This is a genomic window from Pseudomonas sp. I8001, assembly GCF_013385345.1.
In the GTDB taxonomy this organism is placed as follows: domain Bacteria; phylum Pseudomonadota; class Gammaproteobacteria; order Pseudomonadales; family Pseudomonadaceae; genus Aquipseudomonas.
This window is the reverse complement of sequence record NZ_JACAQC010000031.1, coordinates 31,863-73,833: the sequence shown is the minus strand read 5'-3', so window position 1 is coordinate 73,833 and position 41,971 is coordinate 31,863. Positions and strand designations below refer to the sequence as shown.

The following is a 41,971-nucleotide window of genomic DNA, read 5'->3' as shown; positions in this document are numbered from 1 at the left end:
CGGAACCGGGCCGGAGTGCGGGCATGCCGAGCCTAGGCGAGGCACCGAGTGGTGGGGCAAAGACCTTTTGGTTACTTTTGGCTGGGCCGGCATTCCGGGCGTTTGCCAAAAGTGACCCGCTGTAAGAGCGGAACCATAAGCCGCCGTTACCTAAATAACGGATATGTACTCAACCCCAACCCCTAGCGAAACCGCGCGATCACCGCCTCCACCACCGGGTTCGGCCGCTGGGTATTCCAGGCGACGGCCGTGGTCACCACATTGAGCTTCTGGCTCAACGCCCGAAACACCACATTGGCCGGCGCCAGCTTCTTCAACGACGCCGGCACCAACGCAATACCCTGCCCATAGCTGACAAACGCGATCTGCGAAGCCACCGACCGCACTTCATGCAGCACCCGAGGCGAAAACCCGCTGGCACGACAGGTCGCGATCAAATTGTCGAAATACACCGGACTGACGTTGCGCGAGAACATCACCAACGGCTCATTCGCCAGGCTCGACAAACTGATCCGCGTACGACTCGCCAACGGATGATCCACCGGCAGCGCCACTACCAGCCGGTCCTCCGTCAGCGGCAATGACTGCACCGAAGCCCCAAGGTCACCATCCAGCCGGGCAAACGCCAGGTCGATATCTCCGGCCTCCAGCGCCGGCAACGCCTCGACGCTGTCGATTTCCCGCACCGACACCGTGAGCTGCGGGTAATCAAGCTTCAGTTGCTCGATCAACCCCGGCAGCACATCAAACATCGCCGTGGAAATCGCGCCGATGGTCAACATCCCCGACTGCCCCGCCACCGCTTCTTCCACGGCGAGTTCCAGGCGCTCCAGCTGCTCGGCGAACTTGCGCACCGCCGGCAGGATCGCCGCGCCCACCGGAGTCAGCTTGGCCCCCCGTCGGGAGCGGTCGAACAGCTTGACCTTGAGCGCCTGCTCCAGCACCTGGATCTGCTCGCTCAGCGGTGGCTGGGACATGCCGAGGCGCTTGGCCGCACGGCCAAAGTTCTGCTCTTCAGCCACGGCCAGGAACAACCAGAGGTGACGAATCAGGCGAAAGTTGATCACGGTCTTATCCATAGGTTAAGCGTATGCAAGGCTTCTGTACTTCGTAATATACCTATCATAGGCACTGCCTGACACTGGCCGCCTCCGTCACCCGAGGCTTGCCCATGACCCCTGACCGTTTGCTCGACCGCCTGGCCGCACTGGACACCAACACCGTGTCCGACGCCCTCGACTTCCTCGGCCTGCCCGGCGCCATCGTGGGCCTGCGCCCATTGTGGAACTGCCCGAAGATCGTTGGCCGCGCCAGTACCGTACTGCTCGGCCCCAAGTCCGACATCGCCCCGACCGTGCACTTGATCACCCCGGTGATCGAACAGGTCGCGACAGACGACCGGGTGCTGGTGATTGCCGGCGGTATCGAGGGCATTTCCTGCTGGGGCGACATCATCGCCAACGCGGCGTTGCGCAAACACATACGCGGTACGGTGATTGATGGTTTCAGCCGCGATATCGACGGCAGCGAAGCCATCGGCTATCCGGTGTACGGACGCGGCGTGACCATGATCAGCGCGCGCAACCGCGTGGTGCAGCTCGACGCCGGCGTGACCCTCAGCGTCGCTGGCGTGTGCGTCAGCGAGGACGACTACGTGATTGCCGATACCTGCGGCACGGTATTCGTGGCCCAGGCGGTGATCGAAAAGGTCCTGGACCTGGGCGAGCGCATTGCCCGCCGCCAGGACGGCATGGTGCAGGCCGTGCGCAGCGGGCGCTCGGTGGTCGAGGTGATGCACGACGCACAGTTTGAGGCGATCAGCCGATGAGCGCCGATATCCAGCGGCTGAACCCGCGCCTGGCCAGCGCACAACCGTCCGCCACCTATCGCATCATGGACCGCGTCGCCGAACGCCGGGCGCAAGGCGCGCAGGTTATTTCGTTGTGTGCCGGCGAGCCGGATTTCGACACCCCGGCGCATATCCGCGAAGCCGCGATCCAGGCCATTGAAACCGGGCATACCCGCTACACCCAGGTGGCCGGTGCGCGGGCCCTGCGGGAGGCGGTGGCGGCGAAGTTCCGGCGCGAAAACGGCCTGGACGTGTCCTGGCAGGACACCCTCGTGTGCAACGGCGGCAAGCAGGTGATCTACAACGCCCTGGCGGCCACCCTCAATGAAGGCGACGAGGTGATCGTGCCCGCGCCGTACTGGGTCAGTTACCCGGAGATGGTGCAACTGTGCGGCGGCGAGGCGCGCATCGTCACCTGTGATGCCGACAGCGGTTTCAAGCTGACACCCGAGGCCCTGGCCGCTGCAATGACCCCGCAGACGCGCTGGCTGATCCTCAACTCACCGTCCAACCCCACCGGTGCGGTGTACAGCCAAGACGACTTGTGGGCACTCGCCGAGGTGCTGCTGGCCCACCCGCAGGTGCTGATCCTGGCCGATGACATTTACGAGCACCTGATCTTCGACGGCCAGGCCTTTCATACCCTGGCCCAGGTTGAGCCGCGTTTGGCACCACGCACATTGACCATGAACGGCGTGTCCAAGGCCTACGCCATGACCGGCTGGCGCATCGGTTTCGCCACCGGCCCACGCTGGCTGCTGGAGGCCATGGAAAAACTCCAGGGCCAGCAGACCTCCGGCGCCTGTTCGATCTCGCAACAGGCGGCCCTCGCTGCACTGGAAGGCCCCAGGGATTTCATCCGCGACAGCCGCCGGGTGTTCCAGGCGCGCCGGGACTTGATGGTCCAGTTGCTGAACGACACGCCAGGCCTGACGTGCATCAGCCCCGCCGGCGCGTTCTATGCGTTCGCCTCATGCGCCGCGCTGATCGGGCGCACCTCGGCGGGCGGGCGGCTGCTGCGCAGCGATGAAGACGTGGCCCTGGCGCTGCTGGATGAGGCCAATGTAGCCGTGGTGCATGGCAGCGCCTTCGGCCTGGGGCCGTACATCCGCATCGCCTATGCCCTGGATGACAAGTCGTTGCGCCAGGCGTGCGAGGCAATCCGCGGCTTCTGCAGCAGCTTGCTGGCAGAAGAATAAAAGTGATGAGTTCACATAGATAAATATCGCTAATGGTGGCGTGCGCCCCTTCTTAAGATTAAGGCCGAACAGGACAACACTCACAACAACAAGGTCCGCCCCCATGTCTATGCCTGAAGTCATAAAACCCGCTGTGCGCAGCCAATACCGCTGGGTGGTTGCTGCGCTGATTTTCCTGATCTACACCGTGGCCGCCGCCGACCGGGCCAACCTCGGCGTGGCGCTGCCGTTCATTCGCCAGGAATTTGCAATGAGCAACGCCCAGGCCGGTGGCCTGGTCAGCCTGTTCCTGCTGGCTTACGCCCTGGCACAACTGCCGTCGGGCTTTGCCTTCGGCCGCTTTGGCGTCAGCCGGATCCTGCCGGGGGCCATGGTGCTGACCTCCCTGTTGACCGGGCTGGTGGGCACCGCCAGCTCACTGCTGGCGCTGAAACTCTATCGCCTGGGCCTGGGTATCGCCGAAGGCCCGCTGCCCATCAGCATGACCACCACCATCAATAACTGGTTTCCGGCACGGGAAAAAGGCACCGCGTCGGGGATCTTTCTGTCGGCCGTGAAGTTCGGACCGGTGATCGTGCCGCCGCTGTGTGCCGTGATCATTTCGGTATGGGGCTGGCGCGAGATTTTCTACTTCTTTGCGATCCCGGGCATCGTGCTGGCGGTGGTCTGGTACTTCCTGGTCACGGACCATCCGTCCCGCAGCCGCTTCGTCAACCAGGCCGAACTTCAGTACATCGTCGAAGACACCGCAATCACCCAGACCGCCCGTGTGCACAAGACCCCGGCGTGGGTGAAAAAGCTCGACCGGGTGATCCGCACCCGCGATGAAAAGCCCCTGGAAACCAGCCGTCAGGTTTTCACCTCATGGAATATCTGGGGGTGCGCCACCAGCTACTGCTTCCAGCTCGGTGTCTCCAGCGTGCTGCTGGCGTGGATTCCCACCTACCTGATGACCGTCAAGCAGTTTTCGATCATGAACATGGGCCTGGTCTCGGCAGCGCCCTGGGTGGGCGCGGTGCTGGGCAACCTGCTGGGTGGTTTCTGCTCGGACCGCCTGATGGGCGGCCGTCGCAAGCCGGGCATGTTGCTGTCGGCCGTCGGCACCTCATTGATGATGTACCTGCTGATCAATTCACCGGCCGAGCCCCTGCCCTACGGCTTGCTGCTGATGCTGACCGGCGTGGTGCTGAGCCTCGGCTTCTCGTCCTACATGGTCTACCCGATGGGCCTGACCACCAAGAAGACCTTCCCGATCTCCAACGCTATCGTGAACATGATCGGCCAGCTCGGCGCCGCTGCAACGCCCTTCATCACCGGCCTGCTGCTGGACAACTACGGCTGGAACTACGTATTTGCCTGGCTGGCGATCGGCTCGTTCATCAGCTTCATCATTTTGCTGACCATTGCCGAGCCCCGCCCGGCCTCCAGCCACCCGACCTGATTTGTCACCACCACGAGGAGTTATCCATGTCACCCCAAGACCAAGAATTGGTTGCCCTGTTTGCCGGCCTGGACACCCCGGGCGTGTCCGACGCCCTGGACAAGCTAGGCCTGCCCGGCCAATGCCTGGGAATCATGCCCCTGGACAACTATCGCCAGGTGGTGGTCGGCCCGGCCTTCACCGTGCGCTACGTCAGCGCCAGCACCCCGCCGGGCACCGTAGGCGACTTTATCGATGACGTGGCCGAAGGCGATGTGGTGGTGATCGACAACGACGGACGCACCGACTGCACGGTGTGGGGCGACATCATGACCCAGTACGCCGGCAGCCAGCGGATCGCCGCGACGGTGATCGATGGCGTGTGCCGCGACGTGAGCAAGGCCCTGGGCGACGGCTACCCGCTGTTCACCAAGGGCCGGTTCATGCGCACGGGCAAGGACCGGGTTGAAGTGGAAGCGGTAAACCAGCCGGTGTCCATCGGCCAGGCCCGGGTGTGCGCCCGGGACATCGTGGTCGCCGACGCCAACGGCGTGGTGATCGTGCCGCGCGAGCGCGCCCATGAAGTGGCAGCCTGTGCACGCTCGATTGAAGCGGTGGAAGCGCGTATCCGGGCGCTGCTCGATGAAGGCAAATCCCTGCGTGAAGCACGGGCGGCGCTGGGTTATCACACCCTGCAACGCAAGGGCTGAAAGGTCCTTCAGTTGGCCGGTCGCAACAGCTGCATCTGCTGGCGGTAGTCATCCGTCACCTGCCGCGACTGGCTGCTGCTGGTAATCACCCTCGGTGTGATCAGCACGATCAGTTCGGTGCGATCCTTGGACTTGCTGGTGTTGCCAAACAACCAGCGCAGCCCGGGGATTTTCCCCAGGTACGGCACCGCACTGACGCTCTCGGCGTTGTCCTGCTTGATCAGCCCGCCGAGCAACACGGTCTGGCCGCTTTGCACCGCCACCTGGGTCGACACCGAACGTGTGGAGATGCGCGGGTTGGTGGGCGTGTCACTGCTGTTGGTGGTTTGGTTCTCGGCGTCGCTGACCTGTTGCTGGATGTCCATGTACACCAGGCCGCCCGGGTTGATCCGCGGCACCACGTCGAGGATCACCCCGGTCTGCACGTATTCGACGCTGCTCAAGGTGCTGTCGGCGTTGCCGGTGTTGACCGTGGTCTGGCTGATGGGGATGTTGTCCCCCACCTGGATCTGCGCCGGCTGGTTGTTCATCACCACCAGCGACGGCGCCGACAGCACCTGGGTGCGGCCGTTGGTTTCCAGGGCGTGCAAGGCCACTTGCAGGTTGGAGCTGACGAAGGAATAGAACAGCGAATCCGCGCCCAATCCCGCACCGCCGCCACCCAGAGCGCCCTGGCTGCCAGGGGTATTGGCTACCGTGGTGCTGGTGGAGTTGCCCGCCAGGCGGCCCAGGTACCATTGCACCCCTAGGTCCAGTTCGCCGGTGAGTTTGACTTCGAGGATGCGCGTCTCGATCTGCACTTGCAGCGGCGGGTTGTCGAGGCGCTTGATCGCCGATTCGATCTCCTTCCACTGCACCGGTCGGGTGCGTACCAGCAACTGGTTACTGCTTTTTTGCGCGGTGATCCGGGTGCCGGCATCGAGGCTTTTGGGGGCGGGGCCTGGCTCGGCGTTTTCAGTGTCTTCAGTGGCGGCCGGGGCCTGGTCCTCATCGTCACTGACGGGCGGGCTATTGCTGCTGTTGTTCAAGCCACCCGAGGTGCCGCCGCTGGTATTGAGTGACGACAAGGTCGCCGTGCGCAGACCCGGCGCCACCTTGGCCGGCGTATCGTCCTTGATCGCGCCGGTGCCGTAGATCTGCCGCAGGTATTTGGCGAGGTCCGTGGCCTTCATGTTGCGCACGTCGTAGACGTACATCTGCGGCTCGTTTCCGCCGCCTTCATCTATGGTGTGAATCCAGTCGCCAACTTCACTGAGGTACTGCGGCTGGGACGAGATCGCCACCACCGAATTGGTCCGCTCGATGGGCAGGAAGCGCACCATGCCCGCCAGGGGCATGCCGCTGTCGGGGCCAAACATTTTTTGCAGCTCGGGCATCAACTCGGCCACCGAGGCCCGTTGCAAACCGAACACCCCCACCGACATCCCCTTGAGCCAATCGACGTCGAAGGTGTCGATGGTGTCCTGATAGTTGGCCAACTCATCCGGCGTACCGGCCAGGCTCAACACATTGCGCGCCGGGTCCACCAGCAGGAACGCGTTTTCCCGGGCAAACGGCTTGAGCAGTTTCTGCATTTCCGTGGCCGAGATATAGCGCAACGGAAACAGCCGCGCCGAGAGCCCGCTGGAGGGTTGCGACACGCTCATTTCCGGCACCAGCTTGCCCGCCACCGCCTGGTTGGCGGGCAGGATCACGTAGCGCTGGCCCTGGCGGATCATCGCGTTATCGGTCCAGGACAACAGGGTTTCGAGGATCGACAGCGCCTGCTGCTTGCTCACCGGCTTTGAGGTGGAGAAGCTTACGTTGCCTTTCACACCCTGGGCGATGCTGTAGTTCTCGTGCAGCAGGTCGCCCATGACGCTGTTGATCACCGCCTCAATCGGCTGGTCGGCGAAGTTGAACACGATGTCGCCGCTGGCTTCATCCTTGACCGCCGGCGCAGGTGCGGGCTGGCGCACGAACTGCTGGTTACCGCGAATCAACTGGCGCTGGGGTGGCGTAGGCGCCTGGGGTTGGCGGCTGTCGGCCGCAGGCGACTCGCTGGCCGGGTCCACGGGCGGCCGTTGCGAACCGGTGCCCTGCATCGCCTCGTGAAGCAAGGCATCGTCCGGGTCGAGGTGATCGGGGAATGACCCACAGCCGCCCAAGGCGACGGCGGTGGCCAGGCAAAACACGCTGGTGCGCAAGGCGCTAGGGGAAGTATCGATCAAGGGGCGGGCTCGTGAGGAAGGGAAATCGGTGGTGTGGTGGACGGCGGCGGCAAACGCGGAACGCTGAGGCTCAGGGTTTGCGTGCGGCCATCCAGCACAAAACGGGCGTGCAGCGGTGTCAGGTGTTCCAGGCGCCAGCCGTTGGGCAGAGTCTGGCCTTGGTGGACCTTGAGCGGCGGGCCCTCGTCACGCTTGAGCAGCGCGACGCGCAGGTCGCCGTCGAGCAGCACGCCGGTCAGCTTCAGGCTCGACAGGCTGGAAATCTCGGCCTGACCCACGGCGGCATCGGGGCTGCGGTCGGGGCTGAACAGCGGCGCCTGCCAGGTGCCGGCGAGGCTTTCCAGGGTCGCACTCGGGGCCACGTGAACCTTGGCCGAAGCATTGGCGCGCACGGCGGAGGCAGGCTCATCCAACCACTGCGGCGCGTCGCCGATGCTGCTCAAGATGCCCACCATCAGCAGGCCCAGCAGCCCGGCCACACCGAGCAATCCCCACTCGAGGGGGCGCAATGAATTGATCATCGGCGGGCCTGCGTGGCGGCTGCCGGTTGCAGATAACCGCGCACCAACAGGTGCACCACCAGCTTTCCGGCACCGCCGCTGGCGGGGGCATTCGGCCCGCGACGGACGCTCATTTCATCCACGAAAAGGAACGGTCGCTGGTACTCCAGCTCATGCAGGATCGCAGTCAGGGGTTCGATGGCGCAGTTGAGGGTCAGGCTGACTTTGACCTGGCGATAGGGCTCGGTGTCGTCCTGCTCCGGGGTGATGGGCATGCGCTGGGTCAGGCTGCAGCCGCCGCCGAGGCCGGCGCGGCTGTTGATCAGGTCGGCGATGCGCTGCATCAGGTCCGCCGCCACGGCGCTGGGGTCATCCCCCGGCAACAGGCTGGTGCTGCTGGCCGGGTCCTGGCGGGCTTGCTCCAATTGCTCACGCAAGGCGGCGCCCTGGTGCAGCAGGCCCGCATAGCGTTGCTGTTGTTCGCGCAGCTGTTCGGCCTGCTCGCCCATGGCACGCAATGGCCCGGCGAACCAGCTGTCGATCAGCAGCCAGTAACCGCCGCCCAGCACCAGCGCCAGGACCAGCAAGGCGGCGCCGCGACGCTCACGGGGTGTCAGTGGTCGGCGCATCGGCGGCCTCCTGGTGCAAGTGGGCGCGCAGGGAAAACTGATCCTTGCCGGTTTGCGCATCGGGTTGGATCACCCCTTCGAACTGGGGGTTTTCCAGGCTGTGGCACGCCTTGATCCGAGTGATCAGGGCACTCGCCTTGGCGCTTTGCCCGGAGAAGGACACGTCGGCGCCGTTGTTGACGTCCAACTGGTCGATCCAGGTATCGGCGGGCAGGCAGGCGGTCAGCTCGTTGAGCAACGCCGCTAACGGCGGTTGTGCCGACTTGCGGCGAATCAGGTACTGCGCGGCGCCACGGGTATTGAGCAGTTGCTGGCGCAGGCTCTGGACCTCGGCGACCTGGGCTTTCTGTTGTTGCACCTGCGCCTGCATGACGTCGAGCACCCGCTGGCGGTCGTTGAGCCACAGCAGCATCGCGGCAATCAGCAAGGCGCCGCACAGCCAGGGCAGGCTGCGTTGCAAGCCCTTCCCGGCCGGCCGCTGGCGTGGGCGCAACGGCGCCGGCAGCAGGTCGATGCCCATTGGCCCGTCCACATCCACCGCATGGGGCTGCAAGCCGAGAGCAGCGCAGTCCAACAGGATTTGATCCAGGCGCTCCCGCAGGATGGCCACCAGGGTCACTTGCACATGCGTGGCGGTGCGCCGTTCCTGGCGGGCCACGAAGTACAACTGTTCAGCCTCGAACGGGGTAAAGCGGTCCAGCTCATAACCCACCACCGTCGACAGGTTGCGCGCGGCCGCCAGGGGCAGTTGCAGGGTTTGCCGCAGCACCGCCGAGGGCGCGAGCACCAGCACCTGGCGCACCTCGTCGGCAGGTTTTGCCACCGGCTCGGTCAACGGCCAGTGGTAGCGGTGCTCGGGGATGTCACGGACCGACAGCCACGCCGGCAGGCAGCCACGCAGCTCCTTGAGCCACAGGCGCCAGCCCACTTGCAGCAAGCTGCCGCGCCAGCGCCGGGTGAGCGGTTCGGCCAGCTGTTGAAGGCGCGCCACTGGCGCAGAAAGGTATGGATTCATTCTTGCCAACGCAGCACCCGATAAGGTTGTGCGCTTCCCTCCGATGGGCTCAATAAAACCGTGGTTCGTAACCGGGCGTGGTAACCGCCGGGGCGTTGTGCGCGGCTGTCGATCACCAGCACGTCACCGGGGTCGGCCCCTACTGCGCTCTGCCGGGGCAGGTTCAGCGCCTGGCGCATCAATGGGCTGGCGAAAGCGGGATCGGGCCGGTCCAGGCCGCTCCACAAACTGATTTCCGGGGCCAGCCGGCTGTACAGCGCCTGGGTCATGCCGGGCAATTGCCGCACTTCCTCCACCACGCGGAACGGCGCCAGGCCTGCGTTGCGCCGCATTTCCAGGTCCCTGGCGAGCCGGCTGGCCTGGGCCTGGGTGGCGCCGCAGGCCAGGGCCAGCCGGGCAAAGTCAGCGGCCTCGGCGCTGTTCAAATACAGCTTGCCGCGCTCGCTGTGCAGGCTCACGTGAAGCTGTGCGTCATCAAATACCAGGGGCATTTCGCGGCCGTCGGCGATCCATTGCTTGCGTTGCAGCGGGTCGGCCAGGGCCTGCATGGCCAACGCCACGCCCGCCTCCGCCGCCAGCAGCGCCTGGGTATGCTGGCGATGCCACAGGGCCTGGCGGCTTTCCAGTTGTACCCAACCGGCCAGGCCGCCCAGCAGCAAGCTGAGCAACGCCAGTACCCACAGCACCAGCAGCAATGCAACGCCGCGCTGACGCTTCATTCGCCTGATGCTCCGCTAGAGAGGTTCAGCCGCAGGGCAACCACTTGGGTGACCCACGGCACCGGTCCGTTGACTTGTGCTGCAATGCGTACCGCATAAGGCAGGCGTTTGGTCCACGGCCAGTCACTGATCCAACCGGTGGCCTGGCCCTTGGGCGACAGGCCGCGATAGCTGAATTGCAGATCCTCGACGTTCTTCAGCAACACCTGCGGTTCGCTGCGGGTGGCCGGCACGCTCACTTGGGCATTGGACTCAAACCGTGCGAACGCCACCTGCAACTCGCGCTCGGTCAACTGCAAGGTGAAACGCTGGATACCGCCACCGAGCACGCCCGGCAAGGTCGCGACGTATTGCAGGCGCTGGGGAGCGCCGACAAAAAAGCCGTTGGTCTGGCTGTCGTCCTCGGTCACGTCCAGGGGCAGCGCCTCGCTGATGGAAGTGCGCAGGAACTGTTGCGCGGCGCGACTTTCATCCAGGCTGACGGTGTAGCGCTGCGCCTTGAGTACTGCACGGTTGGCTCCCAGAAGCGCGCCGCCCACCAGGGCCAACAACACGCCCAGCAGGCTGAGCACGATCATGATTTCGAGCAACGTGAAGCCCCGCTGCTGCTTCACTGGAGGCTCCCGTCGCGGCTGGCGCGCAGTTTCAAGGTACTGAAATTTGCGCGGCGCGGACCTTCGCTGACGCTGAGATCAAGGCGAAACAAATGTGGCTGACCGATGCGGGTGGGCTGCTGGGCGACGCGCAGTTGCCAGGCAATGCCGTCCAGCTCGCCCTCGCGCACGCCACTGGCCAGGGGCCCCGACGCCTCCTGATCCATCACGCTCAAGGCGGTATGGGTCAGGCGGTCGCTGTGGGCCACCTGCAACAACGAGCGCGCGCTTTGGCCGAACGCGACCAGCAACACCGTGCTGCAGATCGCCATGAGGGTCAGCGCTGCGAGCATTTCCAGCAAGGTGAAACCCGACTGACGCTTCATGGCAATGCCCTGGACTGCACGCTGCCGGTCAGCCAGCCGACGTCGATGCGCCAGCGTCGCGTGCCATTGGCCAATAACAGGTTGCCGCCGGTAGAGCTGCCGTCGGGGTAAAACTCCACCGCAGCGCCTGCGTGTTCGGCGGTGTGCAGGGTCACTTGCAGATCGGCCGGCCAGTGCTTGATGGGTTGCCCCGGCGCCTGAAAGCTCAGCCGGGCCAAGTCGAAAACGGTCTTGGCCGACCTGCCGCTGACAATCGCCCGTGCCCGTGTGCTGCGCAGGGCATCCACCATCTGCCCGACCACCTGGCGCTCTTTCGCTACCCGCAGGCCTTGTTGCAGGCCAAATCCCACCAACCCGGCCGCGATGCTGATCAACACGATCACCACCAGCATCTCCAGCAGGGTAAAGCCGCGTTGGAGGGCCGGCATTATTCCCAGTTGCCCAGGTCGGCGCTGTAGCCTTCGCCGCCGGGCTGGCCGTCCTGACCGTAGAAGATCAGGTCGAAGGCGCCATGTTCACCGGGGAAGCGATAGCCGAAGGCATGGCCGAACGGGTCCTTGAGGTCTGAGGGCTTGGCGTACGGCCCGGCCCAGCCGGCGGTGTTGCCGGGCTTGTCGACCAATTGCTGGAGGGTCTTGGGTGGCGAGCCGACGTCCAGGCCGTAGCTCTCGATCTTCATGCTCAGGCTGGCCAGTTGCGCCTTGCCTGCGCCGTATTTGCCCTTGTCGACGTTGCCGCCCACCTGGCGCACCACGATGGTGGCGACGATGCCCAGCAACACAATCACCGCGAGCATTTCCAGCAAGGTGAAACCGCCTTGGCGGCGGGCGGGTTTGAAACGGGTATGGCGCATCGGCTTGCTTCCTTGGGTCTTCATATATTGCTGGTCAGGCTCATCAGCGGCAGCATGATCGCCAGCATGATCACCGCCACCAGCACCGCCATGACCACCGTCAGGGACGGCACCAGGGCGGCGAGCAGGCGGTCGATGCCGCGCTTGGCTTCGACGTCGAACACGTCGGCGACCTTGAGCAGCATGCTGTCCAGTTCACCGGCCTGTTCGCCGACTTCAATCATTTGCAGGGCCAGGTCCGGCAGCAGCGGTTGGCTGCCAAATGCACTGGCCAGGGTGCCGCCGCCTTTCACCGACTCGGCGGCCTGGGCCACTTGTGCCTGCAAGGCACGGTTGGTGCAGACCTGGCGGGCGATCACCAGCGCTTGCAGCAGCGCCACGCCGTTGCTCAGCAAGGTGCCGAGGGTGCGTGCCAGGCGTGCGGCTTCGACCCGCTGCAACAGCGGGCCGATAACGCGGATACCCAGCACGCGCCGGTCGTACTGCTCGCGGTGTCGTGGGTTGCGCAGGCGTGCCGCCAGGGCCCAGACCGTCACGATCAACCCGGCAAAAACCGCCAGGCCATAGGCGTCGAGGAACTGGCCAAGGCCCAGGATCACTTCGGTGATCAACGGAATCGGCACGCCCAGATCCTTGAAGATCGGCACAAACTGCGGCACCACGTAAGCCAGCAACAGCGCCAGGGAACCGAGCACGCCCACCACCAGGAAGGCGGGATAGATCAACGCGTTGATCACCTCGCCTCTTAATAACTGGCTGCGTTCCAGGTAGTCGCTGAGTTGGCGCAGGGTGTTCTCCAGCGCACCGCCCGCCTCACCGGCACGGACCATGCTCAGGTACAGCGGCGAAAACTGGCTGCCCTCCTCTTCCAGCGCTGCCGACAATGGCTTGCCGGCCTTGACGTGCTCGCGGATACGCTCGATCAGCGCTCGGGTCTGCGGCTGGCCGGGCTGCTTGAGCAGGATGCCCAGCGAGCGTTCCAACGGTTGGCCCGCGCCCAGCAGGGTGGCCAGTTGCTGGGTAAAACTGACCAGCGCCGCGCCATTCAACTGGCCGCGCCCGAAGGTATTGCGCAGCCCTTGGGCACCGGCGGCATCGATGTGCAACAGCAGCAGGCCACGTTTGTGCAGCGCAGCGACGGCGGCGGCCTGGTCCTTCGCTTCGAGGGTGCCGTTCTGCGCGACGCCCTGGCTGTCCAGGGCACGGTATTTGAACAGGCTCACGCGCCCTCTCCACGGGTGACGCGCAACACTTCTTCAAGGGACGTGACACCGGCCACCGCCTGGCGCAGGCCTTCTTCATGCAGGGTGCGCAAGCCACCACGGCGGGCGGCCTGTTCGAGGGTCGCGGCGTCGGCCTGGCGCATCAACAAGCTGCGCAGTTCGTCATTCATCACCAGCAATTCGGTGATTGCACTGCGGCCGTGGTAACCGCCGCCGGCGGCGTTGGCGCGAGGCCGGTAAAGCAGGATCGGGCGCTGCTCGGTGAAGCGGTCGAGGCCGTGTTCCTCGATCAACTCCGGCGGTGCTTCGAACGCCTCACGGGTCGCCGGGTCGAGGCGGCGCACCAGGCGCTGCGCGAGGATGCCATTGACGGTCGAGGCGATCAGGTAGCTCTCCACCCCCATGTCCAGCAGGCGCGTGATACTTGCTGCGGCACTGTTGGTGTGCAGGGTCGAGAGCACCAGGTGGCCGGTCAGGGAGGACTGGATGGCGATGCGGCAGGTTTCGAGGTCGCGGATTTCACCGATCATGATCACGTCCGGGTCCTGGCGCACGATGGAGCGCAGCGCCCCGGCGAAATCCAGCCCAATGGCCGGCTTGACCTGGATCTGGTTGATGCCTTCCAGTTGGTATTCCACCGGATCTTCGACGGTGATGATCTTGCGCTCGGCGGTATTGAGCCGCGACAACGCGGTATAGAGCGTGGTGGTTTTACCCGAGCCGGTGGGCCCGGTGACCAGCAGGATACCGTGGGGTCGCTCGAGCACTTCAAGGAAGGTTTCCAGGCGCTGGCCGTCAAAGCCCAGGCTCTGGAAATCGAACTGCACGGTCTGGCGGTCCAGCAGGCGCATCACCACCGACTCGCCAAAACTGATGGGCACCGTGGATACCCGCAGGTCCAGTTCCTTGCCCTGGATGCGCAACATGATCCGGCCGTCCTGCGGCAGGCGGCGCTCGGCGATGTCGAGGCGCGCCATGATCTTGACCCGGGAAATCACCGCCGCCGAGGAACTCGCCGGCGGCGCTTCGGCTTCATGCAGCACACCGTCAATGCGGTAGCGCACCTTGAGCTGGTTTTCAAAGGGTTCGATATGGATGTCCGAGGCGCGGTGCTCCACGGCCCGTTGCAGGATCAGGTTGACCAGGCGAATCACCGGGGCTTCGGAGGCCATGTCCTTGAGGTGTTCGATGTCCTCCAGGGCACCGCCCTGTTCGTCGAGGTTTTCGATCAGGGTGCCCATGGCGGAACGGCCCTGGCCGTAGTAACGCTCGATCAGGGTTTCGACTTCGTTGCGCGGCCCGACCGCCAGCCACACCGGCACGCCGCACGCGTATGCCAGGGCCTGGAACGGATACAGCAGCGCCGGGTTGGCCGCCAACACCCGCACACCACCGTGGCTCCAGCCCACCGGCACCACCTGGTAATGGCGCATGAAGCGTTCGGTCAGCGCCGGCAGCGGGTCGAGCACGGGCGGTGCGGCGTCCGCCAGCAGCAACGGCGCGCCGAGCAAATCGGCCCAGGCCCGCGCCAGTTCCACTTCGGAAACCAGCCCCAGGCGCGTCAGCAGGCCGAGCAGTTCGGGGTCGTCGGATTCCTGGGATAACCGTCGAGCACGTTCCAGGTCGACGGTTTTCAGACCGGCTTTTCGCATCAGCCACGCGCACACTTGTTCGGCATCCGGAATCTGCATTCGGCATGCATCGATGGGCATTGACGGTATCGGCTGGGGCATCTGCACAAGTCTGAGGGGCTATTTAAAAACCTGTTCCGTGGCACGCGCCGGAACAAGGGCATCCACACTAAGCTGGAGGTTTTTAGCGCAAGCGCTGTCATGACAAGGTACGGACCCTACACCAAAACATTTTGTATTACAGCCCACTTAAGTTATGGCCTTTTAGAACTACCAACAGGCGCCATTAGTTAGCCATGACCGTACACATGATGTTTAAAGCATCGACTGACATGTTTAAACTTAGTTCATCAGCGCAAGAAAATATCGCCAGCCTCACGCAAGATCTGGGTCTATCCCGGCACCTAATGGCAATCAATGATCAGTTCAATAGGCCACATTGCAATATCACATGGACACTACTCAAAAGAGCAACCCACCAAGTCATTGCACTTTTTAAATCGCGAAACTCACCGCACTAATTGCAATTAGCCATCGCTAAAACTTGTCACCGAAGAAGAACTACCCACTGATAAAAAAGAGACGAGCGCACGCAATCAAACGCATGTTTCAGCGGCTGACCTTGAATAATCCGTTATCAGAAAATACCGAGAGTCAACGCAACATGGCCATGAGCCGCAACTGGACTCAGGCGCTCTCGCGCTCGATCAAGCGGCACTCCAGCAGGTTCAAGCGCTGCACCTCATCCTCAACCGGCAACACGCCCAGGCTTTCCAGTACCCGCGTTGCCGCCAGCACACCGATCTCCAGGGCGGGCGGCTTGATGGTGCTGAGACTGGGCAAGAGCATTTCGGCAAACGGGTAATCACCAAAGCCGAGCACCGCACACTCCTCGGGGATTCTCAGCCCTGCCCGTTGCCCGGCCAGCAGGCCACCGGCGGCCAGGTTGTCATTGGCGAAGATGATTGCGTCCGGTGGAATGGCGGCACTCATCAATGCCTGCATCGCTTGCTTGCCCGCCTCAAACGGTGCGCGATCGGCGTCCGGGGCAAACACCCACGGCTGCATGCCCAGCTCAATCAGGGTCGCGCTGTAGCCATCCCGGCGATCCAGTGCACTGAAGTCCCCCGGCGCGCTGTTCTGTACGAACGCGATGCGCCGATAACCCTTGCCATGCAGGTAGCGCGCAGCCGTTACGCCCACCTCGTAATGCGAGAAGCCAATCTGCAACGGCTCCCGCTCGGGTTGGTAATCCCAGGTTTCAACCACCGGGATATCCGCCTCGGCGATCATCTTCTCGGTGCCCGCGCTATGGAAGCGGCTGGTGAGCACCAATGCCGCCGGGGACCAGCCGAGAAACGCGCGCACTGCATTTTCTTCCTGCTCGGCGCTGAAGTAACTGGACGCCAGCAGCAATTGGTAGCCGTGGCGGCTGAGGGTATCGCTGAAGCCCTGGATGGTATTGGCGAAGATCGGCCCGGAGATGTTAGGAATCACCATCGCGACGATCCTGCCCCGCGCCGACGCCAGCCCACCCGCCACCAGGTTCGGCACGTAGCCCAATTCGGCAACCACCGCCGCGATGCGTTCGCGGCGTTCGGGCGAGACCTGCTCCGGCTGGTTGAAATAGCGCGACACGGTAATCGCTGACACACCGGCCTGGCGCGCCACGGTATTCAAGGTGACGCGGCCGGCACCACGGCGTTTCCGGGGTTTGTCTTCGCTCAAGGGACGATCCTGTTAAAAACCTAAAAGAATATAAAACTAATTTTTTAGTATTTGACGCTCTATATCGCACCTACCAATAATGCCGATGTTAGCGCTACCAAAGCGTTTTGTCTGCTACTCGCTCGAGCGAATGCCCAAGACGGATTCAACGGCGCTGTCGTCGCAGAACGGCAGCGGTTCAGGGCATTTTTCGAGCGGTCAGAGCATGCACACACATTCGGGGCAACCTCAAAAACTTTCGCAATCCATACGCGCCGCCACCGGGCGCCGCGCCCACCTGGGTTGGCTACTGGCGGGGCTCGCCGCCCTGCCCGTTCCCGCTGCATTCGCCGCCGACGACCAGGAACCCACCCTCAAGCCGGTCACGGTCACCGCCACCCGCCGCGAAGAGTCGCTGCAAAAAGTCCCGGTGGCGGTTTCGGTGCTCGATGGCGAACAACTGGAGCGTGACAATCGCAGCGGCGTGGCGAGCATCGTCCAGCAGGTACCCTCGCTGAATTTCCGTACCGGCGCGTCGAACAAGGACACCTCGTTGTTCGTACGCGGAGTGGGCACGATATCCACCTCGCCCGGGGTTGAACCCACGGTGGCGACGGTGATTGACGGCGTGGTGTACGCCCGCCCCGGCCAGGCTACCCTGGACCTGCTCGACCTGGATCGTGTCGAAGTGCTGCGCGGGCCCCAGGGCACACTGTTCGGCAAGAACGCCTCGGCCGGCGTGCTGAATATCACCAGCAAGGCGCCGACGGCCGAGACCCACGGCTATATCGACCAGTCCTACTTCAGCGGCAATGAAAGCCGCACCCGCTTCGGCCTGGGCGGCAGCCTGATTCCCGGCACGCTGAAGGGCTCCATCAGCGGGCTGTTCGGCAGCTACGACGGTAACGTCGACAACAAGCACAACGGCCAGGAAGTGAACGGCTACAACCATCAGGGCGTGCGCGGCAAACTGGAGTTCACCCCCAACGACGACGTGAAACTGACCCTGATTGCCGACTACATGCAGTCCCACGACGATGCGCCAAATGGCGTGGTGAGCAAATCCCTGACCCCGGCGTTCGCCAACGCGCTGAACCCGGTGCGCGGGACCAGCGACAACCGCGACATCAACACCGACACCCGCAGCCATGTGGAGGACATCAACAAAGGCCTGTCTGCCCAACTGGACTGGAACCTCGGCGACTACACCCTGACCTCGATCACCGCCTGGCGCGGCTGGGACAACACCCAGTACCAGGACGGCGACCGCCTGGGCACCGTGACCGCCGCTTTCCCCGGCACCGCCGACAAAGGCCAACTGGCGTTCGACCAATACTCCCAGGAGCTGCGCCTGGCCTCGCCCAAAGGCGAATTCCTCGAATACGTCGGCGGCCTGTTCTACATGCACGGCAAGGATCAGGAAACCTACCAGCGCACCCTGACCACCACCACGCGCACCGACCGCGGCATCGCCGACTACGGCACCACCAGCGACAGCTACGCGGTGTTCGGCGAGACCACGCTGAATTTCACCTCGGCCTTTCGTGGCATCGCCGGCCTGCGCTACACCCACGACGACCTGGAATACGATCACCGCCGTGTCTCCACCTCGGCCACCACTGTCAGCGGCATTCAACCGGCCACCAGCAGTTCCGGCTCGGTGGACGAAGACGGCTGGTCCGGCCGGCTTGGGGTGCAATACGACCTGAGCGACACCGTCACCAGCTACCTGACCTACTCGCGCGGCTACAAGGGCCCGGCCTACAACGTGTTCTTCAACATGCAGCCACGGGACACCGACGCGCTGAAACCGGAAACCTCCAACACCTGGGAAGTCGGGATCAAGGCCACCAGCTGGAACAATCGCCTGACCACCAACCTGGCGATCTTCCACAGCGACTACGACAACTACCAGGCGAACTTCTTCGACACCGTCGCCGGGCAAGTGGTGACGCGCCTGATCAACGCCGGCAGCGTCAGCACCGAAGGCGTCGAACTCGACTACGCACTGCAGGCCACCCAACAACTGAAGCTCTCCGGCGCGCTGGCCTACACCCGGGCCCGCATCGATGAGTTCGCCTGCCCGCCTGGCGCGGCGGCGTCCTGCAACGTCAACGGCAAGCCGCTGCCCTTCAGCCCGGACTGGAAAAGCTACGTGCGCGCCGACTACAGCATCCCGCTGGATAACGGCCTGGATATCGAACTGGGTACCGACTACAGCTGGCAGAGCGAAGTGCAGTACGACATCAGCCAGAACGTCGACACCAAGCAAGGCGCCTACGGCATCTGGAACGCCAGCGTCGCCCTGGCCGACTACAGCAACGGCTGGCGCGTGGCCCTGCTGGCGAAGAACCTCACCGACAAGTCCTATTCACCGCTGCTGGCCAGTGGTGGCAGCTACATCTACCGCGCCGTACCCCGTGACGATGAGCGTTACTTCGGCGTGCAACTGCGCAAGGATTTTTGAGCATGCCCCGTGAACTGAAACTCGGCGCTTTCCTGATGGCCACCGGGCACCACGTCGCCGCCTGGCGTCACCCCGATGTACCGGCCAATGCCGGGCTGGATTTCGCCCACTACAAACGCCTGGCGCAAATTGCCGAAGCGGCGAAATTCGACGCGCTGTTCGTGGCCGACAGCATTGCCGCCGCCACCGGCGAAATTGCCAGCCGCATGGCGCGCTCGGATCACTTCGAGCCACTGACGCTGCTGTCGGCATTGAGCGGGGTGACCGAACACATCGGCCTGATCGCCACGGCCACCACCAGCTACAACGAGCCGTACCATGTGGCGCGCAAGTTCGCCTCACTGGATCATCTGTCCGGCGGGCGCGCCGGCTGGAACCTGGTGACCTCGGACAACGCCGCCGAAGCACAGAATTTTGGCCGCGACGAGCACCTCGGCCACGGCGAACGCTACAGCCGTGCCCGGGAGTTTCACCAGGTGGTGACGGGGCTGTGGGACAGCTGGGAAGACGATGCCTTTGTGCGCGACAAGGCGAGTGGCAGCTACTACGACCCGGCGAAACTGCATGTACTCGGGCATGTCGGCGAACACTTTCGTGTGAAGGGCCCGCTGAACGTGGCGCGCTCGCCCCAGGGTCAGCCGGTGATTGTCCAGGCGGGTTCGTCCGAGGCAGGCCGCGAATTGGCGGCACAAACTGCCGAAGTGGTGTTCACCGCCCAGACATCATTGGCCAATGCCCAGGCGTTCTATGCCGACCTCAAGGGGCGCCTGGCTCGATACGGGCGGGAGCCGGATGCGCTGAAGATCATGCCGGGGGTGTTTGTGGTGGTCGGGCAGACAGAAACTGAAGCCCGGGACAAATTCGAGGCCTTCCAGCAGTTGGTCGAACCGCAGGTTGGCGTCGCGTTACTGGGGCGCATGCTGGGTAACTTCGACTTGTCCGGCTACCCGCTGGACGGCCCGCTGCCGGACCTGCCATTGACCGACAGCGGCCAGCGCAGCCGCCAGCAACTGCTGACCGAACTGGCGGGCCGCGAACAGCTGAGCCTGGCGCAACTGGGCCGGCGCATCGCCGGTGGCCGCGGGCACTACAGCCTGATCGGCACACCCGCGCAGATCGCCGATGAACTGCAGCACTGGTTCGAGAATGGCGCCGCCGATGGCTTCAATGTTCTGGTGCCGCACCTGCCGGGCGGGCTGGAAGATTTCGCCCAATGGGTGGTGCCGGAACTGCAACGGCGTGGCCTGTTCCGCACCGAATACGCCGGCACCACCCTGCGTGAAAACCTTGGATTGGCGCGACCGGCCAATCGCTTTGCGGAGAAACCGGCATGAGAATTCCTGCACTGTTGTTTGCGCTGTTTGCCCTGACTCAAACTGCAATGGCCGCCGAGCCGGCCACCCTGAGGATCGGCTACCAGAAAGGCTCGATCGCCCTGGTACTCGCCAAGGAACATGGCCTGCTGGAAAAACGCTTCGACCAGACCAAGGTGCAATGGATCGAATTCCCCGCTGGCCCGCAGATGCTCGAAGCCTTGAACGTGGGCGCGCTGGACGTGGCGTCCACCGGTGATATCCCGCCATTGTTCGCCCAGGCGGCGGGCGCCGACCTCGTCTACATCGGCGCTGAACCGCCCAAGCCGACGGCAGAAACCATCCTGGTGCAGGCCGACAGCCCACTGCACGGCATCGCCGACCTCAAGGGCAAGAAAGTCGCCTTCCAGAAAGGCTCCAGCTCCCACAACCTGATCCTGCGGGCCTTGAACAAAGCCGGCCTGAGCTACAAGGATATCCAGCCGGTTTACCTGCCACCGGCCGATGCCCGCGCCGCCTTCGAGCAAGGCAGTGTCGACGCCTGGGCAATCTGGGAGCCCTACTCGTCACTCGCCCTGAGCCAAAGCCCGAGCCGCGTCCTGGCCAACGGCGAAGGCTTGAACCTGTCTGGGCCGATCTATACCGCGCGCCGTGCATACGCCGAGGCCAATGGTCCGTTCATCCACGCCCTGCTCGATGAACTGAGCGCCGCCGAAGCCCTGACCCGCAGCCAGCGCGAAGACAGCCTGCAGGTGCTGACCCGTTTCATGGGTTTGCCGGCCGGGGTGATTGCACGTTACGTCGACAACCGGCCGCCATCGCCGATCCTGCCGATTGATAAGCACATCATTGGGGCGCAGCAAGAGACGGCGGACCTGTTTTACCAGAACCGCCTGCTGCCCAAGCCCATCGATGTACAGAAGGCTATATGGCAGGCTCCTCAGAAGTCGACGGTGGCCGACAGCAAGTAAGTGCGCGGCGTCGACAAGGTCAACCCCGGCTCGCTGTCATCCGAGGCACCGGCCGAACTCCAGTAGCGCCGGTTGGCCACGTTCTCGACATTGGCCCGCAGGGTGATGTGCTTGTCGTCGACCTTGAAGGCGTAGCGTGCGCCGACATCAAGCCGCGTCCAGGCGTCGATTTCCTTGACGTTGGACTGGTCCAGGTACTGCGAGCTGGAATAGATCCCGCGGCTGGTCAGGGTCAGGCCTTCAACAGTCGGCACGTCCCACTCCGCGCCCAGGTTGACGTTGTACTTGGGCGTGGCCGGCGCGCGGTTGCCGTCGTAGGTGCCGTTGGTGGTGTGGGTCAGTTCGCTGTCGATGTACATCACCCCGCCCAGCAGGCGGAAACCCTTGAGCGGCTCGCCGAACACGCTGAGTTCCACACCATCGTTCTGGCGCTTGCCATTGGGGCCGAAGACCAGCGTGGTGGCGTTGGTCTCGTAGGCCGGCTGCTTGATCCGGAATACAGCGGCCGTCACCGCGAACGCACCGGCGTCGTACTTGGCGCCGACTTCGACCTGACGGCTGATGAACGGTGGGAAGATTTCGTCATCGTTGACCGACGCCGACGGCGCGACCTTGCCCTGGCTCAGGCCTTCCATGTAGTTGGCGTACAACGAGAGCTTGTCGGTGGCCTTGAACAGGATGCCGCCGGACGGTGAAATTTTTTCCTCGTCGTAGGCGGTGTCGCCTTTGACGTCATCGGTCCAGTCGTCGACCTTGACCCGCTGCCAGCGCGCACCGAGGGTCAGCAGCAACCGGTCATCGAAAAAACCCAGGGTGTCGGACAACGCCACACCGCTGAAACGGTTTTCGGTGTAGACCTTCGAGTCAAATCGCGTTGGCCGGCCAGGCGCGGGGGTTTCCACAGGGTTGTAGATATTGCTCGAACCCGGCGCATATCGCGCGCCGCCGTTTTCGAAGTCCATGTAGAAGTAGCTGGCCGCCAGGTTGACCTCATGGCTCACCGGGCCGGTGTGGAACCAGTTGCGCACGCCCGCCGTGGCGGTGCGCACGTTTTCATCACGGGTGAAGTCGCGGGGCTGCACGCTGAAATCACCGGCGTTGTTGGCCACCGACACTGCATGGCGCAGGAAGTCATGGTTGCTTTTGCGCGCACCGACGCCGCCGTAGAGCATTACGTTGTCGCTGAGATCAAACTCGCCGTTGACCGTGCCGAAGGTGTCGTTGGTGCTTGCCTTGCTCCAGGGCTGCGCGTAGTTGTGGCGTACGTCGTTGGCACTCGGCACCCTGGCTTTGGGCCCGACTTGCACACGTTCCTGGGGGGCGTCGGTATCGCGCTCGGTGCGGCCGATGTCGGTGGAGAATCGCAGGCGTTCACCGCGAAAATCCAGGCCCAGCACGGCCATTTCGCGGTCGACACTCTGGTGATCCCAGGCGGTGTCGCCGGACTGTTTCACGCCGTTGAAACGCAGGCCGAACTGGTTGTCTTCACCAAAACGCCGGCCGATATCCACGGCTCCGCCCGCCTGGCTGTCGGAGGCCCAACTGCCGGTGAGCGAGGTGATGGGTGTGTCGGTGGCACGCTTGGGCACCACGTTGATCCCGCCGCCCACGCTGCCCCGTGGCGAGATGCCGTTGATCAACTGGCTGGGGCCTTTGATGATGTCGACGCGCTCGGCCATTTCCATATCGATGGTGTAGGTCGGCAATACGCCATAGAGGCCGTTGTAGGCGACATCACTGTTGAACAGGCTGAAGCCGCGAATGGTGAATTGCTCATAGCGCCCGCCGGCCGGGTTGGTGGCGCGCACCGAGGGGTCGCTGGCAATCAGGTCGCCAAGGGTACGCGCCTGTTGGTTCTTGACCGCCGCGCTGGTGTAGGTGGTCATGCTGAACGGGGTATCCATGAAGTCCTTCGAGCCCAGCAGGCCCTGGGAGCCACGGCGCGCCACCTGGCCACCAGCAAAGGACTCGCTGCCGGCATCGCCGGTGGTGCCGAGAATCGAGGTGGGCGCCAGTTGCAGGCTGCCGCCTTCGGGAATCGGGGTCAGCCTATAGGCCTGCTCGCCCATGGGCTGCAGTTGCAGGCCGGAGCCCTGGAGCAGGCGCGCGAAACCTTCTTCGACGCCGTATTCGCCGGACAACCCGCTGCTGTTGCGGCCGCTGACCAGCGCCGGGTCCACCGAGAGGTTGACCCCGGCCAGCCCGGCGAAACGGGTCAGCGCGGCGCTCAGGCTGCCGGCCGGCACCTGGTAGCTGCGCCGGGACGCACCGTCTTCGGCATAGCTGATGGGAACGAACAACGGGCTGGCACTCAGGCTCAGCATGAGGCTGAGGTTCAGCAACGGGCGTATTGCGGGCATTGGAAGAAGCTCTCGATTTTGTTCACTTACCTGGAATGACCAGTCACGTGAAAAAAAGGGACAGGCTTCAGCCACTATTTTTTGATTATTACGGTTTGATGCCTTTGAGCTTCTGGAGCAGCTCCATCAATTGCTCCAGGGATTCCTCGCCGAACTGCTCCTGAATCTTCAGGTAATTGCTTTCCATCCCGGCGCTCATGTCGACGAAACACTGCTGGCCCTGTTCGGTCAGGGCGACGAACACCCGGCGCTGGTCTTCGGCGGATTTGCGCCGGCGCACGATGCCGTCACGCTCCAGCCGCCCCAGTACGCCGGTCATGCTCGGCTTGAGGATGCAGGCGAGGTGCGCCAGTTGGTGGCTTTCGAGTTCGCCTTGCTGGCGCAGGATGCGGATCACCCGCCACTGCTGTTCGGTCAGGTCATGTTCATTGAGCAACGGCCGGAAGAACGCCATGGTCGCTTCGCGGGCCTGGAGCAAGGTGAGCGTAAGGGACGGTCTGGGGGTGGGCATGGTTCACGCGCAATAGAGGTCGAAGCGACGAAGCTTAGAGTCGGTGTTCCGCGTGCGCAACCCGACGCACGCAGCAAGTCGTTAATTTCGAAACGAATTCATAAAAACCTGTTAATCCAGCTATTCAGCTTAAAGATAACATGTTAACAATATGCCCGCCCCTGCCCTGGTGGCGGGCTCTACCAACAAAAACAACAAAAGGAACGCCCCTCATGCATTCGTGCCTCTTTCGCACGGCGGCAAGCGCTGGCCTGTGCGCCGCGTTTAGCCCTCTGGTCGCCCACGCCGACTTCATCCAGGACAGCAAGGCCAGCCTGGACCTGCGCAATTTCTACATGAACCGCGACTTTCGCCAGGCCAACGCGCCGCAGAACAAGGCAGACGAATGGGCGCAAGGTTTTGTGCTGCGCCTGGAGTCGGGCTACACCGAAGGCGTGGTCGGGTTTGGCGTGGACGCCCTGGGTGAAATGGGCCTGAAGCTCGACTCCAGCCGCGACCGCCGGGGCACCGGGCTGTTGCCGTCTGGCGCCAGCGGCGAGCCGGCCGACAGCTACAGCGAACTCGGCCTGACCGCCAAGCTGCGCCTGTCGAAGACCGTGCTCAAGCTCGGCACCCTGCAACCGCTGTTGCCGGTGGCCGCCTACAACGACACCCGGCTGCTGCCGTCGACCTACAACGGTGAACTGGTGACCTCCCAGGACATCGACGGCCTGACCCTGAACGTCGGCCGCCTGGAAAAACAGAACCTGCGGGACTCCTCCAACAACGAGTCCATGAGCTACGGCGGCGTCAACAGCAGCCACCTGGACCTCGCCGGCGGCACCTACGCGATCAACCCGCACCTGGCCGCGACCTATTACTACGCGCAGATGCAGGACATCTACCGCCAGAATTTCATCGGCCTGGTGCATGACCTGCCGCTGGCCCAGGGTGTGAACCTGCGCACCGACCTGCGCTACTTCGACACCCGCGAGCAAGGCAGCGCCCTGCTGCGCAGCGCTTCGCGGGTCGACGGCGGGCGGATCGACAACCGCTTTTTCAACGGCATGTTCAGCCTGTCGGTGGGCGCGCACAAATTCGGCCTGGGCTTTCAGAGCCTTTCCGGCGACGGCGACTTTGCCTTCCCGGGGCAAGATCCGTATTCGGTCAACCTGGTGACCATCAATATCTTCACCAAGGCCAACACCGACGCGTGGCAGGCGCGCTACGACTACAACTTCGCCGCCCTCGGCCTGCCGGGCCTGACCTTCATGACCCGCTACGTCGACGGCAGCCATGCGCAAACCGCCACGGTGCGCAACGGCCGCGAATGGGAGCGCGACACCGACCTGGTCTACACCGTGCAGAGCGGCCCGCTGAAGAACGTCAACGTGCGCCTGCGCAATGCGACCCTGCGCTCAAGCAACGGCCTGACCAGCGACATCGACGAAAGCCGGGTGATCATCGGCTACACCGTAGCCCTGTGGTAACGCCGGGCGCCTCAGCGCAACCCCGATTGACGCTGGCGGTATTCCCCCGGCGTCATCTGCGCGTAGCGCTGGAAGAACCGGCTGAAATACGCCGGGTCCTTGAACCCCAGCTGGTAGCAGATTTCATTCGCCGAACTGCCGGTGAACAGCAGCAGGCGCCGGGCCTCCTGCATCAGCCGCTCCAGAATCAGGCGCTTGGACGGCAGGTCGGCGATGCGTCGGCACACCTCGTTGAGCCGCGCTTCAGTGACGCCGATACCGTCGGCGTAACGCGACAGCGGCCAGTGTTGCAGGTAGTGGTCTTCGATCAGTTCGTTGAAGCGGTGAAAAATCCGCAGGTCTTCGTGACGTGCAGGGCGGGCTTCCAGGGAGTTGGCGCAGAGCCTGAGCAGGCTGATCATGATCAGCCGCGTCAGGCTGTCCAGCGCCGAACCGCGCCCGCTGGCCTGGGCGTTGATTTCGCTGCACAGCTCATCAAACAGGAATTCCAGGCGGCGCACTTCGGGCTGAAACTCCGGCGCCAGGCGCGCCAACGCCACACAGGCCGCCGGCAATTGCGCGCCGGGGGCCAGGCTTGGGTCGGCGTCAATCAAGGCCCACACCAGTTGCTGGCGCACGGTCAGCACATGGCCGTCGGCGTCGGCTTCGGTGACGAAGGAATGCGCCACCGTCGGCGGCGTGAGGAAAAACATCGGCCCGGATTCGAGGTACTGCTGGTCGTCCAGGTAGACCCGCACCGCGCCGGTCTTGACGTAATGCACCTGGAAAAACCGGTCATGGCGATGCACCGGCATGTTGCGGCCAAAAAATCCCGCCAGGTTGCCGAGCCGGTCGTAGTGCACCTCGGCATCGCTGTAACGCTGGTCGTAGACCTGCCCGATGTTGATGTTGGGGATCGGCTGACGATCGCTCATCACTGCATTCTCTTTGTTGTTTTGACTGCCCTGAAATATTGCCACGCTTGACGATAGTTAACATCTTAATTATAACGTTAACACGTTAACGAATTTCCCACGGTGCAGGTCCGAATCTGCCCCGCCACTGCCAGGAGAAAAGCATGAGCCGTGCCCTGCATGATGTTGCGAACGGCACCCTGTTCGGCGTTGCGCTGAACTACCAGGGGTTGCTGAACCAACGTCTCGCCGAATTCGAACAAGCGCCTTACCAGAAGCCACCGGTGAAGCCGGTGCTGTTCATCAAGACGCCCAATACCCGCAACGGCCACGATGGCGTGGTGCTGCACCCGCAAGGTGAACGCCTGCAACCGGGCCCGGCACTCGGGGTGGTGATTGGCAAGAGCGCCAGCCGGGTCAGCGTCGAAAATGCCCTGGAGCATGTGGCGGGCTACACCATCGTCAATGAGTTCAGCCTGCCGGAAGACAGCTACTACCGCCCGGCGGTGAAAGCCAAGTGCCGGGACGGTTTCTGCGCATTGGGCCCGGAACTGGTGGCCCGCGACCAGGTCGCCAATCCGCATCAATTGAGCGTGAAGCTGTTCGTCAACGGTGAACTGCGCCAGCAAAACTCCACCGCCAACTTCGTGCGCAGCCTGCCGCAGTTGATCGCCGAGATCAGCGAGTTCATGACCCTGCACGAAGGCGATGTGCTTATCACCGGCACCCCCGAAGGCCGGGTGGATGTGCAACCCGGCGACACGGTTGAAGTCGAGATCAGCGGCCTGGGCCGCCTGGTCAACCACATCAAGGCAGAGGAGCTGTCATGAAACACGCCCGTATTCGCTTTGAAGGTGAAGCCCACCAGGTGCTGGTAGAAGCTGAAAACGCCGTGCGCCTGGCCGACGGCCGCCTGCTGGCCGAAGACCAGGTCGAATGGCTGCCACCGGCCACCGGCAGCATGTTTGCCCTCGGCCTGAACTACGCCGACCACGCCGCCGAACTGGCCTTCAAGCCACCGACCGAACCGCTGGCGTTCATCAAGTCCCCCGGCACCTACACCGGCCACAACCAGGTGACCTGGCGCCCGGACAACGTCGCCTACATGCACTACGAGTGCGAACTGGTGGCGGTCATCGGCAAACCGGCGCGCAACGTCAAGCGCGAGAACGCCCTGGAGTATCTGGCCGGCTACACGGTGTGCAACGACTACGCGATCCGCGACTACCTGGAAAACTACTACCGCCCCAACCTGCGGGTGAAAAACCGCGACGCCACCACCCCCGTGGGCCCATGGATCGTGGATGTCGCCGACGTGCCGGACCCGAGCAACCTGAAGCTGCGCACCTGGATCAACGGTGAGCTGCGCCAGGAAGGCAGCACGAAAGACATGATTTTCGACATCCCGTATTTGATCGAGTACCTGTCCAGCTTCATGACCTTGCAGCCCGGCGACATGATCGCCACCGGCACCCCGGAAGGCCTGGCGGATGTGGTGCCGGGGGACGAAGTGGTCGTGGAAGTCGAAGGCGTCGGTCGCCTGGTCAATCGAATTGTCAGCGAGGCGGACTTTTTCGCCGCCCGTAAAGAGGCTTGAGCAATATGATCAAACACTGGATCAACGGCCGTGAGGTCGAAAGCAAAGACACCTTCATCAACTACAACCCGGCCACCGGCGAAGCCATCGGTGAAGTGGCCAGCGGCGGTGCCGAGGAAGTGGCGCAGGCCGTTGCAGCAGCCAAGGAAGCCTTTCCGAAGTGGGCAGGCACACCGGCCAAGGAACGGGCCCGCTTGATGCGCAAGCTCGGTGAGCTGATCGAACAGAACGTGCCGCACCTGGCCGAGCTGGAAACCCTCGACACCGGCCTGCCGATCCACCAGACCAGGAACGTGCTGATTCCACGGGCCTCTCACAACTTCGATTTCTTCGCCGAAGTCTGCACCCGCATGGACGGCCACAGTTACCCGGTGGACGACCAGATGCTCAACTACACGCTTTACCAGCCGGTGGGTGTGTGTGCGTTGGTGTCGCCATGGAACGTGCCGTTCATGACCGCCACCTGGAAGACTGCGCCGTGCCTGGCGCTGGGCAATACCGCGGTGCTGAAGATGTCCGAGCTCTCGCCGCTGACGGCCAATGAACTGGGGCGCCTGGCGGTCGAAGCCGGGCTCCCCAAAGGCGTGCTGAACGTGATCCAGGGCTACGGCGCCACCGCCGGCGATGCGCTGGTGCGCCACCCGGACGTGCGGGCGATTTCCTTCACCGGCGGTACCGCCACCGGCAAGAAAATCATGCAGACCGCCGGGCTGAAAAAGTACTCCATGGAACTGGGCGGCAAGTCGCCGGTGCTGATCTTTGAAGACGCCGACCTGGACCGCGCCCTCGACGCGGCACTGTTCACCATCTTCTCGCTCAACGGTGAACGCTGCACCGCCGGCAGCCGGATCTTCATTCAGGAGAGCGTGTACCCGCAGTTCGTCGCCGATTTTGCCGCCCGCGCCAAACGCCTGATCGTCGGCGACCCACAGGACCCGAAGACCCAGGTCGGCTCGATGATCACCCAGGCCCACTATGACAAGGTCACCGGCTACATCAGGATTGGCCTCGAGGAAGGCGCCACCCTGCTGGCCGGCGGCCTGGAACGCCCGGCCAACCTGCCGGCGCACTTGAGCCGCGGGCAGTTTATCCAGCCGACGGTGTTTGCCGATGTGAACAACAACATGCGCATCGCCCAGGAAGAAATCTTTGGCCCGGTGGTGTGCCTGATCCCGTTCAAGGACGAAGCCGAGGCGCTGGAACTGGCCAACGACACCGAGTACGGCCTGGCGTCCTATATCTGGACCCAGGACATCGGCAAGGCGCATCGTCTGGCCTACGGCATCGAAGCCGGCATGGTGTTCATCAACAGCCAGAACGTGCGGGACTTGCGCCAGCCGTTTGGTGGGGTAAAAGGTTCCGGCACCGGCCGTGAAGGCGGCCAGTACAGCTTCGAAGTGTTTGCCGAGATCAAGAACGTGTGCATTTCCATGGGCAGTCATCACATCCCGCGCTGGGGTGTGTAACCCGGATATAACAACGCTACCTGTAGGAGCGAGCTTGCTCGCGAAGAACCCGCAGGCGCCGCGGGCTAACAGAAGTGCTGCGTTATCGTTGACGTTTTTCGCGAGCAAGCTCGCTCCTACAAAAGAATAAATACTCAGGAGAATGATCATGGGCGAAGTGGTTCTGGCAGCGAAGATCTGCCACGTTCCCTCGATGTACCTGTCGGAACTGCCCGGCAAGCACCACGGTTGCCGCGAAGCAGCCATCGCCGGGCACAAGGAAATCGGGCGGCGCGCCCGTGAACTGGGGGCCGACACCGCGGTGGTGTTCGACGTGCACTGGCTGGTCAACAGCGGCTATCACGTCAACTGCGGCGAGCATTTCAAGGGCACCTACACCAGCAACGAGCTGCCGCACTTCATCAAGAACATGGAGTACGAGTACCCGGGCTGCCCCGAGCTGGGCGAGTTGATCGCCGCCGAGGCCAACCTGGCCGGCGTGCGCACCATGGCCCACAACATCCCGAGCCTGGAGCTGGAATACGGCACCCTGGTGCCGATGCGCTACATGCACATGGGCGTGCCGGACGCGCAGAAGTTCGACGTGATCTCGATTGCCGCGTGGTGCGCCTGGCACCGCCTGGAAGACAGCTTTGCGTTCGGCGCCGCCGTGCGCCGGGCGATCGAGAAAAGCGACCGCAAAGTCCTGGTGCTGGCCTCGGGCTCCCTCTCCCACCGTTTCTCGGACGACCGCGAAGCCGAAGCCAACATCCACAACTGGACCCGTGAATTCGACAAACAGATGGACCTGCACGTGGTGGAGATGTGGAAGCAAGGCCGCTTCAAGGAGTTCTGCGCAATGCTGCCGGACTACGCCGAGCACTGCTTCGGCGAAGGCAAGATGCACGACACCGCGATGCTTCTGGGACTGCTGGGCGGGCCGGACTACAACCAGCCGGCCGAGATCATCACCCAGCCGTTCGGCAGTTCGGGCACCGGGCAGATCAATGCCATTTTCCCTTTATGAGCCTTGGTGAGGATCAAATGTGGGAGCTGGCTTGCCTGCGATGCAGGCACCTCGGTGTATCTGTCGCACCGAGTTGATGCCATCGCAGGCAAGCCAGCTCCTACAAGGAATTCGCTGCACCTCACCCCAAGAGGAGATACACATGCCGCACTTCATCGCCGAATACACCGACAACATCGAGCAGCAGGCCAACCTGCCGGCCCTGTTCGAGCAGGTTCACGCCGTGCTGGGGGACAGCGGCGTGTTTCCCCTGGGGGGCATCCGCAGTCGCGGAGTGCGCCTGGACACCTGGCGCATGGCCGACGGCAAGCATGACTACGCCTTCGTCCACATGACCCTCAAGGTCGGCCACGGGCGCGACCTGGAAACCCGCAAGGCGGTGGCCGAAGCCCTGTTCAAGGTCATCACCGAGCACTTCGCCGAGCTGCAATCCCAGCGGCTGCTGGCGTTGTCGTTCGAGATGATCGAGCTGCACCCCGAGCTGAATTTCAAGCAGAACAACGTGCACGCATTCCTGAAGAACCAGGCGGGCTGAGCACAGCCCACCTTTCCGCCCATGGCCACTCAAACAAAAAAGAACAACATCATGAGCACAGCCAATACCGCCGACAGCACCACCCTGATCGAACATCAGCGCACCCACAGCATCGTCACCTGGCGACTGATGCCGTTGCTGCTGATCTGCTACCTGTTTGCCCACCTGGACCGCATCAACATCGGCTTCGCCAAGATGCAGATGAGCACCGACCTGCACTTCAGCGACACGGTGTATGGCCTCGGTGCCGGCCTGTTTTTCATCGCCTACGCGCTGTTCGGCGTACCCAGCAACATGGCCCTGGACCGGGTCGGCCCACGGCGCTGGATCGCCTGCCTGATGGTGGTGTGGGGCGTGCTCTCCACCAGCATGCTGTGGATCGAAAGCTCCACGGGCTTCTACGTGCTGCGCTTTCTGCTGGGGGTGGCCGAAGCCGGCTTCTTCCCGGGGATCCTGGTGTTCCTCAACCGCTGGTACCCGGCCCGCCGCCGCGCGCAAGTCACCGCGCTGTTTGCGATTGCCGTGCCCATGGCCGGTGTGATTGGTGGCCCGTTGTCCGGTGCGATCCTGGAGAACTTCCATGATTTCGGCGGGCTGCGGGGCTGGCAGTGGATGTTCCTGATCGAAGGCGCCCCGGTGGTGCTGCTCGGCCTGGTCGTCCTGAAATACCTGCCCGACAGCTTCGAAACCGTGAAGTGGCTGGAGCCCGCGCAAAAGCAACAACTGCGCGAGCAACTGAGCACTGAAGAACAGCGCAAATCCATCACCTCCTTCGGCGGCATCCTGCGTGACCCGCAGGTGTGGCTGCTGGTGGCGGTGTACTTCGCGGTGATGCTGGCGGTGAACACCCTGGCGTTCTGGATGCCCACCCTGATCCACGGCGCCGGCATCGGCCGCGACAGCCAGGTCGGCTTGCTGAGCGCCGTACCGTATCTGGCCGGGTGCTTCTTCATGATCGGCTGCGGGCGCTCGTCCGACCGCAACCGCGAACGCCGCTGGCACCTGTGCGTGCCGTTGCTGATGTCGGCCATCGGTATTGCGGTGGCCGGGCTCTCGCCCACCAACCCGACCCTGGTGCTGGGCGGCCTGATCCTCGCCGGCATGGGCGCCAGCGCTGCGCTGCCGATGTTCTGGCAATTGCCGCCGGCGTTCCTGTCCAACAGCACCCAGGCGGCCGGCATCGCGCTGATCAGCTCGTTCGGCAGCATCGCTTCGTTCCTCGCGCCCTACCTGATCGGCTGGATGCGCGACACCACCCAAAGCGCGAGCCTGGCCCTGTACGTGCTGGCGCTGCTTATCGCCCTCGGCGGCCTGCTGGTGCTGCGCACCCATGCGGCCATCGTCAATCCCCAGTAGAGATTTTGTCATGCTTGATCAAGCCCTTATTCAGCAAGCCGCCGCCCGCCTCGACCAGGCCGAGCGCTCCCGTGAACAGGTGCGCCAGTTTTCCATGGAGCATCCGAACATCACGATTGAAGACGCCTACGCCATCCAGCGCGCCTGGGTGGCCCGGAAAATCAAGGACGGGCGCAAGCTGGTCGGACACAAGATCGGCCTGACGTCGCGGGCGATGCAGGTGTCGTCGAACATCACCGAGCCGGATTACGGCGCCCTGCTCGATGACATGTTCTTCGACGAAGGCACCGACATCCCTTTCGAGCGCTTCATCGTGCCAAGGGTCGAAGTGGAACTGGCGTTCATCCTCGGCAAGCCGCTGAAGGGCCCGAACTGCACGATTTTCGATGTGCTCGATGCCACTGAATGGGTGATCCCGGCGCTGGAAATCATCGACGCCCGCATCCAGCAGATCGACCCGCACACCAACGCCACCCGCAAGGTGTTCGACACCATTTCCGACAACGCCGCCAACGCCGGCGTGGTGATGGGCGGCCGCGCCGTACGCCCCACCGAGATCGACCTGCGCAAGGTGCCCGCTGTGCTGTACCGCAACGGGGTGATCGAGGAGTCCGGGGTGTCGGCTGCCGTGCTCAACCACCCGGCCAAGGGCGTGGCGTGGCTGGCGAACAAACTGGCGCCGTACGACGTCACCTTGCAACCCGGCCAGATCATCCTCGGCGGCTCGTTTACCCGCCCGGTAGCGGCGAATCCAGGCGATACCTTCCATGTCGACTACGACATGCTCGGTTCCATCTCCTGCCGCTTTGTCTGAATACTGGAGGACCGTTTCATGGACATGCCCATCAACCGCTTCAAGCAGCGCCTGCAACGTGGCGAAACCCAGATCGGCCTGTGGCTCGGTTTGGCCGACGCTTATTGCGCCGAACTGGCCGCGAATGCCGGGTTCGACTGGCTACTGATCGACGGCGAGCACGCACCCAATGACCTGCGCGGCATGCTCGGCCAACTGCAGGCTGTCGCGCCTTATGACAGCCAACCGGTGATTCGCCCGGTGATCGGCGATACGGCGTTGATCAAGCAGGCTCTGGATATCGGCGTGCAGACGCTGTTGGTGCCGATGGTGGAGACGGCTGACCAGGCACGGCAGCTGGTGCGGGCGATGCGTTATCCACCGGGTGGTGTACGGGGCGTGGGCAGCGCGCTGGCGCGGGCGTCGCGCTGGAACAGGATTCCCGGTTACCTGGATGAGGCCGATGCACAGATGTGCCTGCTGGTGCAGATCGAGAACCGTGAAGGCCTGGACAACCTGGACGCGATTGCGGCGGTTGATGGCGTGGATGGGGTGTTTATCGGGCCGGCGGACTTGAGTGCGGCCATGGGGCATCGGGGGAATCCCGGGCACCCCGAGGTGCAGGCGGCGATTGAGGACGCCATCGTACGGATTCAAAAAGCCGGCAAGGCGGCGGGGATCTTGAGTGCGGATGAGAAACTGGCGCGGCGGTATATCGAGTTGGGGGCGGCGTTTGTGGCGGTGGGGGTGGATACGACCGTGTTGATGCGCGGGTTGCAGGGGTTGGCGGCGAAATTCAAAGACACTGCGGCACCAGCCACTACCGGCGGCGTGTACTGACGCTCTGAAACCACAAAGATCCAAAATGTGGGAGCGGGCTTGCTCGCGAAAGCGGTGTATCAGTGCCAGGTTTGTTGGCTGACCCACCGCATTCGCGAGCAAGCCAGCTCCCACATTTGGATCGGCGGTGTGTCAGCGCTTGATAGTCTTCAACTCATCCAGCAACCCCAGCAACACCTGCAACTTCTCCTCCCCGAACTGCTCCTGCAACCGCTGATAATTCTCCTCCATGCACTGGCTCATCGACTCGAAACTGGCCTTGCCCTTCTCCGCCAGCGTCACCAGCACCCGCCGCTGATCCTGCTCGGCCTTGCGCCGGTGCACCATCCCCGCCGCCTCCATGCGCACCAGCACGCCGGTCATGCTCGGCTTGAGAATGCACGCCAGTTCCGCCAGTTGGTAAATCTCCAGCTCATCATGCTGGCTGAGAATTCGAATAACCCGCCATTGCTGCTCGGTCAGCCCATGCTCATTCAGCGAGGGCCGGAAAAAACTCATGGCCGCTTCACGGGCCTGAAGCAAGGTCAGGGTCAGGGATTGTCTGGGTTTCAACATAGGCTCAGGGTCACGATAGATTTAGTTAATGTTTTAACGAAACTCTAACACTCTCCTCCCCACCTCACGCTATAACTTGTGAAGCCGGCGAAGGCTCTGGCGCGCAGGATCAAAACCGGCGGCACACAGAATCAAGACATCCAGCGCGCCAACGGCCTTAATACACTCATTAGCTCTTCACTGTCAGGCAGCGCAATGATCAATATCGAAACGCCGACCTATTACACGGCGACCAAGAAATACAACCTCAGCTTCCCCACCCTGGAGCAGGACGTGGAAGCCGACGTGGTGATCATCGGTGGCGGCTTTTCCGGGATCAACACCGCCCTGGAGCTCGCCGAAAAAGGCATCACCAACATCGTCGTGCTGGAAGCGCGTTACCTGGGTTTTGGCGGTACCGGGCGCAACGGTGGGCAGATCATGGCCGGCATCGGCCACGACCTGGAAAAGATCAAGAAGGACGTGGGTGAAGACGGCCTGCGCCAGATCTTCGAGATCAGCGACCTGGGCGCCGACATCATCAAGAACCGCATCGCCAAGTACGACATCGATGCCGACTTCTGCCACGGCTATGGCTACATGGGCTTCAACGCCCGCCAGGAAAAGACCCTGCGCGCCTGGGAGAAAGACTTCAAATCCATCAACACCCAACACGAGATCCGCTTTCTTGGCGGCTCCGACGTCAAGCAGATCATCGGCTCCGACGCCTACAGCAGCGCCCTGCTGCACATGGGCGGCGGGCATGTGCACTCGTTGAACCTGCTGCTGGGCGAAGCCAAGGCCCTGGCCGGCCACGGCGTGCGGATTTTCGAGAACAGCCCGGCGCTGGAAGTCAGTTATGGCGAGCGCATCACCGTGCGCACCGGCCGCGGTTCGGTCAAGGCCAGCAAGCTGCTGTGGGCCTGCGACAGTTTCCTCAACAAGCTGGAGCCGGAACTGCACCGCTCGACCATCAACACCTACGCGTTCCAGATGATGACCGAGCCGTTGCCAGAAGAGCTGATCAACCGTATCAGCCCGATTCGCGGGGCCTACAGCGACATTCGCCCGGTGATCGACTACTACCGCGTCACCAACGAAAACCGCCTGCTGTTCGGCGCCGCCACGCCTTTGGTGGAGCACATTCCCGGCGATTTGAAAGCCTGGAACCGCAACCTGATGCTGAAGATTTTCCCGTACCTCAAGGACGTGAAGATCGACCTGGCCTGGGGCGGCCCGATGGCCTGCAGCCCGAACCTGTTCCCGCAGGTCGGCACCTTGCCCGGGCGCAGCAACGCGTTCTACGTGCAGGGCTATTCGGGCTTCGGCGTGACCCCAAGCCACATCATCTGCAAGGTGCTGGCCGAAGGCATGAGCGAAGGCTCGGCGCGGTATGACCTGGTCAGCTCGATCCATCGCCCGACCATCATCGGCAAGGACGCGATCCGCCCGCTGCTGCTTACCGCCGGCAAATCCTGGCACCAGCTCTCCGGTTACTGGAACGGCCGCCGCTGACAAACACCTGTAGGAGCGAGCTTGCTCGCGAAAAACCCAAGGGCGCCGCGTTAATCCAGGACGCCAACGTCATCGTTGACGACCTTCGCGAGCAAGCTCGCTCCTACAGTTGGTCACTAATTTTTTCTCATCAGGAGCAACTGCCATGACCCTCGTTACCCTCAAGAAAGACATCCAGCTATCCGAACTCGACGCCTGGGGCACCGTCGCCGACCTCGGTTCCACCATCCTCGAAGGCGAAGTCCGGGCCTTCGGCAAAATGACCTTCGGTGCCCCCACCGACCCGGTCAGCAGCGCCTATTTCGGCACCACCCAGGGCAAGTTCCGCATGGTCTACCCGTTTGCCGAACAGGCCACCGTGGTCACCGGCGAAGTGGTGCTCACCGACGAATCCACCGGCCAGAGCACCCGCTACAAGGCCGGTGACAGCTGGTTCGTGACCAAGGGCACCCCGGTGCTGTGGGAAGTGGTCAGCGAAAGTTTCGTCAAACACTACTTCGCCGTGGTGTGATAGCCCCGGCTGCCGGCACCCGTCGGCAGCCTTTTGGCGCAGGTGCCCACCCATGCACGCTCTCCCCGCCCACGAAGTCGCCGGCCAGTGCCTGCAGGCTTTCACCCGCTTGATTCCGGTCAGCCAGGCCGCGTTCTATTGCGTCGACCGCCAGCTGCAAGCCCGGGATTTCCAGTTGCACGGCATGAGCGGCGAAATGCACCGCGACTACCTCGACAACTACCGCCAATTCGACCCGTTGCAACCGCGCAACTGCCTGTCCAGTGGCCTGGCGGTGGTAACGCTGGACGTTGCCATGGCCCGCCAGCCGGCGCGGGATACCCGGCGCTATGGGGATTTTCTGCGGCGCTATGGCGTGGTCGATGTGGTGGAGATTTTCGCCCAGCGCGCCGGCCAGCCCCAGGCGGCGATTTCGCTGTTGCGCACCGCCGACCAGGGCGCTTTCACCGGCGAGCAACTGGCCCAACTGAACGCCCTGCAAACCTTGCTGCAACTGGCGGTGGCCAACATGCAGCCCACTGAAGATGCATTGGCCGGTCTCACACCCAAGGAGCGCCAGATCGCCCTGCTGTTGCGCCAGGGCGCCAGCAATAAACAGCTGGCCCAGGAGCTGGACGTCGGCCTGCCCACCATCAAGACCCACCTGATCAACCTGTTTCGCAAGACCGGCGTCAGCAGTCGCACGGAGCTGGTGGGCAGCCTGTTCCTGTAGTTCGCCTCAACCATTCGGTTGATACCAGGGCCTGCTCCCGGGCGCGATGATTCGTGGTGTTCACCCACCCAACCGGAGCATCGCAAATGACCCCCCCTTCTGACTGGATCACCGTGGGCGCCCTGGCCGACGGCTTCGCCCCAGAGGCATTTATCCTGCCGAACCTGGCCGACCTGAGCGGCAAGGCCTTCACGCTGCACTTCGCCAATGGCTGGCAGATCGAGCACCGGTTCGAGCGCGACAGCCTGTCCTGGGTCGCGGCCGACGGTCACTCCAGCGGCAGCGCAACCTACCGCGCGACCTCGGTGCGCCCCGGCCTGTACCTGGTGGATTTCATCAAGCGCGAAGGCACGCAGGCCTGGTCGGTCAGCCTGGTGCTCGACACCGCCAGCGCTTCGTTCACCGCTGTGCTCGGGCGCATGCCCACCCAGGAACAAACCCGCGAAGGCCTCTACAGCCTCGCCCTTGCCGGCAAGCCGCTGACCTCGGTGGAAGTGGAGTTTCTCCACGGCAGCCTCGACCGCCCGTGGCAGCCAGGCCAATGCCCCCACGCACCAACCACCGACCTGATCGGCCTGCGCAACCAGTATCGCTACAGCCCGAGCGAGGTCTACGAGCACATCTACCTCAACCACCAGTTCTACGCCTGGCAATGCCTCAAGGGTGTCGAGCAAGGCCTGTGCGACACCGACCGCTGCGATTACTACAAGATCGCCGACCAGCTCTACCTGTTCGTCTGGCGCGAAAAAATCATCCCCACCCTCGGCCTGGTGCTGATCGACCTGCAGCAACACCGCAGCGACGGCAAGATCTTCGGCTATGCCGACGCCTCCTTCGATGAGCTATCGAACTTTCCCATCAGTTCCTACTGCCAGGTGCTCAATCGCACGGAGCATCCTGATGACTGAGCCGCGCACGATCGTGATCACCGGGGCCGGCACGGGCATCGGTGCTGCGTGCGCCCGGCTGTACGCCGCCGAGGGTGCGCAGTTGGTACTGATCGGCCGTCGTTGCGAGCCGCTGGAGCAGGTCGCGCGGGAAACCGGGGGGTTGGTGTTGGTGGGTGATGCGGCCTGCCCGCAGACCTGGGAGGGTTTTATTGCGCAGATTCGTCAGCGCTTCGGCCGGATCGACGTGCTGCTGGCCTGTGCGGGCGGCCATGGCGTGGGCAGCGCCACCGACACCAGCCCGCAGACCTGGGAAGCGGCGCTGCGCAGCAACCTCGACAGCGCCTTCTACAGTGCGCGGGCGTGCTTGCCGCTGCTGCTGGAAAGTGGCGGGAACATCGTGCTGATGGGTTCGATTGCCTCACTGGCTGCCGGGCCCGAGGTGTGCGGCTACACCACGGCCAAGCATGCCTTGCTCGGGCTCAATCGCTCGCTGGCCCGGGATTACGGCCCGCGCGGGGTGCGGGTGAACGCGGTGTGCCCCGGCTGGGTGCGCACGCCGATGGCGGATGAGGAAATGCAGCCGTTGATGGATTTCCATGGCGAGACGCTGCAGCACGCCTATGACCGGGTGTGCGCCGATGTGCCGTTGCGCCGGCCGGCCAGCGCTGAAGAAATCGCCAGGGTGTGCCGCTTCCTGGCATCCAGTGACGCGTCGATCATTACGGGTGCGACGCTGGTGGCGGACGGGGGCTCAAGCATCGTCGATGTGCCGACGCTGGCCTATGCGCGTATGGAGCAGCGTCATGAATGAAGACCTGGATTTCACTGGTCGCAACGTATTGGTAACGGGTGGCGCCCAGGGTATTGGTCGGGCCATCGTCGAAGCGTTTGCCCTGCGGGGCGCGCGGGTGATGATCGCCGACCTGCAACTGGCAGAGGCGCTCGCGCTGGAGCTGTGCGGGCGCGGCTGCCAGGTGGAAGCGGTGACGGTGGATCTGGCGGATGCGGCTGCGGTTTTCGAGCTGATTGCGGGGGTGGAACACGACTGGGGGCGGCTGGATATTCTGGTGCATAACGCCGGGTATTTTCCGCTGACGCCCTTTGCCGAGATCACTCCGGCGATGCTCGGCCGTACCTTGGCGGTCAACCTCTCGGCGTTGTTCTGGCTGACCCAGGCGGCGCTGCCGATGTTCCGCCGTCAGGGTCGGGGCTGCGTGCTGGTTACGTCGTCTGTCACGGGGCCGCGGGTTGCGTTTCCGGGGTTGAGTCACTATGCGGCGTCGAAGGCCGGGGTCAACGGGTTCATTCGCAATGCGGCGCTGGAAATGGCCGGTTTGAATGTGCGAGTCAACGGTGTGGAGCCCGGCATGATCGCAACCCCGGCCATGGGCAACCTGGGGGATGACCAGGTAAATGCACAGATCGCCAGCCGGGTACCGCTGGGACGGCTGGGCGCACCGTCGGATATTGCCGGGGCAATGCTGTTCCTGGCATCGGACCTGGCGGGCTATATCACTGGGCAGACGCTGGTGGTGGATGGCGGCTCGACCTTGCCGGAGGTTTAACGAAACGTCCTACCGAACTGCCGGATAACCTCTACTCCCCTGCCCTGAGAACCTCTGCAAAGTCCCTCGCCTGATCACACAGCGCGAGGGAACGCCGATGTTTTTTTCGATTAATGCCCTGCCCGATGGGGCTGCCTCTTGAATCCCGCCATAGGCTTTCTGGTCGTGGCGGCGATGGACCCGAAGACGCGCGACGTCGATGGGGTTCTTAACGACTTCACACATTGCCTGAACACCTACGACGCGTGGGCCGAGAGCTTCTGGAGCTTTTCGGCACTGGATGTCGAGCAGGTGTTCAAGGTCGGCGACGAGGTTTCGCTGGTCGCGCCCATCACCCGTTCCCTGTATCCCGCCAGCACCGTCGCGACCTGCAAGGCTAATGCGTCGTTGACCCTGGTGCACATGTTCCAGAGCACACGGTTCGTGCCCATCGGCAATACGCCGGTGATGCTGCAGGAAGTCGCGCAAGACGGTGGTCCCCTCGGCGATCCCATCCATAAGACCATCGGCCCCAGCGGCATTCTCGAAGTCACCGAGTGCACCGTCGACCGGCAGTATCGAGTCAGCTTTTACCCCAACGTTTCCAGGGATCACATCAAGGCACTGTATGCCTCCTATCAGTCCGAGATCAGCTCGCTGGAAGGCAACTTGCGCGGTCAGTGGACGAGCACGTTCAAGCCGATATGGGAGAGCTATGCCAAGGCGGGTTATGGCGAGCGCTACACCTCGCTGCAACTGGCTTATGCGCGGGGCTTTGAAAACGTGCTTTACGGCCTCTGGGACGGTATTGCGCAGCTGTACCAGTGGTTGGCAGACATCAAGCCCAACAGCGAAAAGCTCCTGCAGTACCTCTCCCAAGCCGAGCTTGGAGCGCTCCTGACGCTCAGTCATGAGGCGATTGCCAAAGGATTGTTGATTCTCAGCGACGAGCCGCTGCTGTTCATCTACCTGTCCGCAATGGTCAGTTGGATGCGCATGCTGCCGCCGCACTACATGCTTGAGTTGCTCGGGGAAATCACCACCGAGGTGTTGCTCAACCTGCTGTTGCTGTGGGCTACCGGCGGTATGGGTGTGGCGGTACGGCTGGGCGCGCAGGTGCTGGGCAAGGTCAGGTCCGAGCGGGCACGGGAGTGGTTGGAGCAGATTGCCAAGTTGGGCGGTACGGCCCCGTTGGATAGGCATGCGGAGGTGCTTAAGCCGTTATCGCTTCAGAGTCAGGCAGTACCGGTCAAGGCTGCGGCGGTGCCATTGAAGGCTGGCGTGGACGAGATTTCCAACCCGGCACCGATGGTGCGGGAACCTAAGACGGCACGCACGGCGCTGGTGAAGCAGGAGCCTGTGGATGATGTGCCTGCTTCGGCGAAAAATCCCAATGGGGATGCTTCGGTCTGTTCGGCGAATACCTGTACCAATGGCTGCCCGGTTTCGATGGTTACTGGTGAGGAACTGCTGACCCTCACAGACGGCTCGTTGGAGGGTGTCCTGCCATTTGCCTGGACGCGGTTGTATCGCAGCAGTGCCGTGGAAGTGGATTGCGGGTTGGGGTTTGGCTGGAGTCATGCGCTGGCGCAGCGCTTGGTGGTGAGCGGCGAATCGGTGGTGTGGACCGATCACGAAAACCGCAGCACTACCTTTCCCCTGCCCTCTGCTGCACGGCCGGCGATCACCAATAGCCTGGCGGAAGCGGCGATTTATCGGGGTGCTTTGCCGGATGAATGGGTGCTGGCTCAGGCGTCGCTTTTCTACCACTTCCGTGACGGTGTGCTGACGGCGATCAGCGATGCTTATGACAACCGACTGCGCATTGCTCGCGATTATTCCGGGCGGATTCATCGGATCGATAACCATGTTGGCCAGGGATTGCTGCTGCGTTATGAGCGCGGCCATATCGTTGCCGTCGACTATCAGGTGCAGCGGGAGCCGGGCTGGGTTACCGAACATAACGTTGTTTCCTACAGGTATGACGACGCTTGGCGATTGATTGAAGCGACCAACGCGGTAGGCGAAAGCGAGCGTTATCGGT

General features: G+C 63.3%; 40 protein-coding genes. 23 read left to right on the top strand and 17 right to left on the bottom strand.

Annotation, left to right across the window (positions count from 1 at the left end; translation table 11 throughout):
* Positions 1-182: 182 nt before the first annotated feature.
* Positions 183-1,067, bottom strand: a complete 885-nt coding sequence (locus HX839_RS20790) for a LysR family transcriptional regulator (protein WP_003209935.1) — start codon at positions 1,065-1,067, stop codon at positions 183-185.
* A 104-nt stretch (positions 1,068-1,171) separates the two neighbouring features.
* Here HX839_RS20790 and HX839_RS20785 point away from each other — a divergent pair, with 104 nt between their 5' ends.
* The 4 genes from HX839_RS20785 (at position 1,172) to HX839_RS20770 (ending at position 5,178) form a co-directional block, all read left to right on the top strand.
* Positions 1,172-1,828 carry an RraA family protein gene (locus HX839_RS20785; RefSeq protein ID WP_177067635.1) on the top strand — a complete coding sequence of 219 codons (657 nt, stop codon included), beginning with the start codon at positions 1,172-1,174 and terminating at the stop codon, positions 1,826-1,828.
* A complete protein-coding gene (locus tag HX839_RS20780; protein ID WP_177067634.1) occupies positions 1,825-3,048 on the top strand; it encodes a pyridoxal phosphate-dependent aminotransferase in 1,224 nt (407 codons plus the stop codon). Before HX839_RS20785 ends, HX839_RS20780 begins: the two co-directional genes overlap by 4 nt.
* Before the next feature lie 103 nt (positions 3,049-3,151).
* Complete coding sequence (locus tag HX839_RS20775) at positions 3,152-4,489, top strand: MFS transporter (protein WP_256344735.1); 1,338 nt, start codon at positions 3,152-3,154, stop codon at positions 4,487-4,489.
* 26 nt (positions 4,490-4,515) lie between these two features.
* On the top strand, positions 4,516-5,178 hold the full coding sequence (locus tag HX839_RS20770; protein ID WP_003209925.1) for an RraA family protein: 663 nt from the start codon (positions 4,516-4,518) through the stop codon (positions 5,176-5,178).
* An 8-nt stretch (positions 5,179-5,186) separates the two neighbouring features.
* Here the strand turns inward: HX839_RS20770 and gspD are convergent, their stop codons facing one another.
* From gspD to HX839_RS20710, 12 genes are all read right to left on the bottom strand, one after another.
* Positions 5,187-7,388, bottom strand: a complete 2,202-nt coding sequence (gspD, locus tag HX839_RS20765; RefSeq protein ID WP_177067633.1) for a type II secretion system secretin GspD — start codon at positions 7,386-7,388, stop codon at positions 5,187-5,189.
* Positions 7,385-7,909, bottom strand: coding sequence for a general secretion pathway protein GspN (locus tag HX839_RS20760; RefSeq protein WP_177022128.1), 525 nt, complete (start codon positions 7,907-7,909; stop codon positions 7,385-7,387). Before HX839_RS20760 ends, gspD begins: the two co-directional genes overlap by 4 nt.
* Entirely contained in the window at positions 7,906-8,517 is a 612-nt protein-coding gene (gspM, locus tag HX839_RS20755; protein WP_023659000.1) for a type II secretion system protein GspM, read from the bottom strand. The genes HX839_RS20760 and gspM overlap by 4 nt, the downstream gene beginning before the upstream one ends.
* The gene (locus HX839_RS20750; RefSeq protein ID WP_102605835.1) at positions 8,492-9,532 is read right to left on the bottom strand and encodes a PilN domain-containing protein; all 1,041 of its coding nucleotides are present in this window, start codon (positions 9,530-9,532) and stop codon (positions 8,492-8,494) included. The genes gspM and HX839_RS20750 overlap by 26 nt, the downstream gene beginning before the upstream one ends.
* Complete coding sequence (locus tag HX839_RS20745; protein ID WP_177009916.1) at positions 9,529-10,251, bottom strand: general secretion pathway protein GspK; 723 nt, start codon at positions 10,249-10,251, stop codon at positions 9,529-9,531. Before HX839_RS20745 ends, HX839_RS20750 begins: the two co-directional genes overlap by 4 nt.
* Positions 10,248-10,865 (bottom strand): prepilin-type N-terminal cleavage/methylation domain-containing protein, encoded by a 618-nt coding sequence (locus HX839_RS20740; protein ID WP_003209916.1) that lies wholly within the window; start codon positions 10,863-10,865, stop codon positions 10,248-10,250. Before HX839_RS20740 ends, HX839_RS20745 begins: the two co-directional genes overlap by 4 nt.
* Complete coding sequence (locus HX839_RS20735; protein WP_008437204.1) at positions 10,862-11,230, bottom strand: type II secretion system protein; 369 nt, start codon at positions 11,228-11,230, stop codon at positions 10,862-10,864. The genes HX839_RS20740 and HX839_RS20735 overlap by 4 nt, the downstream gene beginning before the upstream one ends.
* A complete protein-coding gene (locus tag HX839_RS20730; RefSeq protein WP_003209913.1) occupies positions 11,227-11,658 on the bottom strand; it encodes a type II secretion system protein in 432 nt (143 codons plus the stop codon). The genes HX839_RS20735 and HX839_RS20730 overlap by 4 nt, the downstream gene beginning before the upstream one ends.
* Positions 11,658-12,083, bottom strand: a complete 426-nt coding sequence (gene gspG, locus HX839_RS20725) for a type II secretion system major pseudopilin GspG (RefSeq protein WP_003209911.1) — start codon at positions 12,081-12,083, stop codon at positions 11,658-11,660. Before gspG ends, HX839_RS20730 begins: the two co-directional genes overlap by 1 nt.
* A gap of 20 nt (positions 12,084-12,103) precedes the next feature.
* Positions 12,104-13,306 carry a type II secretion system inner membrane protein GspF gene (gspF, locus tag HX839_RS20720; protein WP_008437202.1) on the bottom strand — a complete coding sequence of 401 codons (1,203 nt, stop codon included), beginning with the start codon at positions 13,304-13,306 and terminating at the stop codon, positions 12,104-12,106.
* On the bottom strand, positions 13,303-14,997 hold the full coding sequence (gspE, locus tag HX839_RS20715) for a type II secretion system ATPase GspE (RefSeq protein ID WP_256344734.1): 1,695 nt from the start codon (positions 14,995-14,997) through the stop codon (positions 13,303-13,305). Before gspE ends, gspF begins: the two co-directional genes overlap by 4 nt.
* Positions 14,998-15,624: 627 nt before the next feature.
* Entirely contained in the window at positions 15,625-16,665 is a 1,041-nt protein-coding gene (locus HX839_RS20710) for a LacI family DNA-binding transcriptional regulator (protein ID WP_177067631.1), read from the bottom strand.
* 205 nt (positions 16,666-16,870) lie between these two features.
* Between HX839_RS20710 and HX839_RS20705 the strand changes: the two genes are divergently transcribed.
* The 3 genes from HX839_RS20705 to HX839_RS20695 are packed head-to-tail and all read left to right on the top strand — an operon-like array spanning position 16,871 to position 21,395.
* A complete protein-coding gene (locus HX839_RS20705; RefSeq protein WP_177067630.1) occupies positions 16,871-19,111 on the top strand; it encodes a TonB-dependent receptor in 2,241 nt (746 codons plus the stop codon).
* A gap of 2 nt (positions 19,112-19,113) precedes the next feature.
* Entirely contained in the window at positions 19,114-20,445 is a 1,332-nt protein-coding gene (locus tag HX839_RS20700; RefSeq protein WP_177067629.1) for an LLM class flavin-dependent oxidoreductase, read from the top strand.
* On the top strand, positions 20,442-21,395 hold the full coding sequence (locus HX839_RS20695; RefSeq protein WP_102605828.1) for a sulfonate ABC transporter substrate-binding protein: 954 nt from the start codon (positions 20,442-20,444) through the stop codon (positions 21,393-21,395). Before HX839_RS20700 ends, HX839_RS20695 begins: the two co-directional genes overlap by 4 nt.
* On the opposite strand, the gene HX839_RS20690 is transcribed toward HX839_RS20695, so the two are convergent.
* Together HX839_RS20690 and hpaR (HX839_RS20685) are read right to left on the bottom strand one after the other, a co-directional pair.
* The gene (locus HX839_RS20690) at positions 21,365-23,755 is read right to left on the bottom strand and encodes a TonB-dependent receptor (protein WP_177067628.1); all 2,391 of its coding nucleotides are present in this window, start codon (positions 23,753-23,755) and stop codon (positions 21,365-21,367) included. The genes HX839_RS20695 and HX839_RS20690 overlap by 31 nt on opposite strands.
* A gap of 88 nt (positions 23,756-23,843) precedes the next feature.
* Positions 23,844-24,266, bottom strand: coding sequence for a homoprotocatechuate degradation operon regulator HpaR (gene hpaR / locus HX839_RS20685; protein WP_008437189.1), 423 nt, complete (start codon positions 24,264-24,266; stop codon positions 23,844-23,846).
* A 212-nt stretch (positions 24,267-24,478) separates the two neighbouring features.
* Between hpaR (HX839_RS20685) and HX839_RS20680 the strand changes: the two genes are divergently transcribed.
* A complete protein-coding gene (locus HX839_RS20680) occupies positions 24,479-25,735 on the top strand; it encodes an OprD family porin (RefSeq protein WP_177029011.1) in 1,257 nt (418 codons plus the stop codon).
* 11 nt (positions 25,736-25,746) lie between these two features.
* Here HX839_RS20680 and hpaA read toward each other — a convergent pair whose 3' ends face one another.
* The gene (gene hpaA / locus HX839_RS20675; protein ID WP_003209891.1) at positions 25,747-26,649 is read right to left on the bottom strand and encodes a 4-hydroxyphenylacetate catabolism regulatory protein HpaA; all 903 of its coding nucleotides are present in this window, start codon (positions 26,647-26,649) and stop codon (positions 25,747-25,749) included.
* 143 nt (positions 26,650-26,792) lie between these two features.
* Here hpaA and HX839_RS20670 point away from each other — a divergent pair, with 143 nt between their 5' ends.
* The 8 genes from HX839_RS20670 to hpaI all read left to right on the top strand — a co-directional run bounded on the left by HX839_RS20670 (position 26,793) and on the right by hpaI (position 34,221).
* A complete protein-coding gene (locus tag HX839_RS20670; protein ID WP_008437186.1) occupies positions 26,793-27,458 on the top strand; it encodes a fumarylacetoacetate hydrolase family protein in 666 nt (221 codons plus the stop codon).
* Positions 27,455-28,225 carry a fumarylacetoacetate hydrolase family protein gene (locus HX839_RS20665; protein ID WP_003209888.1) on the top strand — a complete coding sequence of 257 codons (771 nt, stop codon included), beginning with the start codon at positions 27,455-27,457 and terminating at the stop codon, positions 28,223-28,225. Before HX839_RS20670 ends, HX839_RS20665 begins: the two co-directional genes overlap by 4 nt.
* A gap of 5 nt (positions 28,226-28,230) precedes the next feature.
* Positions 28,231-29,691: a 5-carboxymethyl-2-hydroxymuconate semialdehyde dehydrogenase gene (gene hpaE, locus HX839_RS20660; RefSeq protein ID WP_177067627.1), complete on the top strand. Its 1,461-nt coding sequence runs from the start codon at positions 28,231-28,233 to the stop codon at positions 29,689-29,691.
* Between the two features lie 148 nt (positions 29,692-29,839).
* Positions 29,840-30,697 carry a 3,4-dihydroxyphenylacetate 2,3-dioxygenase gene (hpaD, locus tag HX839_RS20655; protein ID WP_003209884.1) on the top strand — a complete coding sequence of 286 codons (858 nt, stop codon included), beginning with the start codon at positions 29,840-29,842 and terminating at the stop codon, positions 30,695-30,697.
* Positions 30,698-30,839: 142 nt separating this feature from the next.
* Positions 30,840-31,232 carry a 5-carboxymethyl-2-hydroxymuconate Delta-isomerase gene (locus HX839_RS20650; RefSeq protein ID WP_087694947.1) on the top strand — a complete coding sequence of 131 codons (393 nt, stop codon included), beginning with the start codon at positions 30,840-30,842 and terminating at the stop codon, positions 31,230-31,232.
* Between the two features lie 51 nt (positions 31,233-31,283).
* The gene (locus tag HX839_RS20645; RefSeq protein ID WP_008437183.1) at positions 31,284-32,588 is read left to right on the top strand and encodes an MFS transporter; all 1,305 of its coding nucleotides are present in this window, start codon (positions 31,284-31,286) and stop codon (positions 32,586-32,588) included.
* A 10-nt stretch (positions 32,589-32,598) separates the two neighbouring features.
* Positions 32,599-33,402: a 2-oxo-hept-4-ene-1,7-dioate hydratase gene (hpaH, locus tag HX839_RS20640; protein ID WP_177021252.1), complete on the top strand. Its 804-nt coding sequence runs from the start codon at positions 32,599-32,601 to the stop codon at positions 33,400-33,402.
* A gap of 18 nt (positions 33,403-33,420) precedes the next feature.
* The gene (gene hpaI, locus HX839_RS20635; RefSeq protein WP_177021253.1) at positions 33,421-34,221 is read left to right on the top strand and encodes a 4-hydroxy-2-oxoheptanedioate aldolase; all 801 of its coding nucleotides are present in this window, start codon (positions 33,421-33,423) and stop codon (positions 34,219-34,221) included.
* A gap of 132 nt (positions 34,222-34,353) precedes the next feature.
* On the opposite strand, the gene hpaR (HX839_RS20630) is transcribed toward hpaI, so the two are convergent.
* On the bottom strand, positions 34,354-34,776 hold the full coding sequence (gene hpaR, locus HX839_RS20630) for a homoprotocatechuate degradation operon regulator HpaR (RefSeq protein ID WP_003209875.1): 423 nt from the start codon (positions 34,774-34,776) through the stop codon (positions 34,354-34,356).
* A 195-nt stretch (positions 34,777-34,971) separates the two neighbouring features.
* On the opposite strand from hpaR (HX839_RS20630), the gene HX839_RS20625 reads away from it, so the two are divergent.
* The 7 genes from HX839_RS20625 to HX839_RS31665 form a co-directional block, all read left to right on the top strand.
* Complete coding sequence (locus tag HX839_RS20625) at positions 34,972-36,270, top strand: FAD-binding oxidoreductase (protein WP_177021254.1); 1,299 nt, start codon at positions 34,972-34,974, stop codon at positions 36,268-36,270.
* Between the two features lie 145 nt (positions 36,271-36,415).
* Positions 36,416-36,781 carry a cupin domain-containing protein gene (locus tag HX839_RS20620; RefSeq protein WP_003209872.1) on the top strand — a complete coding sequence of 122 codons (366 nt, stop codon included), beginning with the start codon at positions 36,416-36,418 and terminating at the stop codon, positions 36,779-36,781.
* Positions 36,782-36,833: 52 nt separating this feature from the next.
* Positions 36,834-37,493 (top strand): LuxR C-terminal-related transcriptional regulator, encoded by a 660-nt coding sequence (locus HX839_RS20615; RefSeq protein WP_087694951.1) that lies wholly within the window; start codon positions 36,834-36,836, stop codon positions 37,491-37,493.
* Positions 37,494-37,579: 86 nt separating this feature from the next.
* On the top strand, positions 37,580-38,401 hold the full coding sequence (locus tag HX839_RS20610; protein ID WP_177021255.1) for a molybdenum cofactor biosynthesis F family protein: 822 nt from the start codon (positions 37,580-37,582) through the stop codon (positions 38,399-38,401).
* On the top strand, positions 38,394-39,194 hold the full coding sequence (locus HX839_RS20605; RefSeq protein WP_177021256.1) for an SDR family NAD(P)-dependent oxidoreductase: 801 nt from the start codon (positions 38,394-38,396) through the stop codon (positions 39,192-39,194). The genes HX839_RS20610 and HX839_RS20605 overlap by 8 nt, the downstream gene beginning before the upstream one ends.
* Entirely contained in the window at positions 39,187-39,948 is a 762-nt protein-coding gene (locus tag HX839_RS20600; protein WP_177021257.1) for an SDR family oxidoreductase, read from the top strand. Before HX839_RS20605 ends, HX839_RS20600 begins: the two co-directional genes overlap by 8 nt.
* A 174-nt stretch (positions 39,949-40,122) precedes the next feature.
* Positions 40,123-41,971 (top strand): DUF6531 domain-containing protein (locus HX839_RS31665; RefSeq protein ID WP_256344736.1); only part of this gene is annotated, 1,849 nt, incomplete at its 3' end.

Bases quoted from the DNA above. Each gene is read 5' to 3' on its own strand.
- HX839_RS20645 (WP_008437183.1), top strand. From the start codon at position 31,284: ATGAGCACAGCCAATACCGCCGACAGCACCACCCTGATCGAACATCAG.
- HX839_RS20605 (WP_177021256.1), top strand. From the start codon at position 38,394: ATGACTGAGCCGCGCACGATCGTGATCACCGGGGCCGGCACGGGCATC.
- HX839_RS20650 (WP_087694947.1), top strand. From the start codon at position 30,840: ATGCCGCACTTCATCGCCGAATACACCGACAACATCGAGCAGCAGGCC.
- HX839_RS20730 (WP_003209913.1), bottom strand. From the start codon at position 11,658: ATGCCGGCCCTCCAACGCGGCTTTACCCTGCTGGAGATGCTGGTGGTG.
- HX839_RS20610 (WP_177021255.1), top strand. From the start codon at position 37,580: ATGACCCCCCCTTCTGACTGGATCACCGTGGGCGCCCTGGCCGACGGC.
- hpaA (WP_003209891.1), bottom strand. From the start codon at position 26,649: ATGAGCGATCGTCAGCCGATCCCCAACATCAACATCGGGCAGGTCTAC.
- gspE (WP_256344734.1), bottom strand. From the start codon at position 14,997: ATGCAGATTCCGGATGCCGAACAAGTGTGCGCGTGGCTGATGCGAAAA.
- HX839_RS20745 (WP_177009916.1), bottom strand. From the start codon at position 10,251: ATGAAGCGTCAGCGCGGCGTTGCATTGCTGCTGGTGCTGTGGGTACTG.
- HX839_RS20680 (WP_177029011.1), top strand. From the start codon at position 24,479: ATGCATTCGTGCCTCTTTCGCACGGCGGCAAGCGCTGGCCTGTGCGCC.
- HX839_RS20770 (WP_003209925.1), top strand. From the start codon at position 4,516: ATGTCACCCCAAGACCAAGAATTGGTTGCCCTGTTTGCCGGCCTGGAC.
- hpaR (WP_008437189.1), bottom strand. From the start codon at position 24,266: ATGCCCACCCCCAGACCGTCCCTTACGCTCACCTTGCTCCAGGCCCGC.
- HX839_RS20775 (WP_256344735.1), top strand. From the start codon at position 3,152: ATGTCTATGCCTGAAGTCATAAAACCCGCTGTGCGCAGCCAATACCGC.
- hpaR (WP_003209875.1), bottom strand. From the start codon at position 34,776: ATGTTGAAACCCAGACAATCCCTGACCCTGACCTTGCTTCAGGCCCGT.
- HX839_RS20735 (WP_008437204.1), bottom strand. From the start codon at position 11,230: ATGAAGCGTCAGTCGGGTTTCACCTTGCTGGAAATGCTCGCAGCGCTG.
- hpaD (WP_003209884.1), top strand. From the start codon at position 29,840: ATGGGCGAAGTGGTTCTGGCAGCGAAGATCTGCCACGTTCCCTCGATG.
- hpaI (WP_177021253.1), top strand. From the start codon at position 33,421: ATGGACATGCCCATCAACCGCTTCAAGCAGCGCCTGCAACGTGGCGAA.
- HX839_RS20700 (WP_177067629.1), top strand. From the start codon at position 19,114: ATGCCCCGTGAACTGAAACTCGGCGCTTTCCTGATGGCCACCGGGCAC.
- HX839_RS20600 (WP_177021257.1), top strand. From the start codon at position 39,187: ATGAATGAAGACCTGGATTTCACTGGTCGCAACGTATTGGTAACGGGT.
- gspG (WP_003209911.1), bottom strand. From the start codon at position 12,083: ATGCGCCATACCCGTTTCAAACCCGCCCGCCGCCAAGGCGGTTTCACC.
- gspM (WP_023659000.1), bottom strand. From the start codon at position 8,517: ATGCGCCGACCACTGACACCCCGTGAGCGTCGCGGCGCCGCCTTGCTG.
- HX839_RS20690 (WP_177067628.1), bottom strand. From the start codon at position 23,755: ATGCCCGCAATACGCCCGTTGCTGAACCTCAGCCTCATGCTGAGCCTG.
- HX839_RS20625 (WP_177021254.1), top strand. From the start codon at position 34,972: ATGATCAATATCGAAACGCCGACCTATTACACGGCGACCAAGAAATAC.
- HX839_RS20615 (WP_087694951.1), top strand. From the start codon at position 36,834: ATGCACGCTCTCCCCGCCCACGAAGTCGCCGGCCAGTGCCTGCAGGCT.
- HX839_RS20705 (WP_177067630.1), top strand. From the start codon at position 16,871: ATGCACACACATTCGGGGCAACCTCAAAAACTTTCGCAATCCATACGC.
- HX839_RS20785 (WP_177067635.1), top strand. From the start codon at position 1,172: ATGACCCCTGACCGTTTGCTCGACCGCCTGGCCGCACTGGACACCAAC.
- HX839_RS20780 (WP_177067634.1), top strand. From the start codon at position 1,825: ATGAGCGCCGATATCCAGCGGCTGAACCCGCGCCTGGCCAGCGCACAA.
- hpaH (WP_177021252.1), top strand. From the start codon at position 32,599: ATGCTTGATCAAGCCCTTATTCAGCAAGCCGCCGCCCGCCTCGACCAG.
- HX839_RS20665 (WP_003209888.1), top strand. From the start codon at position 27,455: ATGAAACACGCCCGTATTCGCTTTGAAGGTGAAGCCCACCAGGTGCTG.
- HX839_RS20760 (WP_177022128.1), bottom strand. From the start codon at position 7,909: ATGATCAATTCATTGCGCCCCCTCGAGTGGGGATTGCTCGGTGTGGCC.
- hpaE (WP_177067627.1), top strand. From the start codon at position 28,231: ATGATCAAACACTGGATCAACGGCCGTGAGGTCGAAAGCAAAGACACC.
- HX839_RS20750 (WP_102605835.1), bottom strand. From the start codon at position 9,532: ATGAATCCATACCTTTCTGCGCCAGTGGCGCGCCTTCAACAGCTGGCC.
- HX839_RS20670 (WP_008437186.1), top strand. From the start codon at position 26,793: ATGAGCCGTGCCCTGCATGATGTTGCGAACGGCACCCTGTTCGGCGTT.
- HX839_RS20620 (WP_003209872.1), top strand. From the start codon at position 36,416: ATGACCCTCGTTACCCTCAAGAAAGACATCCAGCTATCCGAACTCGAC.
- HX839_RS20695 (WP_102605828.1), top strand. From the start codon at position 20,442: ATGAGAATTCCTGCACTGTTGTTTGCGCTGTTTGCCCTGACTCAAACT.